Below are 56,370 nucleotides of genomic sequence, written 5' to 3'. Positions count from 1 at the left end.
GCGCTGCGGGCCCAGCAGCCGTAGCCGGTCCGGCGGCCGGACTAGGGTTCGTCCCCAGGGACCCCCGGGCGTCCAGGTGTTTCGCTGGCGGGGATGGCTGGATACTCCCCGGCCGGCACCCGTACCCGCCGGGTCCCGCTTACCGGTCGACACGAAGAACTGCGGGTCCTGGCCGACTTGGTGGCGGGGGTCCGCGAGGGCATGAGTTCGGCGCTGGTCCTCGTCGGCGAGGCCGGCATCGGCAAGACCAGGCTGCTCGACCACATGGCCGAGACGTCGACGGACCTGCGCGTCGTGCGCGCCGCGGGGGTCGAGTCCGAGGCGCGGCTGGGCTTCGCGGCCCTGCACTGCCTGCTGCGTCCGTTCCTGGGCGGCCTCGACGCGCTGCCGGCACCGCAGCACCAGGCCCTGGCCTCGGCGTTCGGGCTGCTCGCCGGGCCGCCGGCCGACCGCTACCTGGTCGGCATGGCGGCCCTGACCCTGCTGGCCGACGCCGCTGTGGAGCAGCCGCTGCTGTGCCTGGTCGACGATGTGCAGTGGCTCGACCGCGAGTCCCGCGACGCGCTGGCGTTCGTCGGCCGCCGGCTCGGCGCCGAGGGGATCGGCCTCGTCGTCGCCGGCCGTGAGGACCTCCCGGGATCCGGCGGGTTCGAGGGGTTCACCACCCTGCCGGTCCGCGGCCTGGCCGACGCCGACGCGCACGGGCTGCTCGGGCACAACGTCGCCGGCCGGCTGGATCCGGCGGTGGCCGCGCGCATCGTCACCGACACCGGCGGAAATCCCCTGGCGCTGATCGAGAGCGCCGACGCGCTCAGCCCGGCCCACCTGGCGGGGACGGCTCCGCTGCTCGAGCCGCTCCCGGTCGGGGCCCGGCTGGAGAACCACTTCGGGCAACTGGTGCGAGGTCTGCCCGAGGAGACCCGGACCTTCCTGGTGCTGCTGTCGGCCGCGCCGCCGCAGGACGCGCTGCTCCTGTGGCGCGCCGCCGGGGAACTCGGCGTCCCCGCCAAGGCCGCGGACGCGGCGATATCGGCGGGCGTGCTCACCCACGGCCGCGGCGTCGAGTTCCGGCACCCGCTCATCCGGTCGGCCGTGTACCGCGGGGCCGACGCGGCCGAGCGCCGCCGGGTCCACGCGGCGCTCGCCGCGGTCAGCGATCCGGTGCACAGCCCCGAACGCCGGGCCTGGCACCGCGCCGAGGCGACGATCGGGCTCGACGACGAGGTGGCCGGCGAACTCGACACGGCGTCGGAACTGGCCCGGGCCAGGGGCGGCTACGCCGCGCGGGCCGCGTTCCTGGCACGTGCGGCGGAGTTGTCGGTGGCCGACCGGGCGGTCCGGCTCGTCGAAGCCGTCAGGGCACACCTCGTCCTCGGGGACCCGGCCACGGCGCAGGCCATGCTGGAGCAGGCCGAGCCGCTGCTGGTCTCCGGCGACCCGGTGCTCCGGGCCCGGGCCCTGCACGCCAGGGCGACGACCGACATCTACTTCGAGCGGATCGGGGGCGTCCTGTCCCGGCTGCTGGCTGCGGCCGACACGGTCGCCGCAGCCGACCCCGCCCTGGCCCGGTCGATGCTGCTGGAAGGGCTGCTGGCGGCATTGTGCGGCGACCACGACACGGTCCGCGAGGAGTTCGCCGCGGCGGTCCTGGCCTCGCCGGCCATGCGGTCGGCCCCGCCGACCAGCGCCGATCTCCTCCTTCAGGGCTTCGCCCTGCGCCTGGAGCGCGGCTACGAACCGGCGGTGCCCGTGCTCCGGGCGGCGCTTGCCGCCATGGGCCGGGACGGCGAGGTGATCGAACACGGATTACGCCCCGCGACCCTCGCGCTCTACGCCGCCGAGGAGATCTGGGACGACGCCGGCGGCGAGGAGGCCGCCCGGCTCGTCGAGGCGCACGAGCGCCGCATCGGCGCGCTGGGGGCGCTGCGGTCGACGCTGGTGGTCCGGTCCACCTGGGAGCTGCGGGCCGGCCGGTTCGCCGCGGCCACGGCCTGCCTGGACGAGGCCGAGGACCTCGCGGCCGTCGTCGGGCAGCCGTCGCCCGGCCTGGCCTTCCGGATCGAGATGCTGGCGTGGAGCGGCCAGGAGGCGCGGGCCCGGGCCGCGGCGGACGTGCTCGTCCGCGACCTGGTGACCCGCTACGCGAACGGTGGCCTGGGCGACTGGGTCCGCAACTGCCTGGCCGTGCTGGAACTCAGTCTGGGGCGCTACGCCGAGGCCGCGGCCTTCGCGCGCGTGGCATTCGCCGACGACAACGCCGGAGCCGTGCCGCGCGTGCTGCCGGACCTCGTCGAGGCCTCGGTGCGCTGCGGCGACCACGGCACGGCGAAGGAGGCCTTGAGGCGGCTGGAGGACCGCGCGCCGCTGGCCGGTACGCCGTGGGCGCTGGGGCTGCTGGCCCGCAGCCGGGCGCTGATGGCCGACGACGACCAGGCCGAGGCCTTCTACGCGGAGTCCGTGGCGCTGCTCGGCCGCACGCGGGTGCGGACGGATCTGGCGCGTACGCACCTGCTCTACGGCGAGTGGCTGCGCCGGCGCAGGCGCCGCGCCGACGCCCGGGCCGAACTGCGGACCGCGCACGAGATGTTCGCGGGCATGGGCGCGGCCGCCTTCGCCGAACGCGCCCGGGTCGAGCTGCTGGCCACCGGCGAGCGCGCCCGGAAGCGGACCCTGCAGACCGAGCACGACCTGACGCCGCAGGAGCGGCGGATCGCCGGGCTGGCCGCCGGCGGATCGACGAACGCGGAGATAGCGGCCCGGCTGTTCATCACCCGGTCGACCGTCGAGTACCACCTCAACAAGGTGTTCCGGAAGCTCGACATCACCTCCCGGCGGCAGCTGCGCTCGGTGCTGAACGAGGAGGGCTGAAGCACCGTCGAGGACGGCGGGACCGCGCGCGGCAGCGCGGTCCCGCCGATGGGTCACAGCGTCCGTGTCGGGCGGTTCAGGGGCGGGCGGTTCAGGGGCGGCCGAGGAAGTCGAGCAGCATGGCGGTCAGTTCCTCGGGGTGTTCTTCGTAGATCCAGTGGCCGGAGTCGGGGACGACCACGCCGGTGACGTCGGAGGCGTACTGCTTGACCTGGTCGCCCTCGGCCTCGCGGAGGCTGCCCGAGGCGCCGATGGCGAGCACCGGCATGGTGAGCGGGGTCTTCTGGAACTGCTCGTCGTCGCGGATGTCCTGCGGGAACGTGCGGAACCAGGCCAGGCTGGCCTTCAGATGGGCGGGGTCGCGCAGATAGTGGGCGAACACCTTGATGTCGGCCTGGCTCACCGCGCCCTTGACGCCCTCGAACCCGCCGATGAAGCCGGCGGTCCAGGCGACCTCGCGGCCCTTGATCATGTTCTCCGGCAGGCCGTCGGTCAGGTTGAAGAACCCGAAGTTCCACACGCCGGGCCCTTGTGCGGTCAGCGAGGGGATCGTGTAGATGCTCAGGTCCGGGATCGGCGCCTCGCTCAGCACGAGCTTGGTGACGGTGGCCGGGTACTGGGCGGCGTAGGAGTAGCCGACCATCGTGCCGATGTCGTGGCCGACGATCCGTACATCGCGGTCCTTGCCGAGCGACGCCAGCAGCGCGTGCAGCTCGGTGGCCATCGTCTTCTTGTCGTAGCCGGCGGGCGGGGCATCGCTCTGTCCGGCGCCGGGCAGGTCGGGGGCGATGACCGTGTAGTGCTCGGCCAGCGCGGGCATGATGCCGTGCCACTCGTACCAGGTCTGCGGGTAGCCGTGGATGAGCAGCAGCGTCGGTCCGTGGCCGCCGATGACGTAGTGCAGGCCGATGCCGGCGACGCGGGTCTTGTGCTGGCTGAACCCCGCGGGCACCCGCTCGCCGGCGGACGACGCCGACGCGGGGGCCGCGGCCGCGGTGATCGTGGTCGCGCCCACGGCGACGGCCATGGCGAGGGCCACGCCGAGCAGGCGGCGGTTCTTGGGCAGGGGCAGTTTCACTGGGTGCTCCAGGATCGGTGGTGGGTGACGGCATGCCGGCGGGCCTGGCGGGGCCCGGGGATCAGAGGGTGTCGGTCATGCCGCCGTCGATGAGGAAGTCGGCGCCGGTGACGTTGCCCGAACGCCGGCTGGCCAGGAACACGACCAGGTCGGCCACTTCGGAGGGCAGGCTGAAACGGCCGGTGACCGCGTCGGCCGCGGCGGTCTCGGCGACGGTGTGCGGATCGAGGCCCAGGCCCGCGCCGACGGTCGCGGCCACGCCGTCCGCGCCCTTCCACAGCGAGGTCTCCACCGGGCCCGGGCTCACCGAGTTGACGCGCACCCCCTGCGGACCCACCTGCTTGGACAGCGCCTTGCAGAAGCTGGACAGGGCCGCCTTGGCGGCGCTGTAGTCGATGACCAGCGGGTCGGGCAGCCGGGCGTTGACCGAGGAGACGGTGACGATGCGGCCGTCGCCGGCGGCGATCAGGTGCGGCAGCGCGCTGCGAGTGGCTCGGACGGCGGCCATGAAATTGACCGTGAACGTCCAGTCCCAGTCCGCGTCGGTCGTGGCCAGGAAGCCGTCGACCCGCGGCCGTACCGCGCCGACGTTGTTCACCAGGACGTCGAGCCCGCCGTGCAGCTCGGCCGCGGCGGCGACCAGCGCACTCGGGCCGTCGGGAGTGGCCAGGTCGACCTCCACGACGGTCAGCTCGGCGCCCTGCTCGACCAGGTCGTCGAGTTCGTCGGTACGGTTCCTGGTCCCGGCGACGACGCGGGCCCCGGCGGCCAGGAGGCCCTCGGTGACCGCCAGGCCGATGCCCCGGCCGGCGCCGGTGACCACGGCCCGCCGGCCGGCCAGGCCGAGGTCGAAGACCGGGGCGGTCATGCCGGGGTCCCCAGGCTCTGCCGCCGCAGCCAGGCCAGCGCCTCGTCCGCGACCTCGCGCCAGCCGCCGTCGATGGTCAGCGAGTGCCCCCGGTCGGGGAAGGTCATGAAGTCGGTGACGGCCTCGGAGTGCCGGTACTGCTTGAGCGTGGCCCGGGTGACGGTCTCCGGGACGGTGTGGTCCTTGCCGCCGGACATCAGCAGCAGCGGACCGCGCCCGACGTTCGCGGTGTCGACCTTCGCCGGCGAGTGGGGGTTGAAGTTCGCCGCGGCGGCCTCGAACAGCGGCTTGCCGGGCGCGGGGATGGTCCACCGCTCGTACAGCGCGTCGGACTCCTCCTCGGTCAGGGCGTTGCCGAAGGCGAAGCGGAACTGCTCGGCGGTCAGGGACACGGCGCGGTGCTTGTTCGCCGGGTTCTTGAACACCGGCAGCGTCGACCGCAGCGCGGACAGCGGCAGCGGCAGGACTCCCTTGATCTGGGCCGCGTCGATCGCGACGGCGGCCGCGGCCAGGTCCTGGCCGAGCAGCTTCTGGGCGATCATGCCGCCGAAGGAGTGGCCGATGAGGATGGGCAGCGTGTCCATGTCGCGGATGATCGCCGCGTAGTGCTCGACGACGTCGTCGATGCCGTGGTCGGCGATGCTCTCGGGGTTCTGCCGCGACTCCTCCACGGTGTCGGGGTCGCCGGGCCAGCCCGGCGCGGACGGGGCGAAGCCTTCGCCCTGGAACAGGTCGATCCATGGCTGCCAGGACGCGCTGTGCAGCCACAGGCCATGGATGAAGAGGACGGGGGTCGGGCTGGTCATGGCCGTCGGGCCTTTCTCTGGAGCGGAATCCGCGGATGATTCGCGGATGTCGGTACGGGGGTCTGGGGCGGAGGTGAGAGGTGCTCAGGGGCGGGTGCTGAACGGGCCGAGCAGTCCGGCGTCGATGCGGAAGGACTCGACCAGGGCCGCCGCGTTGTCGAGGGTGAACACGTCCGCGGCGGCGAGGACCCCGGTGTACTTCGCGGCCACCGGCGCGGCCGCCTGCACCGCCACAGCGTCAAGGTACGTCTTGAAGATCGCCCACGAGTTGCCCTGCGGGCCGTACGTGTCGAAGTAGGGCGTGGGGTCCAGGTTCATCGAGGCCCGCGTGGAGGCTTCGAGGTCGGCGATGTAGGCCCGCTGGAGGTCGCCGTCCGCGCGCACGCCGAGCCGGCCGAGATGACCGCCGACCAGGGTCCGCCACGGATAGCCCATCGCGATGTCCTGCGCCCGGATCCAGGCCGGGATGTCCTGGGACACCGCGAGGTTCTTGAACGGCACCCAGCCCGGGTACAGGATGTCGACGACCATCAGCGTCCTGTGTTCCGGAGCGTGGACGAAGATGTTGTCCGGGGCGTGATTGGGGCCGTGGTAGGCCAGCTCCAGGGTCTCGCCGCCGACCTGGAGGGTGTAGCGGTCCTCGAAGGTGACGGTCGGCGCCGGACGGTTCGGGTCGTCGGCGCGCAGCAGCAGGCGCCGGCATTCCGCGTGGCCGATGCGCACGACGTCCTTGCCGAGGATCGACGAGGCCCCGGCGTGGTCGGCGTGCGAGTGCGAGTAGACCAGGTGCGTGACCGTCGCCGGACGGCCGTTGGCCTGCGTCACCTCGGCGATCGCCCGCAGGAGGTTGTGCCCGATCGTCGGCGGCGCGTCGACCAGGACGACGCCTTCCCGGGTGCTGAGGAACATCGCCTGGTAGAAGCCGTCGGTGACCCAGTGGAGGTTGCCGTGGATCCGGCCGACGAAGTAGCCCGAGTCGTTGAGCTCCGGCCCGGTCGCGGCGGCCGGCACCGGTGCGAAGTCGGGAAGGCCGGGAGCGTCGGCCGCGGCCGCCGTGCCCTCCAGGGCACCGCCGGCCATGACGGCGGCGGCGGGCAGCGCGGCCGCCGTACGCAGCAGGGTCCGGCGGTCCGCCGGGGTGTTCCAGGGCATCGGTTTCATGGAGTGCCTTTCGGGATCGGGGGCCTGAGTCCCGCCACGGGCATGGATGTCATCGCAACTCCGCGCGACGGTGGGCACTGCCGGCAGCACAACACCCGGTCCCGTCCGCTCGAACCGTGGAAACACCCCAGTGCCGGCGCTCCCCGGGTCGCGCCGCACGGCTGGGGACCGACCCCGATGTGAAGCCGGCCCGGGGCGTGATGGGGTGACGCCGACCGCGCTGGACGAGGGCCGGGCCCCCGGCCCGAACCCGCCCGGAGCGCACCCGGAGCGACGAAAGGCAATCGATGCCGGACGACGAGGCACCACGCTCGGCCGCGCCCGGGACCTCGGCGTGGGCGCCGCTGGCCGGCCGGGTCTTCCGGCTGCTGTGGATCGCGCAACTCGCCTCGAACCTGGGCACCTGGATGCAGACCGTCGGCGAGCAGTGGCTGCTCGTCGGCCACGGCGCGCTCACGGTCACCCTGGTCCAGGTCGCGGCCGGCGCCCCGATCCTGCTGCTCGCCCTGCCCGCCGGGGTCCTCGCCGACCTGACCGACCGTCGCAGGCTCCTGATCGGCGCCCAGTTCGCGATGGCCGCGCTGGCCGGATGCCAGGCCGCCCTCGCGCTCACCGGGCACCTGCCGCCCGCCGCGCTGCTGGGGATCACCTTTCTGCTGGGCTGCGGCTCCGCGCTCAACGCGCCGGCCTGGCAGGCGATCCAGCCCGGCCTGGTGCCGCGCGACCTGCTGGCCCAGGCCTCGGCGCTGGGCGCGGTCAACATGAACACGGCACGCGCGATCGGGCCGGCCCTGGGCGGCGTCCTGGTCGCGGCCGCCGGCGCCGGATGGACGTTCGCCCTGAACGCCCTGTCCTTTCTGGGGATCGCCGCCGTCCTGTGGCGATGGCGCCCCGCCGAGCCGCCGCCTCGCGCCGGCCAGGAGCGCGAACACGTCAGTGCCGCGATGCGCGCCGGCAGCCGCTACGTCCGGCACGCCCCCCGCGTGCGCCGCATCCTGCTGCGGGCCGCGCTGTTCGTGCCAGGCGCCGCCGGGATGTGGGCGCTGCTGCCGGTGGTGGCCCGCCAGTGCCTCGGCCTCGGCTCGTCCGGGTACGGGCTCCTGCTCGGCGCGGTGGGGCTCGGAGCGGTGGGTGGTGCGGTGCTTCTGCCGCGAGTGCGGCGCGGTCAGTCCGCGGGCCGCCTGCTCGCCGGATCCGGCGCCGCCTTCGCCGCGGTGCTGGCCACGCTGGCGGTCACCCGCAGCACCGTCGTCGCCGCGGCGGCCCTGGTCTGCGCCGGTGTGGTCTGGATCGTGGCGTTGTCGACGCTGAACGCGTCGATGCAGCTCACGCTGCCGTCCTGGGTGCGCGCCCGGGGCCTGGCGTTCTATCTGGCCGTCTTCCAGGGCGGGCAGGCCCTCGGCGCCCTGGGCTGGGGGCTGGTCGCTGCGTGGGCCGGACTCGTCCCGGCCATGGCGGGCGCCGCGGGGTTCCTGCTGCTCGGCGCGCTCTCGGTCCGCCGGTGGCCGCCGCTCGACCGGATTCCCCCCGACCCCGCTCCCGCCGACGCCTGGCCGCAGCCGTCACTCCCGGCAGAGCCGGCCCCCTCTGGCGGCCCGGTCCTGGTGCTGGCCGAGTACACCGTCGAACCCTCCGACGCCGCGGCCTTCCGCCGGGCCATGAGCCACGTCGAGCGCTCGCGGCGGCGGACGGGCGCCACCAGTTGGGGCCTGTACCAGGACGCCGCCGATCCGGCGCACTTCGTCGAGACCTTCACGGTCGCTTCCTGGGCCGAACACCTGGCCCAGCACCACGACCGCTACACCGGGCTGGACCACGAGTTCGAGACGCGGGCGCGGCGCCTGCTGGCCGGACCGCCACGCATCACCCACGCGCTGGCGTCCCCGCCCTCGCGGGAACCCACGTCGCCCCGCTCCTCGAAGGAAAGCTCGCCATGACGCCGACCGACCCAACCGGCCGCATGTGACGTCACGGGCGCTTTACGATCCGCCGATCCGCCGATCCGCCGATCCGCCGATCCGCCGATCCGCCGATCCGCCGATCCGCCGATCCGCCGATCCGCCGATCCGCCGATCCGTGATCCTGCCCGTGCCGGGGCCCGGCCGGCGTGCGAACGCCGTCCGGGCCCCGGTCGTTGTGGAGCAAGGGTCAGGGGCTGTCCTCGCCTCCGCCCTCGGCGCCGCCGTTCGCGAGCCACTGCCGGTAGGCGATCTCGGCCCGTACGGCCGAGAAGGCGTTCTGGCGTGCGGTGGCCGGCGGGGCGGCGACGGTCCCGGCGGCCGCGGCCAGACCCGCGGCCGGCGTGTACATGGCCTCGTTGAAGACCGTGCCGGAGGGGGCCGAGGCCACGGCGAAGACGGGGTGCGCCGTGCCGCCGGAGAAGGAGGTCGAGATGTAGTCGCCGACCATGGTCCCCTGCGTGGTGCTGGCCAGCCACGAGTGGCTCATGGGTCCGGCCAGCTGGGTGGGGGCGGTCCAAGTGGCGCCGCCGTCCGTGGAGGAGACGTATCCGACGTCCAACTGGCAGCTGGACGTCGTGCAGTTGGCGACCGGGTGGTAGTAGTAGGCCAGCGCCAGGTGGGCGGTGGCGCCGGACGTCGCCGGGTCGACCGCGAGGCCGGGGATGAAGTGGTCGACCGTGGTGCTCGTCGCGTCGATCGGGATGCGGACCACCGAGGACCAGGTGGTCCCGTTGGTGGTGGTCGACATCACGATGTCGTTGGAGGTGCACGAGCCCCTGGAGCCGCGGAAACGGCAGTCCTGCCAGACCACGTAGACCTTGCCCGACGCGTCGATCTCCGCGGAGGGCAGCGGTCCGCTGCGCAGCGACCCGTGGACGGTGTACGTGCTGACGGTGGCGACGGTCGTGGTCGAACTCCAGGTGCTGCCGCCGTTGGTGGACTGGAAGGCGAGGATCGCTGTCTCCGAGGCGTTGGCGGCGGGCACGATCACTGTGCCGTTGGGCTGCACCACGGGCTGGCCGCCGATGCCGGTGGCGCTGTTGCCGGTGTTCTTCGACGCGCCCCAGGTCAGGCCGCCGTCGGAGGAGGTGGTCATCTTCAGGCGGTCGCCGTCGGCGGGGCTGTCGTACTCGGTGTAGCAGTTGCCGTAGAAGGCACTGGTCGAGGTATTGTCGCAGACGATCCAGTTCTTGTCCAGATCCGAACCGGTCGCGGTGGTCACCGGGTTGCTCCAGGTCAGCCCGCCGTCGGTGGAGCGGCTGGTGTAGACGACCGGCACGGTGACGGACGAGGTGATCGGGATGCTGGAGATCATCCAGACGTTGTGCTTCGCGTCGTAGGACACCGCCGCGTCGCTGACCCGGGCGTAGGTGCCGCCCGCGGCCGTGGTGATCCCGGGCAGGAAGCCCTTGGTCCAGGTGGCGCCGCCGTCCTTGGAGGTGGCGAAGCCGATGTCGGTTCCGCCGCCGTCGCTGAACCTGCCGACCTGGAACGCGGAGACGACGGTGGAGCCGTAGGCGAAGGTGTCGGGTTCGACCTCGGTGGCGTGCTGGCTGCTGGAGTTGGTGTACGGATCGGAGCTGATCTGTGTCAGCGTGGGTGCGGCGTCGGCGACACCGGTGGAGACGACCAGCGCGACGGCGGTCACAGCGACGGTGACCAGGCCGGGGCTGACCACGCGCCGCAGTAAGGAGCCCAGGGGCATGTTCGCTTCCTCTGCCGAGGGGACGGGGCACGTCCGGCATCGGTACGCCGCCGGGTGAGGACGCGAGGGGGGAGGCCCGTACACGTCCTGCCGTGGGACAGGGGGGTTCCCGCCGAACCGAACCAGGTGCAGGACGTGCGCAAGGACGCGGTCACCTTCCTACCGTCTACATGGTCACGTCAACCACGCCGCGTCCCGGCCGTACGTGCTGCACGGCTCGCGTCCGACTTTCCCGCCGGTGCGACCGCCGACACCCGGCCCGGCCCCCATGGCCCGCTCTCCCAGGGCTGGCAACTGACGGTCCGCGTCGTCCCATGAGGTGACCGACGAAGGCGGGTGGTGATGACGTCGCCGGCCTGGGGAGAGACCAGGAGGTCTACGGCAGACGCTGGAGTCCTGTATGGACGCCGCTGGGGTGGCGGCCACCGGAAACGGCCCGGATCTGCCGGTGTCCCGGTCCGGGCCGACCCGGCCGGCCGCCCCGCCTCGACCGGCCGGATGGCACGTGAATAGCTGCTTCCGGGCCGACCGGCGGCGGAGCGGAAGTTGCCGCGGAAAGAATGCCCGTGGCAGATGACTTGGACATATTGCCTGTGGAAAGAGCGATCTCGGGCAACCGTGAAGTGGAACCCGCCCCTACTGTGATGGCCGTCACGCCACCCTGCGGGTGCGGCCGTTGCCGCCCGTGCCCGGGAGGGAGGCGAAATCTCCGGGAAGAGCCCGCGTCCGAGATCGGGGGATCGTCGTGTTGCACGAGCCGAGCATGCCCAACATGCCGGGCATGCCTGCCATGCCAGGTATGCATATGGGCAGTCATGCGTCAGGACTGAACATCACCGGAGCCGTTCTGCTCCTGCTGTGGGCCGTGGCCATGTGGGCGGCGGTGGTGGGCCTCTGGTATGCCAACCGCAACCCCGGTAAGCGCTGGGTGTTCACGGCGAGCGCGGTGGTCATCACCATCGGGATCGTCGGGCAGATCGGCCACCTCCAGGAGCATGTCGCGCAGGCGGGCTACTGGATCAGGCACCCCAACGACCCTGCCTGGATGACCCCGTGGGGTTCGGGCCTGGCCAAGGGCTTCGGCCGCGTCGACACCTCCCACCCGACGCTGGGCATGGAGATCCTGCACCTGGTCGGCAACTTCATCTTCCTGGCCGGCCTGGCCGCGGTCATGGTCATCACCCGGCACTCCCGGGCCACGCAGACCCGGCGCTGGGGCAAGATGGGCGTGTGGATGCAGGGCATCCACGGCCTCGAGCACCTGTCGCTGACGCTGTCCGTCTGGTTCGGGGCCGACCGCGCCATCGGCCTGTCCACCTGGTTCGGCGCCACCCAACCCGGCCCGGGCCTGTCCACGTACCGCCTGTGGTGGCACTTCATCGCCAACGTCATGGGCTCCTACATCTTCGCCATGGCCGTCTACCACCTGTGGCGCGAGCGGGCCGTGATCGAGGCCGCCTACCGCCTCAACCCGGCCACTCCGGCCGCAGCGGGCAGCCGCAAGCCGGCCACCGGCCTCGGCGGTACGAGCCCGCAGACCGCCTGACCGATCGCAGTGTCACCGGCGGCAGCTCGACCGTACGGCGGTCCGGTTGAGCGCCCACGGACTCCTTCGAGGGCCGGCCGGTCAAAAGCGATCACCTTCCGTCCGCCCCGGGCTTCCCGCCCGGGGCGTACGTGCGTACGCGCCTGGCACCCCGAGCGCGGCTCGCCCCTGACCGGCACCCCGCACCGACACCCGCGTCCGGCCGCGTTACCACGGCCGAGCCGGAGAGCCGTCAACCTCCAGTCCGAATCGCCGCAGCTGTTGCGCGCCTTCTACGTCCCCGGCCTTCGCACGCAGCCGCGCCAGAGCGTCCCATTCGGTGGTGCCGCCGTCCGCCGCCAGTTGGTACAGCCGTTCCGCGTGTGCCGCGTCGCCGGCCTTCTCCCGCAGCTCCGCCAGTAGCAGCAGGGAGCCGGCTTGCTCGGCGAATCGTTGCGCGCCCACCATGTCCCCGGCTTGTTTGCGCAGGTGCATCAGCATCGTCAGAGCATGGGAATCTCCGGTGTCGGCGATCAGCCGGTACAGCCGTTCGGCGCTTGCCGTATCTCCCGCCCGCCATCGCTCATCGGCCAGGTTCGCCAGAACCCGGTGTTCTCCGGCGTCGGTGGCCCGCCGATACAGCTGTTCCGCGTGTGCCGCGTCCCCGGCCTTCTCCCGCAGCCGCGCCAGCGGTACCAGAGCCCGGTGTTCTCCGGCGTCGGCGGCCAGCCGGTACAGCTGTTCCGCGCTTGCCGCGTCCCCGATCTCGGCGCGAAGTGTCGCCAACTTCATCAGAAAGGTGCTTCCGGCGTCGGCGGCCAGCCGGCAGAGCCGTTCGGCCCGCTCTGCCTCGCGGGCCCACTCGCGCAGCCCCGCCAACTCCACTATGAGGGTGGCGAGTTCGGTCGAGAGGACGTCGTCTCTGACGTCGGGGTCCAGCTCGTGCAGCTGTCGCACACGGAACGTGTCGGACAGGTCCGGCTCGCGCAGCCCCGCGTTGTCCATCACGAGTGCGGTCAGGCCCACCAGGATGTGCGCGGGGTCGGAGGGCGCCCACGAGAATCGTTCCGCGGCTTCGGCATCGTCGGCATTCGCGCGCAGCCGGGCCAGTTTCTGCTGTGCGGCGGGGTGTCCGGCCTCGGCGGCCCGCTGCCACAGCAGCTCCGCGCCCTCGGTGTCCCCGGCCCTCTCGCGCGCGCTCGCCAGGGCGTCCAGGACCCCGGGGGCTCCCACGTCGGCCGCCAGCCGGGCGAATCGCTCCGCGCCTTCGGGGTCCCCGGCTCTCTCGCGCTCCTCCGCCTTGGTCCTCAGGGACCGGGGCGCTCCGGCATCGGCGGCCTCCCGGGCGTATCGTGCCTGCTCCTCCCCGTCCGCCGACTCGCCGTCGTAGTACCACGGAGACATGCGCGCCCAGGGTCCGTCGGCGCGGGCGGTCAGCCGGGCGTATTGCCTCGCGCCCTCGGTGTCCCCGGCCTCCAGACGTAGCCACGCCATCTCCGCCAGCGCCCCGGGTTCTCCGCCGTCGGCGGCCAGCCGGAACAGCCGCTCCGCGCCCTCCGCGTCCCCGGCCCGGGTACGCAGGGAGCCCATCGACGCCAGGACCATCAGCACAAAGGGCTCGCCGGCGTCGGCGGCCCGCCGGGCGAACCGGTCCGCCCCCTCCGCGTCGCCCACCTCCTCACACTCCTGGGCAAGCTGCAGCAGGGCGTAGGGCTCTCCGGCGTCGGCGGCGAGCCGGTAGAGCCGTTCCGCGCCCTGCGCATCCCCCCTCTCCGCACGGTTTTGCGCCAGGACCGTCAGGAACCCGGGTGCTCCGGCGTCGGCGGTCAGCCGGGCGTATCGCTCCGCGCCCTCCCCATCGCCCACCTCCTCGCGGCTTTTCGCCAGGGCCGCCAGGGCCTCGGGTTCTCCGGCGTCGGCGGCCCGCCGGTACAGCTCATCCGCGATGCGGCGACGGCCCCGCACCCTGGCCGCGTCGGCCAGCCCGTACAGGTCTGCCGCGCCGGCGGCGAGGTCCCGTACGGCGATCCAGAAGGACTCCGGTGGGAACACGTAACGGCGGGCGGTGCGGGCGTGGTGGTGGAGGTAGTCGCTGAGCTGGTGGACGCCGGGGAGCGGACCCATGCCGTCCGGGTCGGCGACGGGTTCCAGGGCCGCGGCCACGCCCCTGACGGTTTCCCGCGCGTAGTCGAGTGCGCGGGCGAACCAGGTGCCGGGATCGGCGGCGGCGCGTTGCTCCGCGGTCAAGTAGCCGGGGGCGGCGGCCTCGAGAAGCGCGGCGGGCAGGGGTGAGGCGTGGCCGAGGCGGCGGGCGTCCAGGGCCGCGGTGATGACGGCGCGGCCGTACGGGCCGTGGGGTGCGGTGGCCTGTTCGTAGTGGTCGACCAACTGGGGGCCGGCCGCGAGGGTCTGGGCGATCTTCCCGCCGGTGCTGGTGAGGGCGGCCGTGGCCAGTGCGGGGTCGCGGTGCACGAGCGGGACCCTGAGGGACTCGGTGGCGAAGGAGGCGGGGACGTCGACGAGCACGGCTTGGGCCAGCAGGGCGCGGGCGTTGACATGGGGGTCCTTCGTGGCCGCCCGGCCGCGGTGGGGGGTGGCAGTGAGGTCGCGGTGGTACTCGGGCCAGAGCGTGCCGAGGATCACGACCGGGCCGGGGTCCTCCAGCCGGCGGTGCAGCGCGGCGGCCGCTTCCTCCCCGTCGGTCCCGCGCAGGTGGTTCTGGGCTTCGTCGAGCCACAGGACGGTGCGCGGGAGGAGACCGGCGTCGAGCAGGGCCAGGAGCCCCTCGGGGGTCTTGGGGCGGACCAGCCGCCAGTCGGGCAGGCAGACGCGGACGGCCTCGAAGGCGGTGCGGGTCTTGCCAGTGCAGGACGACCCCCGCACGAGCACGAGCGTCGTCCGCTCGCCGCGGGCCGCGTCGAGGAGGTGATCGCGCAGCCTCCGGTCGTGGTCGCGTTCGAGGTACGCCGGGAGCACGAACGCGCCGTCGGGATCAGGGGTGTTGGCGCCGTGGATGGCGGGGTGGACGCCCAGCTGCTGTGCGGTCCACTCCTCGACCGGTCGTGGCAGGTCGAGTCGGTGGGTCTTCCTGTTCCCGGGGAAGTGCTGGTGGAGGTTCTCGATGGTCCCGGCGACGATCGCGCCGTGCGTGCCCCGGATCGAGCTGCCGGGGGCGGGGGCCGATGTGGTACCGGGGACGTTCAGCCCTGGGGCGTTCCCGGCTGGGGAGGGTTTCCCAGGTTCACGGTGCCCATCCGCCAGGCGGCCACGGAGCCGTGGTCGGCCCGGATGTCCACGTTGCCCTCGACGACCACTGCGCCGTCACCGACCGATGGCCCGCCGGCCGTGCGGAGGACGGACTGCAGCGTGCCGACCGCGTGCTCCAGGGCCTCGGCGAAGCCGGGATCCTGCTCCACGGCGTCCTCCAGGGCGAGTTGCACCCGCTGCTGGGTACGGTCGCTGGGCTGGTCCCGGCCGGCCTCGGCTTCCTCCGTCAGCCGGCGCAGCGCAGGCTCCTCGCTCAGCTTCCGGCTCACCAGGTCGTGGAGGTCGTCCATCGCGGCGTCCAGCGTGCGGTCGACCTCTTGATCCGCCCGGCCGGCCACCCGCCTCGCCTTGCGGACCGCCCAGGCGAACATGCACCCCACGGCGATCTCGATGCCCGTCATCCGCCCCCCCGACCCATCGCTCACTGACGTCCCATCAGACCGTACTCCGTCCGACCGGAGAAGACGGCGGGTGGGACGCGGGGGCTCGCTGGGGGAGGGCAGCGTCCTCGCCGCCGGGCTCGGTGTCATCCGTGGTGGACCGCGGTTCCGACCTGTGGCCGTACCGCGGTCCGGCCGGGCGCGCCCGAAGGGGCACGAGTACGTCGGCGAGCGCACCGGCGGGGGAGTCGCGCGGTCAAGGAGCTCACCGTCGGGACAGGCGCCGATGCGGTGCCGCAGCGCATCTGCACTGCCCGGGCCGCGCGTCAGGCTCCGCGCGGCCCGGCCCGGCGGTAACGTCGGCTTCGTCGGCATCCCCAGGACGTCGCGATCGACGAGCAGGAGCTGGACCACTCCGACGTGGGCCTGCGCGGCGGCCCCGCCCCCACACACCCTCCCCTTGCGAAGGACTCACCGTGACCACATTCGCTCTCGTCGGCGCCGGCCCCGGCCTGGGCCTGGCCACCGCCCGTCGCTTCGGCGCCGCCGGCCACAGCGTCGCGCTCATCTCCCGCAACGCCCAGCACCTCGACAGCCTGGCCGCCGAGCTCGGCAACGACGGCATCCGGGCCGGCGGCTACCCGGCGGACGTCCTCGACCCCGCCTCCCTCGCCACGGCCCTGCGGACCGCCGCCGAGGACGCGGGCCCGGTGGAGATCCTCCAGTACAGCCCGCTGCCCCGCGCCGACTTCATGAAGCCGGTCCTGGACACCACCGTCACCGACCTGGACGCCCCCCTGTCCTTTTCGGTCAAGGGCCCGGTCACCTGCGTGAACGCCGTCCTGCCCGGCATGCGGGAGCTCGGCCGCGGCACCCTGCTGTTCGTCAACGGCGGCACCGCCGTACGCCCGAACCTCCAGCGGGCCGGCACCTCGATCGCTTTCGCCGCCGAGAGTGCCTACGCGCGCATGCTGCACGACGCTCTCGCTCCGGAGAACATTCACGCCGCCCAACTGATCATCCCCGGCGCGATCAGCCCGGACACCGAGCACAGCAGCCCCGACGTCCTGGCCCAGCTCCTGTACGACATCCACACCCGCCGCGACGGATTCCAGCACTACGCCGAGCCCCTGCCGGACTGAACGACTGCCGGACTACGAGCCGCTCGCCGTCCCCCGGCCGCCTTGCGGCAGGATGGGACCATGAGCGTCGTCAAGATCAACGTACTCACCGTCCCCGCCGAGCAGCGGGAGACGCTGGAGGAGCGCTTCGCCTCCCGTGCCCACGCCGTCGAGAACTCCGACGGGTTCGAGTGGTTCGAACTCCTCCGCCCCGTCGAGGGAACCGACGACTACCTGGTCTACACCCGGTGGCGTGACGAGGAGTCCTTCCAGGCCTGGCTGGAGGGCCCGATGAAGGCGGCCCACCGGGGCGCCGGCGAGCAGAGCGGCGAACCCCCCAAGCCGGCCGCGAGCGGGTCCACGCTGTGGTCCTTCGACGTGGTGCAGCAGGCCGCCCCGAAGGGCGCGTAGGCAAGGCGCGGCCGGCGGCCGGGAGGTGAACGTCCTCCCGGCCACCGGCCGGTCCGGCCCGACGCGCCCGGGTCGTCCACCGCACCAGCCCCGCCCGCGGTTCGCTGTCCGTCTCTCCCGCCCCGAGAGCGCGCAGCACGAATGTGCCGAGCCGCGGCTCGACCGGACCCGAACGTTCCGGTTCCCGACCCGGTGTCGACCGGAGACGTGGTGCCGGGGGAGGGGAGCGCGATCGTTACGCTTCCGGTCGGAAGGTGGAGGTGTTCGTCCGATGACAGAGGATGCGCTGCACTCGGTGCTGGTGCCGGGACTGGCTTGTTCGCCGAGGCTCTACGGCCCGGTGCTGGCCGACGCATGGTCGTCCGGTTCGGTGACGATCGCCGACACCCGGCGTGACGATTCGATCGGCGGCATGGCCGAGCGGCTGCTGGCGGCCGCGCCGCGGCGTTTCGTCCTTGTCGGGGTGAGCATGGGCGGCTACGTGGCGCTGGAGGTGATGCGGCGCGCACCCGAGCGGGTCCGGGCCCTGGCGCTGATCAGTACCTCGGCGCGGCCGGACACTCCCGAGCAGGCGGACGGGCGCCGGCGGCAGATCGAGATGACACGCGCCGGTGGGTTCGACGATCTCGTGGTCGGCGCGTTCCCCGCGCTGGTCGACGAGAGCAACCGGGAGGACGCGGCGATCGCGGCCTTTTGGAGTCGAATGGCGCACGAAGTCGGGGCCGATGCCTTCTGCGCTCAGCAGCAGGCCGCGATCGGCCGGGAGGACTCCCGGCCGACGCTGGCGACGATCACGTGTCCGACCGCCGTGCTCCACGGGACGGGGGACCGGCTCATCCCGGTGGAGAACGGGCGGGAACTGGTGGCGGCCATTCCCGGCGCGGTGGGCACGATCATCGACGGCGCCGGTCACATGGCGCTGCAGGAGCAGCCCGCCGCTGTGGCGTCGGCGCTGCGCGGCCTGCTGGCCCGGGCGAAGGCCGCCTGAACGTCAGCCCATTGCGTGGACGTGCTGTCATCCCCCCTGGGGCGTCGGACCGGTGGGGCGGAAGGGGCCGTCGAGGGCGGCCCATTGGAGCAGCATGATCGTCTTCGCGTCCGCGATCGCGCCGCCGCGGACCATGTCGAGGGCCGCGGCGAAGCCGAGTTCCACGACGGTGATGTCCTCGCCTTCTTCGGCGAGGCCCGCCGTGTGCGGGGCGGCGGGGGAGGAGCGGTAGGGCGCGGCGAAGAAGTGCAGCCGTTCGGTGACGGATCCCGGGCTCATGAAGACGTCGAAGACGTGCTGGACCCGGCCGATGGTGTGACCGGTCTCCTCGGCCGCCTCGCGGCGGATCGCCCCTTCGGGGTCGTCCCCGTCGAGCAGGCCGGCCGCCGTCTCCAACAGCATGCCGTCGGGGTGCCCGTTGACGTAGGCGGGCAGCCGGAACTGACGGGTCAGCAGGACCGTACGGCGCTGCTCGTCGTAGAGGAGGACGGTCGCGCCGTCGCCGCGGTCGTACGTCTCGCGTTGTTCGCGGCTCCAGTGCCCGTCGCTGTGCTGGTAGTCGAAGGTGGTCCTGCGCAGGACGTACCAGTCGCACGACAGCACCTGGACGTCCTGGACGCGCACGCGCGGGTTGCCGGTGAGGTCGCGGCCGTGGCGGTCCAGGCCGGTACGGCCGCGGCGGTCGGGGGTGTCGATGCCGGCGGTCATCGGGCGGCCGGGACGTCCGCGAGGCCGGCGTAGACCTGCTTGCCCTGCGCGCGGGCCCGCTCGACCATCATGTCCGCCCCGGCCGAGGCGCCGCCGATACGCAGCACCGCGTCGCAGCGGGCGAGAAGCCGCTCGGCCACCGGGTGGAAGATCTCCTCGAACAGCGGCGTACCCGGCAGGGTGCCGCCCGCGCTTTGCAGAAGCGGCAGCGCCAGGGCCTCTCCGGTGACGGGCAGGTGGCCGGCCCGGAAGAGCGTCAGCGCGACGTCGTTCATGGCGCGCACGTTCGCGTCGAGCTTGGCCGGGTCGTCACCGGTGCCGGACCGGTAGGGGCTGGCGACCAGGATCATCAACGGGGCGGGGGCTGCGGTCATGAGGACACTCCGGGCTGGGGACGAACAGCGTGACGGGTCATACGAGAACGGTGTCGACCCCCGCCTCGCGCAGGGCGTCGAGGGTGCGGGGGCCACCGGGGTGGGTGGCCGGGTCGGCGGCGGCCCGGTCGGTGACGAAGCTGTGCACCGCGTCGAGCGGAGCGACCTGACTGAAGGCGCGTACACCCAGCTTGGTCGCGTCCGCCACCGTGAGCGTACGGCCGGACTGGGCCAGGCCCGCCTGCTTGACGGCGGCGTCGTCGAGGGAGAACTCCGACCACCCGTGCTCGGCGTGCACACCGCCGATCGACATCACGAACAGGTCGAAGGCCAGTGCCTCCAGGGTGCGCAGCGTGAGCGGCCCGACCAGCGAGCGCTCGCCGGGACGGGACCGGCCGCCCACGACCAGCAGGTCGATGCCGGGCCGGTCGGCCAGCCGGACGGCCGCCTGCAGACTGACCACAGCCACGGTGAGCGGCGCCCGGGCGGCCAGGTGCCCGGCGACGTGGACCGTGGTGGTCCCGGCGTCCAGCAGCACGCGCGAGCCCGGCTCCACCATCGCGGCCACCGCCGCGCCGAGCCGGTCCTTGGTCGCGCTCTGCCACGCCTCGCGTGCGGCGAAACCGGCCGTCGGCCAGGCGCGATGTGCGCTGCGATCGCCGCCGACCGGCGCTGGGCCCGCCGCATCGAGCAGGGCTTGTACCCGGTACACGGCCCTGCCGTGAGCCCGTCCGATGCCTGCCTGGCCTGCGGGGGGCGCGTCCCGCGATACGCCGTGCACCTGGCGTCTAGGTCGGCGGTGTATTGACGCGTCGTTGTCCAGGGCCTGTCGAGCGGGGGTCGCGTGCGCTGCGCAGCGCGGCGACCGTGTCGCCGGCGACATCGTCCCAGTCGGGATATCGGGTGCGGGCCTGTGGGTCGGTGAAGAGCCAGCGGACGATGGTGCGGTCCCTGGCCGGTATCCGATCGAAGTCGGTGAGCAGTACCTTCGCGGCATTGTTCAGTGCCAGGACGTCCATGCGCCTGCTTTGCACCATGGCCGGCAGCGGGTCGAGCGAGGCGACCAGCTCCCGCAGGCCGACGCGCGCCGCCTGGCGGCCTTCGTTTCGGGGGCGCTGGCGGCAAGCGTGGCCCGATGCGCGCCTACCTGGGTCGGCCTTGCGGTTCCGTTGCTCCCGCCCCGTTGGGCGAGCGGTGTCACGTTGTCAGATCTCGCGGTCGTCGCGTGGCTCGACGTAGGGCTCTTCGCCCGGGGAGAGGCCGCCTTCGTGGGCCCGGGCCCGTTCGGACTCCGCGCTGTATTCCAGGCCCAGAAGCAGGGCGATGTTGGAGATCCACAGCCAGACGAGGAAGACGATGATCCCGGCGAAGGTGCCGTAGGTCTTGTTGTAGCTGCCGAAGTTCGCGACGTAGACGGCGAAGAGCGCGGACGCGGCGATCCAGACGAGGACGCTCAGCAGGCTGCCGCGGGTGACCCAGGCGAAACCGTGTCTGACGTTCGGCGCGGCCCAGTGCAGTACTGCCACGGCCAGCGCGAACAGGATGATCATGACGGGCCATTTGGCGTAGTTCCACACGGTCACCGCGGTGTCGCCCAGGCCCAGAATGTGCCCTGTCCTGCGGGCCAGGCTGCCGGTGAACACGACGCCCACCGCGATCGCGGCAAGGACGACGACGAGGAGGACCGTGATCCCGAAGCGGATGGGCAGCGTCTTCCACGCCGGGCGGCCCTCGCCGATGTCGTAGACGGTGTTGCCGGCCCGCATGAAGGCCGCCACGTAACCGGATGCCGACCACAGCGCGACCGCCACACCGATGATCAGGGGGATCAGGGCCTTGTTGCCGCTGGCCTGCACCTGGGTGACGATGCTGGTCAGGGTGGAGCGGACGGCACCGGGCGCCACGCTGGTGATGTTGTCGGTCAGGGACTTGGCGGTCGATGTGCTCAGCAGGCCCACGATCGACACGAGGGCCAGCAGCGCGGGAAAGATCGCCAGGATCGCGTAGTAGGTGAGCGCCGCTGCCAGGTCGGACAGGTTGTCGGCTTTGTACTCCTTGAGTGTGCGTTTGAGGATCTCGCGTGACGTCCCGCTGGGCAGGTCCGACGGCTTCCGGGGCCCCCGCCCGGCCCCGCGGGCGGCGTCTCCCGTGTGCTCCGGCTCGTGTCCTTCCATCGTTCACATCCTTCACGTTCAGCCGGTGGCCGGGCAGGCCGCCGGGACGGCGGGCGCCGCGACGACGCGGGTGCGCGGCAGGCGCAGCGCGCGAGAGCGCTGCTTCCACCCCCCTTCTGCGGCTCGGCACGCCGTGCAGTGACCCTTGAAGCCGCTCCGCAGGCCCCTTCTTATGCCCCCACCGCCCATCCGTCCGCCCCACACGCCCGCCCCTCACCTGGACAGCCCCCGCCATCGGTGGTCCAGGGTGACGACGCCGACGCGGCCGCCGCTCGCCACGACGTAGGCCGGGCGGGGTGGCGGGCGGCGGGAGGCGATGGACGACGTCGGCCGGTCCGTCGGCCGATCCCGCCGTCACCGCAAGTTGACCGGCGAGCCGCTGCCCGCCAACGGGGCACTTGTCGGGTTCCCCTCGGCATCCAGCTGGCGTACCACCCGATCGCCGGTGACGGGATGCTGGACGTCCTGAAGGACCTGGTGCTGGTCACCACCGCGCGGTACGAGGCCGGTCCGGCGCCGCTGTCGCCGAACGTGTACCGGTGGCGCGAGGGCGCTCTGGTACCGCTGACCGTGCCGGCCGGCGGCACGGTCGACTTCTTCAGGAGGCCGTGCTGTTCCGGAGCCGCATCCCGTGGAAATCCGTCCGAACTCGAGCACGATGGACGACGGTGGTCTCGCGCTTCGCGCGGGTGGAGAGCAGCTCGCACCGACCAGGCGACGGGCGAAAAGCGCAACAAGAGCGGGGGCCGCTGCGGCCGTCCTGCACCGGACCGTAGTTGACCCTGGACCCGGCGATCCACGGACGAACACGCCTACGCGCGCAGGACGGCGTGGTCGGCCTCGATGGGGCAGCCGGTCACCCCCGATCACCCGCGTCGACAACCCCGCGGATCACTACATCTAGGCCGCTTGGCGGGTGCGGAGGTCGGCGCGTCCGAACAGCAGGGCGTAGCCCTCGGGGAGCTGGTCGAGGATCTGATCCAGCAGGTCCGGCCCGGTCAGGCGGGCGAGGACGGAGAAGACGGTCCCGGTGTTCCACCGGGCGACCGCGGGCGTGGTGCCGGACAGCCGTGCGAGGTCCTTGACGAAGCCCCATCCGGTCAGCTGCTCGGCGGCGGGGACCTGCCTGGTGAACTCCTGCGCGGCCTGCAGCGGCAGCCGCGCGGCCAGTGCGACCCGTTCGTCGCCGGTGATCTGGCGGCCGAGGGCGGCCAGGACCTGGAGGGTGACCTCCTGGGCACGTTGCCGGGTCGGGTAGGCGCCCTCGTACCGGACCTTTTCCAGCAGGGCGTCGTAGGTCATGGCGACTTCGGGCCGGTCGGGGTGGCGCTGGTCGAGCATGGCCGGTGGTGTGCCTTTCGTATGGACAGGGCCCGGCGTCCACCGCCCGCGCCGGGCGCGGCGAGACGGTGGACGACAGGCCGGGTGTGGACCGGGTGGTGTTCGGTGCGGCCCTGGTCAGACCGGCTGTGGGCGGCCGAAAAGAAGGTCGTAGCCCACGGGGAGCTGGAGCAGCAGCCGCCGGGTGAGGTCATCGCCGGCGGACTCGGCCACGACGCTGAGGACCGCCCCGATGTCCCAGGTGGCCGTCTGCTCCGTGGCTCCTTCGATCCAGGCCGCGGTGGCGCGGACGAACCGTTCGGGACTCAGTGGTTCGGCCGCGGGCAGAGGGTTGAGCAGAATCAGGGCGAAGGTTTCCGGCAGCCGGGCGGCGAGCGTGGACCGCTCCTCGCCGAACAGGTGCGCGCCGAGAAGGGCGAGCACGACGCGGGCGGCACGTTCGGCTTCATGCCGGGTGTCGTACTGGCCGCGTTCCCGGATGCGCTCCAGGAAGTCCTCCGCACGAATGGCCACGATGGTCACCCCCTTCGGGCGGGCGGGTACGCCGATGGGCGTGCCCGCCCGCTGCCGTTGCTGCGGGCCGAAGCGGACCGTCGGATCAGTCGGATCAGCCGCTGATCTGCCTGCGCTCCGAGGATCCGCCGATGGTGATCTTGCGAGGCTTCGCGCGCTCCGCGATCGGGATGCGCAGGGTCAGCACCCCTGCCTCGTAGTCGGCCTCGATGCGCTCGGCGTCGAGGGTGTCGGCGAGCATCAACTGGCGGGAGAAGACTCCCAGCGGGCGCTCGGACAGCTCCATCTGGACGTTGTCGTCCTTGGCCGTCGGGCGGCGCTCGGCCTTGACCGTCAGCATGTTCCGCTCGACGTCGATGTCGATGGCGTCGGTGCTCACTCCGGGGATGTCCAGGGCGATCACGTACACATCGCCATCGCGGTAGGCGTCCATCGGCATCGTGGACGGCCGCGACCAGGTGCCGGTTGCGCCGAGGACCTGCTGGGCGAGCCGGTCGAGCTCGCGGAACGGATCGGTGCGCATCAACATCGGGAAACACCTCCAGGAAGACGGGCAGTGAGTGCTGCCAATGCGCTGAACCTGCTTCCTGTGTACCATGTCATCGCATGGATGACAAACCAAAAGTCGTCGAAGCGGTGACGAGGCGGGCTTCTGTGACATCGGCCGACGAGCAGTCCCGGCACCTGGCCCCGGCGTCCGTTCTCGCCGCCGAGGCGGCCCTGCGCGCCATCGACGACGCGGTGCGTGCCGCCGGTACCGCCGCGGCCGACGGGCCCTCCGGCGCCGTCGTGCCCGGCCCTGATCAGGCGCTGTCCCTGCTGCTTCTGCTCCGCCAGGTACGGCACGAGCTCGCCCGGTGGGAGCCGGGACTGATCGAGGCGGCCCGCGCGGCCGGCGCGAGCTGGGCCGATCTGGCCGAGCCGCTGGGCGTGGCCAGCCGCCAGGCCGCCGAACGCCGCTACCTCAGACTCCGCCCCGGGGCGGCCGACAGCACCGGCGAACAGCGGGTGCAGGCCACCCGCGACCGCCGCGCCGCCGACCGCGCCGTCGTCGTCTGGGCCCGGTACAACGCCGGCGAACTGCGTCAGCTCGCGGGCCAGGTCACCGCCCTGCCCGATCTCCAGGACACCGCCCGGGCCCCCTTGCGCCGACTCGCCCACGCCTTGGCGGACAACGACGCCGCCGCACTGCTCGCCCCCCTCGCCGAAACCGAGCCGCACCTGCGCGGCGACCACCCCGAACTCGCCGCCCGGATCAACGACCTCACCCACCACACCGACCGCCTCCGCCACGACAGCGACGCCACGCGCCGCACCCGCTGAAAACCGGCCACACCGTCTCGGGCGATCCGGGCCGGGGCCCGGGCCGGCGGCCACCCGGTGGTGTGTGCGTCCTCGCCGGCCTGGTCGTGGCAGGCTGGCGGCATGTGCGGTCGTTACGTGTCCACCCGCCGGCCCGAGGATCTGACGTCGCTGTTCCGCGCCGGGCCGCCGCCGGCCGAGCAGGTGCTGCCGCCGAGCTGGAACGTCGCGCCGACGCAGGACGTGTGGGCCGTGATGGAGCGCGCGGACCGGACGAGCGGCGAGGTGCGGCGCGATCTGCGGGCGGCCCGCTGGGGGCTGGTGCCCTCCTGGGCGAAGGACCTGTCGGTCGGTTCGCGGATGATCAACGCCCGGGCCGAGACCGTCGACCAGAGGCCGGCCTACCGGCGCGCGTTCGCCCGGCGGCGGTGCCTGCTGCCGGCCGACGGCTTCTACGAGTGGGCGGCGATGCCGGCCCGGGAAGGCCGCAGGGCCTACAAGCAGCCCTACTTCATCCATCCCGACGACCAGGGCGTGATGGCGTTCGCGGGGCTGTACGAGTTCTGGCGCGACCCCACCGCGGGGGACGACGGCGAACCGGGCGCCTCGTGGACCACGTGCACGATCATCACCACCGAGGCCACCGACGCCGCCGGCCGCGTCCACCCGCGCATGCCCCTGACCATCGCACCCCGCGACATCGACGCCTGGCTCGACCCCTCCCTCCAGGAACCCGAAGAAATCCGTGCCCTGCTGGCCGACCCGGCAGCCCGCCCCCTGGGCGCACGCCCGGTCTCCATCGCCGTCAACAAACCCGGCACCGACAGCCCCGACCTGCTCACCGAGATCGACCTCGACGAGCCCGGCCCACCCCACTTCACCAACTGATGACCCCGTACCGGACCTGCTGGGACGTCGGTCCGCTCAAGACGGAGCCGGGCAAGCGGTACCTGATCGAGGTGTGGAACGACCAGCGCCGCACCGCGCCGTACTCCTTCCACCTCGTCCCCCGCTGACCCTCCGCCCGGGAATCTACGTCGCCCGGAGCGCTTGCAGTTCGGAGGAGACCGCCGCCAGGAAGAGAACATCGTCGTCGTAGGAGTCCGAGACGTCCCGGGCCACGAGTACCGGGCAGGGCGGTGCCTTCGACGACTCCCCGCGCAGACATGGATCGCCGTACAGGCTCAGCGCGCGATCGATCAGCCGGGCGGCGGTGTGCGGCTCGCCCGGCGACGCCTCGGCCGGCAATTGCGCGGAGGCGAGCCGCAGGTAGGGGCTCAATCGGGTCAGTCCGTCGCGGCATTCGACGTAGCGGCGGTAGACGGCGGGAGCGTGGTTGAGTGTCGGGGGGAACCGGCGGGGCCCTTCGGGGCGGCAGTCGAGAACGAGTTCGGGATAGGCGGCCACCAGGCGTGTCCACAACTCGCCCAGATCTTCGAACCTGGCCCGGTGGTCCCGGTTCTCCGACGCGACCTGTGCCAGGCTGACCAGGCACGGCAGACTCGTCCCGATTGCCACGGCGGCCGTTCCGGAGAGCGCCAGTACGAAGTCGTGGTTGTAGGTGAAGGACTGCCCCGCCCGCAGCGCGGGAACGTCGACCCACAAGAATCGGAAGGCGCTGCTGGCCGCGAGAACCGCCAGACCGCCGGACAGGGGGGTCAGCGACACCCTGCGCAGCAGCGGGCGCCCTCTTCTCGCGATCCTCCAGGCCAGCAGGGTGCAGGTGGAGTAGCCGGCGAGCAGGTAGACGTTGCCGATGTTGTAGAACGCGACGACGCGCGGATCACCCAGGTGTCCCGAATTGAGCGTGTTGTTGCGCAGGTGAGGCGGCATCAGCGCCGTCGCGGTGAACATTCCCGCCAGACAGACGGCGCACAGCCATGCCTCCCAGGCGCGCAGCGCCGACCAGGAGTCCAGTGGACGCTCGCGCAGGAAGGCGGTCATCAGGCACAGACTCACCAGGATGCTCAGGTTGTACGCCAGTTTGGCGCACCCTATGAAGGCGTGTGCATCGACGGCGCCGGAAACCGGCGGGAGGTTCAGGAAGTTTCCGATTCCCATCAGGGAGAGTGCGGCGAACAAATGCAGGCGCATCGAATCCCGAAAGCCTCGGCGGACCAGTGCGGGAACAGTCCATGAGGCACCGAGCAGGGTGGCGGCAATGGCGAACCACGTGACCGCGGTGATATCATCCCCCATCGAAAACAATGCTGTTGTAGACCGAGGAACGCCAGGGCTGCTCGAGGCCGTCGCGTTGGGCCCGGCGCCCCACGGTCAGCGCGACGCGCATGATCGTGGAGGCGACCACCTCGGCGTCACGCTCCTCGGCGGGGGAGTAGCAGGTCCGCAGGGACAGCGCTGCCGGGCGTTCGCCGGCGAGGTCGTACGAGATCAGGTGGCCGATCTCGTGCAGGATGATGTGGGCCTGGTGGGCCTTGGTCGTGTTCGCCTGATAGATGATGACGTCCTCGTTGTCACGCGAGATCAGCATCCCGAAGGGTCCGTCGGCGGGCAGCTCCCACGGAAGCAGCCGGACCGGGCTGCCGCGCAGTTCCCCGAGCTGTTCGCAGAGTGTCGTCACACTGAAAGGGAAAGGCGGTTCGAGTCGCCGTAATAAATGACGACTGTGGGCACGCAGCCGGGCATCACGCAGACGAGAACCGCGCACCCTTGTGGTGGTGCGTTTCAGTGCATTCCGAAAGCGCCCGCCGGACACGTCGGACGGCAACGCCGCACCCTTCCCCTCGCTCCCGTGGCTCCGGGTGCCGACCGCACAGCTTCCTCCCTGATATGACGCAGCATCCACCTTCAGCCCCCTCTCTGAGATGACAGAACAGGAATCATCTCACAGCGGACCTGACCCCCAATAAGCCGATCAGCGTTTCCCGGTCGCGGCGGACACACACCCTCACCGCCCGGCGCCGGGCTGTCGGCAACAGCCTTCAGGCGCTCACCGGCTGCCCGCCGCCGCGCGGGCCCGCCGGATGTCCTCGCGCAGGAGGGCCGGCTGCTGCCGGTAGTCGTTCTCCACGAGGAGTGAGGACGCCCGCGTGCGGCGGAGCAGGGCCGGCAGATCGTCCAGAACGGTGCCCCGCCGCAGGGCCGTTGCCTCCTGCGGTTCCTTGATGTGCAGGCACGGAAGGAGCAGCCCCGCGGCTTGGACGAGGTCGGCGAAATCCTCGGGCGATTCCCCGGCGTCCAGCAGGTTCCCGGTGTCCAGCACCAGCCGCAGCGCCGGATTGCCGACATCCCCCGCGACGGTCAGGGCGTCGCGCCCCGACAGGGGCGACTCGTAGGCCACCACCATGCCCATGCGGGAGACCCAGTCTCCCAGCATGCGCAGGACCTCGGCCGTACCGCTCCGGACGGCATCGTCCTTCGGAAGGCTTCGCCGGAATCCCGGAACGTGCAGAACCTCCGCGCCCAGTCGGTGGGCGCAGTCCAGGGCGCGCCAGAGGACGTCCAGGGCTGCCGGATTGGCCCGGCCGGAATCGAGAGCCAGCCCGATGTCGTTGACGTGGTTCACCGCCAGCACCGGGACGGGCAGGTCCTGGGTGATGGCCCAGGCCGCGGCGAGTTCGGCGGGATGGTCGAGCATGCGGCCGCGGTGGGCGCCGCCGAAGTCCAGGTGCAGTACATCGGCTCCCGCCGCGAGCGCGGCCCGGGCGGCGGCCGTACGACAGGTGCTGATGCGCCACTGCGGGGCGGCGACGGATATCGCTTCCATCACCCGTCTCCGAACCGGATCGCGGCCTTCAGCACCCGGCGGCCGTCCACGTGGCGTCCCGCCGAGGTCAGCACCGTGTTGATGAGGTCGGCCGCCGCCGGTGGGTCGAGCCGATGCGTCAGCAGCCCTTCGCCCACCCGCTCGTCCTCGATCAGCAGCCCGACCGCGTCGAGCAGGTGCCGACCGGACACGCCGCGGTGGCCGTACAGCAGCAGCGGCCCCTGTCGACGAGGAAGGGTTCGTACGTCCGGTGGCCAGGGCAGCCCTCCGCAGTTGGCCGCGCGGACGGCCGCCACGTCGACATCACCGCAGCCCAGGGGGATCTCCCCCGAGGCGAGCCCGGCGTGCACATCGACCAGCAGCGGACCCGCCACGTGGCGGTCCACCGTGGCCAATGCCTGGCTGGTTCCCGTGCGCGGTGTGGCGATCACGGCGGCGACCGGTGCCGGCAGTTCCGCCAGCCGATCGCCCAGTCCGGGATCGTCCGGGCCGATCGCTCCGGCTCCGTGTCCGATGACCAGGCGGTGCAGTCCGGGGAGGTGGCGCGCCCAGACCTCGGCGGCCAGTCGTCCGACGGTCCCGTCGCCCCAGACGACCAGTGAGGCCGGCTCGGCGACGCCGAGCCCGATCCGCATGCCGTACAGCACCGAAGCGAGCGGTTCTGCCAAGGCCGCCACCGAGGGCCGCCGGGCGGCGGCTTCCGGCACCGGGAGCACCAGGCCGGCGCGTACCGCCGTGGCGGGGATGCGGGTGCGCTCGGCCCAGAGACCGGGCAGATTGTGGCCGAGCAGGAAGGACGGATCGTCCGGGTGCGTGGGGTTCACCATGACCAGCGAACCCTCCGCCAGATCGCTGTCGCCGGGGTCGACCACCCGTGCCAGTCCTTCGTGCCCCGGCACGGGGCTGGCGTCGTCCCGAAGGCCCCGCAGGATCTGCCAGTCCGTGCCGCAGATACCGGCGGTCAGCGGCGCCAGCAGGACATCGCCCGGCCCGAGCCGGGGCGTCGGCACCCGCACGACGTCCACCAGGGTGCGGCCCCGGGCGTCGGCGGGACGCCGCACCAGGGCACGGTGCGAGGCCGGGCTCACGAGGCTATCCCCAGGTCCCACCGGCCGATCAGCTCGGCCCCGCGCAGCCCGTCGACCTCGTCGGGACCGCAGCAGACCAGCCGATCGTCGAGCCACCGCTGCGAGCGGCCCCGATCGGCGTAGGAGGTGGCCGCGGCGAGTTGGCGGCGGAGCTCGTTCGTGTAGTGGTCGCCGAGACCGGTGACGACACCACCACCGAGCCCCAAGAGGTCGAGATGGGGATCGACGCACCACAGGGTACGGATCAGGTGGGCGATCGGCTCGACGCAGCAGTACAGGAGCCGCTGCGCCCTCGGGTCGCGGGCGTCGAGTGCCCCGGGGAGCCAGCGGATCAGAGCCGAGGTCCCCTCCGGGTCCTCCTCCCCGCCGGTGATTCCGGCGGTGATCCCGAGCCGCTCGGCGGCACGCGCGATCCCGGGCCCGGAGGCGACCGAGGCCAGGTGATCCCGCTCCCCGCATTCGCAGGTCAGACCGGCCAGCTCCGCGGTCCGTGTCATCAGCGGAAGGTGACCGACCTCCCCCTGCAGACCCCATTCGTCGACCGGGATCTGCCTGCGCGTCAGGTCGGCGGTGCGCATGGCGATCCCACTGCTCACGGTCAGATATCCGACCCGGCGGACGCCGTCGCGGGCGTGTGCGGAGACGAAGTCGGCCAGCGCGGCGGTGACATCGTTGACCAGGATCCACGTCACGTCGGGCCGTCTGTGCCGCAGCGCGGCGGCCAGGTCGTACGGCTCGGCGCTCGCGCCCCACAGCGGGGCGGACCCGTAGACCGTGCCGGTGAGGTGGTCGATGGCCGCTCCGAAGGAGATCGCCGCGCACGCGGCGGGCGGGGCGGCGCCGCAGAGCAGTTCCACCATGTCGCGGCGGAGTTCGTCGACGGAGCGGCCCGGCAGGTTGAGCAGGCTCGGGGACGGCAGGCGGACGGCCGGCCCGGTGCCCTCGCTGGTCCGCAGCCGGACCCAGGTCCCGCCGACATCGGCGGAAAGTGTCGCCGCGGGGCGTGCCGCCGACGCGGGTGATGCGGCCGTCATAGTGCGCCTCCTTGCGGCGTCGACACGGCTTGTGTTCATCACTTTCGTGCCCGATCCGGGTCGGCGGCGGTGGTCCTTATCAGGACCTTTCCGGGAAAGTCCGCCGTTCCCGCGGCGATGCTCATGGCGAGTTCCGGGAATTCGCCGAGGCCGATCTGCGTCGACGTCAGCTTTTCGAGGGGGAAATCATGCGGATGCTCCGCGTGCAGCCTGAAGGCTTCCTCGTAGTCCTCCTTGAGGCATCCGTAGGCTCCTGACACTGCCAGGCGCTTCCCCAGGTACTCCGCGGGTGCGATCCGCTCGCGCCTGCGCAGGGTGTCGACGTCGACGTCACCGCCGGGGAACCGATCGCCCTTGCGTGTGCCGCCGTAGACGAAGAGCACGGCTCCGTCGGCAGCCATGGCGGCAGCGGTTCGCAGGAGGTCCGGCGTGACGATGGTCGACGCGACGATGACGATGTCGAAGCCGTTGCGGTGGGACTCCGCCTCGGCGAGCGGGAATATCTCCTCCTCCGCCAGGATCCGCCGTTCCCGCGCGAAGTCACGCCGCATCGCGCCGCGGTTGAACACCGACACCGACGCCTCCAGGTGCCGGGCGTACATGGCGAACAGGAGGCCCGAGCAGCCGGCGCCGATGATTCCCACCCTCTTCCCCTGAAGGGAGGGGAGATTCGCGAGCCCGACCAGCTTCCGGACTGCATGTACTATGCATGCGAACGGCTCGGGCATCCAGACGTTCTTCGTGATCTCCGGCTCCGGCACCCGGACGACCGCCTGGTCCAGTTGCTCCCTTGCTCCGTGAACGAAGACGTAGTCGGCAAAACCGGTGGTGCGCGTCGGCGTGATGTTCGGATTGAGGGTGACCGTCTCACCCGTCCGGAATCCCGTCCGGGCTCCGGAGAACACGACGGAACCGATGAACTCGTGGCCGAACAGCGGTCCGCGGTCCTCCATGATGTCGCGGGAGCCGGCGATCTCCTTGATGTCGGCCCGGCAGATCCCCATGTAGTCCGGTTCGATGACGACGGTGTCCTCGCCGAGCGCGTCCCCGGGGAAGGGGTGCGCGCCAAGACGTACGGTGCCGCCGACCAAGGTGGTCGCTTCGTACGTGGACGGGAACTCTGGCATGTCAACTCCTGATCAGGGCCACGGGCGAAGTGGTGCAGGGTTCACGTACCGGTGCCGCCGCCTCGGCTACCGCTCCATGGAGGGCACTTCACTGCCCACGGCGGGGGCCGCGGTCTCGTCGCCGGCGATGCCGGGGGCGGTGCTGCGACGGTCCATGCGCGAAGACAGAGCGATGAAGGCGAGGCTCAGCGCGGCCGCCGCGGAACCCGTCAGGGTCACCGCGCGCACGCCGAACCCGCGGTCCATCACCGCACCGCCCAGCCAGGCGCCCAGACCGTTGCCCAGGTTGAAAGCGGACACATTGACCGACAGCGCCAGGGTCGGTGCGGCCAGCGCCACCGCCTGGATGCGGGCCTGCAGCGAGGGGATGATGGAGAACCCGACGGCTCCGAAGGCGAAGAGCGTGATGACGGACAGCGCGGGCACGGTGCTGGTCACCCAGAACACGGCGAGCACCACGACCAGGGCCGACAGCACGATGGTGATGCCGCGCACGACGTGCCCGTCGGCGAGCCGGCCGCCGACGAAGTTGCCGATGACCGCGCCGACGCCGTAGACCACGAGAAGCACGGAGACCGCACCCGTGCTGAACCGGCTCACGTCCGTCAGCAGCGGCACGACATAGGTGGACGCGGTGAAGACCGCACCTTGCGCCAGCACCGTGGCCACGACCGTGAGCTGCAGGTTTCGCTGAGACAGCACTCCGAGCTCACCGCGGACCGCACCGGCGGCCGCTCCCTCGGGGCGCGGCAGCGCCGAGGGCACGAACACCGCGATCAAGCCGATGGTGACCACCCCGATCGCGACGATGGCCCCGAAGGTCGAACGCCACCCCAGGTGCTGGCCGAGGAGGGTGCCCAGCGGACCGCCCAGCGCGTTGGCCAGGTTGAAGCCCAAGGAGATCTTCGCCATCGCGGAGCCCTGCCGATCGGCGGCCGACAGTTGTGCGGCCAGGCTGAAGGCGACCGCGACGAACGTGCCGTGGCTCAGCGAGGTGAACACCCGTGCGGCCATCAAGGTGCCGTAGTCCGGGGCGAACACCGCCGCGAGGTTGCCGAGCACGAACACACCCATCAGCACCAGCACCAGCCGCTTGCGCGGCCAGCGCCCGGTGAGCAGCGTGACGAACGGGCCGACGACGGTGACCCCGAGGGCGTACCCGGTCACCAGCAGACCCGCCGTGGGGACCGACACGGCCAGATCGCCGGCCACTTGCGGCAGCAACCCGGAGATCACGATCTCTGCGGTGCCCACGCAGAACACGCCGAGCATGAGTGCGAACAGGACTAGCGGCATGGGAATTTTCCTTGGACTTGAACTCGGTGATGTCGGTCGGTGGGACGGCGCGTGGCATCGGCGCCGTCCCACCCGCTGTTGCGTCTCAGCGCACGGCCACGGCGCCTCCTGCGGAGCCTTCGGCCGCACGCGATTGGGCTGCATGCGATTGGGCCGCACGCGATTGGGATATCGGAACGGAGTCGCCCACGGACGACCAGGTCGCGTCCTCGTGCACGACGAGCGCCTGCCCGGCATAGGGCCCGCCTCGGGTCGTGGCGAGTTCGAGCGCCAGCGGCCCGAAGTCCGACGGGGCCATGTAGCCGGCGTAGTCGAAGCCGGAGCGGCGCCGGGCCCGTATCCCGGGGGTGTCGACCATCCCGGCCGGGAGCGCCTGGACGAAGGAGACCTCGGCGGGGTCGGTCTCCTGCGCGACCGACCGGATCAGCGAGTCGGCCGCCGCCTTGGTGGCCGCGTAGCCCGCCCGGTGCGGTCCGGCGTTGTAGACGACCTCCGAGGAGATGTTCAGGAACATGCCGGGCGCGGCCGCGCGCAGGGCGGGCAGGGTCGCCTTCAGCGTCCAGGCCAGCGCATGCACGTTGATCGTGAACTGGTCCTGCCAGTCGGTCTCGCTCACCTCGACGAACGGTTCGCGCCTGGACGTGTAGTAGACGGCGGAGAAGCACACCAGGTCGACGCGCTGCGGAACACGGTCGGTCAGGGCGGACCTGGCCTGCTGCGGGTCGCGGAAGTCGAGCCCGTGCCAGGTCAGCAGGTCACTGCCCGGTCCGGTGGGGCGGCTGCGGCTGAAGACGTGCGTCCGGATGCCGTGCGACGCCCAGGCGTCGGCGATTCCCCGCCCGATGCCGGTCGACCCGCCGACGACGACGGCGACGGCTCCGCGGTTGTCGTCACTCACGCGTCCACCTGCAGGGGCCCGAACCGGTCGGCGTGTGCCGGGAACAGGTCCTGGACCTGCCGGCGCAGCAGGCGGACGGCCTCCCGCAACTCGGTTTCCGTGACGTCGTTGACGAAGTGGTGCCGCCCGATACCGAGCGGCAGCGGCAGCCGCTGCTGGCCGTCGCGGTGGCGCACCGTGTCCTGGAGGGCGTCCTTCAGCAGTGACGGGACCGCCAGCGCGTCGTTCCAGAGCGGAAGACCGAGTGTGGACGCGACGGTGTAGACCCGCTCGGCCTGCTTCTCGCTCATGTCGCCGCGCAGGGTCGCCAGCGCCGTGGTCACGGCCATGTCGATCATCACGGCCTCGCCGTGCAGCAGCTCGGGCAGTGTGTGCATCTCGATGGTCGGGCTGAACGTGTGGCCGTAGTCCACGGAGCGCTCCAGCACCGACTCCCACAGGTTGGGGTGCAGTTCCTCCAGCATGAGGTGGATGGCCTCGCTGATGATCGCGTCCCCCGCGCCGGCCAGTTCGCCGGTGCTCCCCTGGAACCGGTCGGCGCGGACGGCGGTGCCGTGGCTCTCCAGCAGGGCGAACAGGTCCTCGGAACGGATCAGGGCCATCTTGAGGATTTCGGCCAGGCCGTTGCTGATGTGGCGCAGATCCAGTGTGCGCAGGAACGAGCGGTCCAGGAACGTCACGGTCGCCGGGGCGTACGTGCCCAGGCGGTTCTTGCCGGCGCCGTAGTTGACCCCCGTCTTGATGCCGACCCCGGCGTCGACCAGTCCGACCAGTGTGGTCGGGATGCGGACGTACGGGGTTCCGCGCCGGTAGAGGCTGGCGGCGAAGCCGACGATGTCGGTCAGCACCCCGCCGCCGATGGCCAGCACCGGCTCGCGGCGCCGGTCGAGCGTGAACTCGTTCATCGCGTCGACGACGCGCGAGACCGAGTCCCACTCCTTGACCAGCTCGTCGGCCCGCAACGGAACGATCGTGACAGCCACGCCGTGGTGGTCGAAGTAGTGGCGTATCCGGTCGCCGTGGTGGCTGTCGACGTTGCTGTCAATGATGATCAGCCGCCGGTCGCCGGACCGCAGAGGGGTGTCCTCGGACGAGTCCAGCAAGTGCCGGTTGTCCGGCGAGAAGAGGTTGTCGGACTGGATGACTTGATAACGCACCTGACGAAGAGCCTCAACAGTCCACGCGGGTCCGTCGCCGAGCTTCCGGCGCAGGCCCTGTGAGAAACCGACCCCGCTGCGCATGATCCCCTCCATGCTCAAAGGCGTGCTCAGTAGAACCTCTACCGCCTGAGTGGCGTGAGTGCCAATATACAGGCACGCATGCCCGTGTTGATTGCAGCCGTGTTAATATGAAATCGGACACCACCGGTGCGAGCGTGCTCGCGGGAACGGCCCGCCGGAACCGGGGGAACGCCGAGGAACGCCGACTCGAGTCGTCAGTGAAGTGCTGGGGAGGGGTGACATGGCCAGCCTGGCGGAACGCCTCAACGCCTGGTTCGCCGACGCGGCGACCGCCGACGCCGTCGGGCGCCTTCGGGAGCCCTCGACGGTCGAGGTCGCCCAGGCGATCTCGGCGGATCCCAGCCACGATGTGACGATCTCCCGGAGCTACCTGGCGGCTCTGCGCAACGGCTCACAGACCAACCCGACACTGAACGTGCTGGCGGCGATCGTCGGCTACTTCCGGTCCAGGCCGATGACACTGCCGATCTCGGTCGCCGCACTGATCAACGAGGCTCCCCCGGAACCGCCGGAGCCGGCGGACGACACCGCGGCCTGGACTTCGGCGCTCGCGGATCGCCAGGTGCGCTCCATCTCGATGCGGGCGGGCCGGCTCACCCCCGAGTTGCGCGAGCAACTGCTTTCGATCATGGATGTCCTGGACGCCGGCGCCCAGCAGCCCCCGTCCGAAGAACAAGGCGGCAGTGCGACCTGACGATCCGTCGGCGCCCGCGCGGTGCGGCCGGTGGCGGCGGATCTCCGGTGAAGCTAAGGTGAGCCGCGCGTGTCCACGGGCGCACCGGGCCCACATCACCGTAGGGGCTTGACCGCATGAACGACTCACGCGAGGTCTCCGGAGCCGTACTGCCCGGATATCCCGAGCCCTTGTGGGTCCAGGCGGTTCAGGTGATCCGGGGCGAGATCGACAGCGGGGTGCTCGCGCCCGGCAGCCGGCTGCCGCCCGAGCGCGAACTGTGCCAGCGGCTCGGGATCAGCCGGGTGACCCTGCGCAAGGCCCTGGGCAGTCTGGTCGAGGCCGGCGTGCTCAGCCCGTCGCACGGGCGCGGATGGTACGTCACCCGAACCGCGCGCAAGAAGGAGTGGCCCAGCACCCTGGAGTCCTTCAGCGAGACGGCGAGCCGCATGGGCCTGACCCCGCACTCGCTGGTACTGCGGGCCGACACCAGTCCGGCCACCATCGACGAGGCGGAACAACTGGCCATCGCCCCGGGCACCCCGCTGTTCCGCCTGGAGCGGGTACGGCTGCTGGACCGCGTACCCATAGGGCTGGACCTGACCCTGCTCCGCCAGGCGCTCGTCCCCGGGATCGAGACGATGGACTTCCGCGAACGGTCGCTGTACGCCACCCTGTCGGCCGCCGGCGTGGAACCGGTGCGCGCCGACAGCACGATCGAGGCGACCAAGGCGGACGAGCGGGCCGCGGAGCACCTGGACCTGGCGCCCGGCGACCCTGTCCTCGTCATGCGCCAAGTCGCCCTGAACGCACAGCAGGAGCCCTTGTTCATCTCCACGATCCAGTACGCCGGCGACCGGTACCGGCTGCGTACGTCGTTCGTCCGGCCGTGAGCGCCGTAACCGCCGTGACCGCCGGGAGCGCCGGGAGCGCCGTTCAGAGGAGTACGACCCCTTTCACGAAGCCGGGTCCCGCCTCCTCCATCGCGCCGAACGCCTCGTCGACCTGGTCGAGTCCGAAGCGGTGGGTGATCAGCGGCGCGTAGCTGAAGCGGCGTTCGGCGATCAGCCCGAGGGCGTCGCGCATGGCGGCGACCAGGCGGGTGCGGTCCGGGCAGAAGCCGTTGACGACGGTGACGGCCTTGTACCACAGGTCCATGTCCATCATCGCGTCGCCGGTGTGGTGGTAGCCGACCACACAGAGGGTGCCGAAGGGGCGGACCATGGAACCGGCCGTCCTCAGCCCGGGGGTCACCCCGGTCGCCTCCAGCACGATCGAGGGCCGGGCCTCGGTGGCGCGGCCGCTGTCGGAGCGGAACTCCACCGGGACGTCGTCGGGGGCGAAAGCCAGGTCGCACCCCAGTGCGAGGGCCCGCTCGCGCCGTGCCGGGTCGGGGTCGACACCGATGAGCAGGCCCGGCGCGTGCCGCCGGGCCAGTTGGACCAGGCCGAGCCCCATGAAGCCCAGGCCGACCACGGCCACCTTGTCGCCGGGGCGGATGCCGGTGCGCGACAGCGCCTCCTCCAGGTCGGCGACCGGCTCGCCGATGGCGAGGGCCGGCTCGACGCCGGGCGGCACCGGCAGCACCGCGTTGGCGTCCATCAACGCCATTGTCGCGAAGCCGTCGCCGCCGAGCCCGGTCACCAGGTCACCGGGCCGCCACTGCCCGGCGTGACGTCCGGTCGCGGCCACCCGTCCGACCATCTCGTGCCCGAGCCGGACCGGTTCCGCGGCCGGGTCGTGCGTGCGCCACGGGCCGATGTCGGAGGTGCACACCCCGCAGGCGAGCACCTCCACCAGCACCTGGTGATCGGCCGGAACCGGGTCCTGCGCGGTGACGACCTCGGACCGGCGCGGGCCGACGACGCGGCTGAACCTCATGGCTGCCTCCTGTCTGCATGGTGTGGGTCAGTGTAGCCATCTGGTTCTAAGTGGTAAGCCCCTTGGTCAGTACTTTCTGGCTGAATCCTTCCGTCCGTTCTGCCCCAATTGACGGTTAACTCCGCCAATCGTAGGCCATGTTTCCGCCGTATTAGCTTGTGCTCCACCTCTGGACAGGATCGCCGTTCGGATTAAGATGTCGCCAAGTGGTATGCATTTGGCACACCCTGTGTCCTGGAGGGGAGGCAGTTCATGGAGCACTCCGCACGGCACGCCGATCCGCAGTTCTCGGCGGTGGTCATCGGGGCCGGCTCGCAGGGCAGGGTGCACGCACTCGGCTACGCGGCCACCGCCGGGGTGCGGCTGGCCGGCGTGGCGGACGTGGCGGCGGACCGGGCCCGCGCCCTGGCCACCGAACTGGGTATTCCAGCGGTCCACCGCGATGTCCGCGAACTGCTCGCGGCCACCCGGCCGGACCTGGTCAGCGTCTGCACGCCCCCGGACTCGCACGCCGAGGCGGTCGCGGCGGCGGTCGGGGCCGGCGCCCGCGCGGTGCACTGCGAGAAGCCGATCGCGCTGAACTACGGCGAGGCCGGGCAGATGGTCGCGGGCGCCGCGGCAGCCGGGGTGGTGCTGACCTTCAACCTCCAGCGCCGCTTCGATCCGGTGCAACGGCAGGCCCGGGAGTGGATCGCGCAGGGCGAGATCGGCGAGGTCGTCACGATCGAGGGCTACTGCCCCAACCTCTTCGACTGGGGGACCCACATCGTCGACCTGATCCTCTTCCACCGGGGGGACGCCGCCCCGGCATGGGTGATGGGCCAGATCGACGTCTCCGTCAACCGCTACGTCTACGGCGTCTTCACCGAGACCGCCTCGCTCACCCGGATCGGCTGGCCTGACGGCGTGCAGGCCACCGTCCTGACCGGCCGCGAACCGCACACCCCCGTGCTCAACCCGGAGAACGGCCTCGGGCTGATCGTCCAGGGCACTCGCGGCCGGGCCGTCGTCCGCGGCGCCGGAGCCGTACTGCGGCGCTTCGGCAAGGACGACCTGGAGTACCGCTCACCCTTCGACACCGATCCCGCGCACTGGGACCGCGGCGTGGACCCGGCGATCACCGCCGGCACCGCCGAGGCCCTTCGCGACCTGACCGCGTCGCTGCGCACCGGCCGCCGTCCCGCCCTGCACGCCGACCAAGGGCTGCGGGGCGCGGAGCTGATCTTCGCCACCTACGAGAGCAGCCGGTCCCGGCGGCGGGTGCCGCTGCCCCTGGACCGGATGGACAACGCCCTGACCAGCGGGCGCGCAGCGGGCTTCTGGAGCCCGTCCGGTGAATTGCGCTCCACCTACTGAATCGAGCCACCGCATGCAGACAATCCAGCCCCGCCGGGCCCGGGAGGCCCGGCGCGCCGGGCCCACCGCACTCGCCCTGATCAGCGGCGACGATGTGTACGAGGACCTGTTCACCGCGGCGGGCGCATTGCAGGACGCGCTGACCGACGAAGGCTTCGCGACCCGGACCGGGCTCGGCACCGCCCCGCTGGACGGCGCGGACGAGGCGGACGTGGTGGTTCTGTACACCGCCCTGGGCCGGTTCACCACCGGGCAGCGCCAGGCCCTCGCGCAGGCCGTGCGGGGCGGCTGCGGCCTGGTCGCACTGCATTCCACGACGGTGCCGGCCTCCCCGCCGGAGCAGTGGGACGAAGGTGACCGGCTGCTGGCCGGGCTGCTCGGCGGCCACTACCTCTCGCACGGTCCGCGGCCGCACGAGAGCCGGTTCGAGGTGCGGCTCGACCCGGACCACGAACTGACCTCGGGCATCGCGTCCTTCGAGGTGACCCACGAGCACTACCGGCTGCGCACCGCCGACGACGTGCGGGTGCTGGCCTGGCGCGAGACCGGCGACGGCGCCGAACCGCTCGTTCACGTCCGCCGGTACGGACTGGGCCGGGTCTGCTACCTCCAGTTCGGCCACGACATGCGGGTGTGGGGCGAGCCCGCGGTGCGCCGGCTGGTACGCCGCGCCGCTCGCTGGGCGTCCCGTCCGGACCGCGAAGGGAACTGACCGGTGCGCACCATCCTGCGGAAGGTCTTCTTCTACCTGCTCACCGCGTGGGCGGCCATCAGCCTCAACTTCCTCATCCCGCGGATCATGCCGGGCAATCCGGCGGACAACCTGATCAACCAGTTCCACGGCAAGCTCAGCCCGTCCGCCGTGCACGCCCTGCGGGTGCTGTTCGGCCAGTCGGACCAGAACCTCTGGCAGCAGTACCTCAGTTACTGGCACAGCGTGTTCACCGGAAACTTCGGCACCTCGTACGCGTACTACCCGTCGAAGGTCAGCACGGTGCTCGGGCAGTCCATGTACTGGACCCTGATCCTGGTCACCATCTGCACGGTGCTCGGCTTCGTCATCGGCACCGCGCTGGGCATGCTGGCCGGCTGGAAGCGCGGGAGCTGGCTGGACTCGCTGGTCCCGGTCACGACGTTCCTGTCGTCCATCCCGTACTTCTGGTTCGCGATCATCATGGTCTACCTGTTCGCGATCACCTTCAAGTGGTTCCCGCTGTCCGGCGGTTACGCGCTGGACCAGCACATCGGGCTGAACGCCGGCTTCATCACCAGCGCGCTGAACTACGCGGTGCTGCCGGCCGCGACGATCACCGTGGCCTCCATCGGCGGCTGGCTGATCGGCATGCGGAACATGATGGTCACCACGCTCAGCGAGGACTACGTCCGGCTCGCCGAGGCCAAGGGCCTGTCCCGGCGCCGGGTGATGTACACCTACGCGGCCCGCAACGCGATGCTGCCCTCGCTGTCGGGCTTCGCGATGTCGCTGGGCTTCGTCATCGGCGGCTCCATCGTCACCGAGGTCGTCTTCAACTATCCCGGGATCGGCTCGGTGCTGTTCAAGGCCGCGCAGTCGGCCGACTACCCGCTGATGTCGGCGATCTTCCTGCTCATCACGGTGCTGGTCCTGCTGGCGAACCTGGTCGCCGACCTCGCGTACGTCTTCCTCGATCCCAGGACAAGGGAGAGCTGATCATGGCCCTGCAAGCCGCTGCCCTGGCCGAGGCCGACGCGCCCGCCGAGTCCTCCGCCGGACCCGCCCGCCTCTGGCTGCGCCTGTTGCGCTCGCCGCTGACCCTCAGCGGTGTGATCATCGTGCTGATCTTCGTGGTGCTGGCGATCATCGCGCCGTGGATATCACCGTACGACCCCTCGGCGGTCAGCGACACCACGCTCGCCGGGCCGTCCGCCGCTCACTGGCTGGGCACCACCCAGAACGGCCAGGACGTGCTGTCGCAGATGCTCTACGGCGCCCGGGCCTCGATGTTCGTCGGCATCGGCGCCGCGGTGCTGACCACCGTGCTGTCGGTGGTGGTCGGCGTCACCGCCGGCTACGTCGGCGGCATCGGCGACGAGGTGCTGTCGCTGCTCGCCAACGTGTTCCTGGTGCTGCCCAGCCTGCCGCTGACCATCATCCTGGCCGCCTACCTGCCGCACAGCGGCTCGCTCGGCATCATCCTGGTCATCACCGTCACCGGCTGGGCCTGGGGCGCGCGGGTGCTGCGCGCGCAGACCCTGTCGTTGCGCAAACGCGACTTCGTGGAGGCCGCCCGCGCCACCGGCGAGCCGACCTGGCGGATCATCGTCAAGGACATCCTGCCCAACCAGGTCGCGGTGATCGCCGCCTCCTTCCTGGGGACCGTGACCGCGGCCATCCTCACCCAGGCCAGCCTGGCCTTCCTCGGCCTCGCCGACGTCACGCAGTGGTCCTGGGGCACGATCCTGTACTGGGCGCAGACCGGCAGCGCCCTGCTGACCGGTGCGTGGTGGTGGTTCGTGCCGGCCGGACTGGCCATCGCGGTGCTGGGCACGGCGCTGTCCCTGGTCAACTTCGGCATCGACGAGTTCATCAACCCGCGGCTGCGGCAGGCCGGCATCGGCACCAAGAAGGCCCAGCGCGGCCAGGTGCGGGCCGGCCGTCCCCGCGGGAGGCGGCACCGCACCGCCCCGGTCCCGCGGCCGGCCCCGGCACCCTTCACCCAGGACAGCACCGACGTGGTGCTCCAGGTCCGGGACCTGCGGGTGGAGTACGTGAGCGAGGGCGGCCGGACCCGGGCGGTCAGCGACGTGTCCTTCGCCCTGCGCCGCGGCGAGGTCCTGGGCATCGCCGGTGAGTCCGGCTCCGGCAAGTCCACCCTCGCCTACGCCATCACCCGCCTGCACAAGCCGCCGGCCGAGATCGCCCGGGGCGAGATCCGCTACACCGCGCCGGACGGGCGCGGCGTGGACGTGCTGGCCATGGACGAAGCCGAACTGCGGGAGTTCCGCTGGGAGGAACTGTCGATCGTCTTCCAGTCGGCCATGCACGCGCTCAACCCCGTGCTGCGGATCGGCGCCCAGATCGAGGACGTGATCGTGGCCCACCGGCCGCGGATGGCCGCGCCCGAACGCGCCGCCCGCGTGCTCGAACTGCTCGACATCGTCGGCATCCCGGCGGACCGCGCGAGCTCCTACCCGCACGAACTGTCCGGCGGGATGCGCCAGCGCGCGATGATCGCCATCGGGCTCGCCCTGGACCCCGAGATCATCGTGATGGACGAGCCGACCACCGCCCTCGACGTGGTCATCCAGCGCCAGATCATCGAGAAGATCATGGAGCTGAAGGACCGGCTCGGCTTCTCGGTGGTCTTCATCACCCACGACCTGTCGCTGCTGATCGAACTGTCCGACACCATCGCGGTGATGTACGGCGGCAAGGTCGTCGAGATGGCGCCGGCCGAGGACTTCTACCGCCACCCGCAGCACCCCTACAGCCAGGGCCTGCTCGGCTCCTTCCCCACCCTGGGCGGCCCGAAGCGGGAGCTGACCGGCATCGTCGGCTCCCCGCCCGACCTGCGCCGGCTGCCCAGCGGCTGCGCCTTCCGCACCCGCTGCCCGCACGCCTTCGACGCCTGCGCCACGAAGGTGCCCGAACTGCTCCAGGTGGGCGAGCCCGGCGCGCGCGGCACGCTCGCGGCCTGCCTGCTGCACTCCGTGCCCGAGACCACCACGAACGAACTGGCGACAGGTGAGACCCGATGAGCGGTGAGACCACGGTGCCCACGCCGGCCGGCGGCGCCCGCCCGGAAGCCGCGGCCGGAACCGGCTCCGCGGACCCGCGGCCCGTGCTGGAGGCCGTCCATGTGACCAAGCACTTCCCGGTGCGCGGCGGCCTGCCCCGGCGCGGGACCCCCCGCCGGGTGGTGCACGCCGTGGAGGACGTGACCCTGAGCCTGTACGCGGGCCGGATCACCGCCCTGGTCGGCGAGTCCGGCTCCGGCAAGTCCACCCTGGCCCGGCTGCTCGCCCAGCTCTACCCGCTCACCGGCGGGGAGGTGCGGCTGCACGGACAGAGCGTCCACGCGCTGCGCGGGCGGGCCTTTCGCGAGCACGTCCGCAAGGTGCAGTTGATCCTCCAGGACCCCTTCGCCTCCTTCAACCCGGTGGCCACCATCGCCGGCACCCTCAACCGCGCCGTCGCGCTGCACCACCCCGGCAGCCGCGGCAAGGACCGTGACGCCGTCATCGACGACCTGCTCACACAGATCAACCTGGTGCCACCGCGCCAGTTCACCGCGAAGTACCCGCACGAACTGTCCGGCGGGCAGTTGCAGCGGTTGTCGATCGCCCGGGCGCTGGCCGCCGACCCGGACGTCTTCCTCGCCGACGAACCGGTCTCCAGCCTCGACGTCTCCATCCGGCTGGGCGTGCTGAACCTGCTGCGCCGCCTCACCGAGGAGCGCAACGCCGCGATGCTCTACGTCACCCACGACATCGCGTCCGCCCGCTACTTCGCCACCGACACCGCGGTGATGTACGCGGGACAGCTCGTGGAGAGCGGCCCGTCGGAGGCGGTGACCCAGCAGGCCGCCCACCCTTACACCCAGTTGCTGATCTCCTCCGCGCCCGACCCGGCCCGGACGGCCGAACGGGTCCGTGACATCGGGCAGCCGCCCAGCCTCATCGACCCGCCGTCCGGCTGCCGGTTCCACCCGCGCTGCCCGTACGCGATGGCGCGCTGCGCCGAACAGGCCCCGGAGCCCTTCGAGATCTCTCCCGGCCACACCGCCCGGTGCTGGCTCTACGCGCAGGACGCCGCGTCCCCGGGCGCCGCCCCCGGGACCACCGCCCCCGGGACCACCGCCTCCGACGCCCCCGCTCCCGGCGCGTCCTGACCAGCGACGGGCGGCCGTCGCCGGCCCCTCCCCTCCCCACCTACGCCATTCCGCTGTCCCCACTCCCAAGGAGCAGACGCACGTGACCACTTCGCAGTCGCCCCTCGCGTCCGGCATCACGAGACGCGGTCTTCTCGCGGGCGCGCTGGCCGGCGCCGGCGCCCTCGCCCTGTCCGCCTGTCAGCCGTCCGGCGGCGCCTCCGGCGGCAAGGGCATGCTGACGGTGGCGGCCCAGTCCGACAACCTCACCAAGGTCTTCAACCCGTTCCTGGCCAACACCGCCCAGGGGCTGACGTACACCTCGCAGGGATCGGGCGGCTTCATCTACGAGCCGCTGGTGCAGATCAACACCGTCAACATCGGCCACGACATCCCCTGGCTGGCCCGGTCCTGGAACTGGTCGAACGGCAACAAGACCCTCACCCTGGACCTCCAGTCCGGCGTGAAGTGGACCGACGGCGAGCCCTTCTCCGCCGACGACGTGGTGTTCACGTACACCATGCTGAAGAAGTACCCCGGGCTGAACCTGCTCGGCGTCGACTTCACCTCGGTCACCTCGCCGGGCCCGGACCGGGTGGTGTTCACCTTCCCCGTGCCCTCGGAGCAGTTCTTCACCAATGTGGTGTCGGCTCCGATCGTCTCCCGGCACATCTGGTCCAAGGTCGCCGACCCGACGAAGTACACCGACGCCGACCCGGTCGGCACCGGGCCGTTCAAGCTCGACCAGTTCTCCGCGCAGAGCTTCACCCTGGTCCGCAACGAGGCCTACTGGCAGCCGAAGGCGCAGATCAAGGCGCTGCGGTTCGTGGCGTACAAGGACAACGAGAGCATGACCAACGCGCTCGTGCAGGGGATCGCGGACTGGGGCGGCACGTACATCGCGAACGCGGACCGGACCTACCTCAGCCGCAGCAAGCACAACAACTACTGGGCGCCGCTGGCCGGCACCGACGGGCTCATCCCCAACCTGGAGCGCTGGCCGCTGAGCGACCTCGCGGTGCGCCAGGCGATCAGCCTCGGCGTCAACCGCAAGCAGGTCGGCGCGGCCAGCGCCTCGCCGCCCGCCACCAGCGTCACCGGGCTGCCGATGCCCGCCTACGCCGCGTCGGTCGCCCCGCAGTACAAGGGCGTCGACTTCGTCCAGGACGTCGCCAAGGCACACCAGACCCTGGTGGACGCCGGATACGCCAAGGGCGGCGACGGCTACTACCACAAGGGCGGCAAGCGCCTGGAGTTCTCCATCACCTTCCCGGCGGCGTACACCGACATCGCCTCCCGCGTGCAGGTGCTGGTCTCCCAGCTCAAGGACATCGGCATCAAGCTCACCATCGACACCACCACGGTGTCGGACATCAACACCCGCACCGGCAAGGGCGACTTCGACTCCACGATGGGCTACCCGGTCAACTCCGCGCCGCGCGCCTTCTCGTACTACAACGACACGATCAACCCCAACCTGTACTACCCGATCGGCAAGGCGACGCCGACGTTCCAGAACATCGAGCGGTTCCGCAACGACGAGGCCGCGGGGCTGTTCAAGGAGTACCCGAACGCGACCACGGACGCACAGCGGCAGCAGATCCTGGACGGCATCGAGAAGATCTTCGTCGAGAACCTGCCCTGGATACCGATGTTCTACTGGGGCAGCTACGGCAACTGGAGCACGGCGAAGGCGACCGGCTTCCCCACGCCGCAGGACCCCTACTTCAGTCCGGTGCCCAACCCGGTGGTCGCGCTGCGGCTGAAGCCGGTCTGAGCCGCGGCGCCGGAGCCCGCCCGGGCCGTCCCGGGCCGGCCGACCCTTACCGCGTCCCGCACCACTTGCCCGTCACGTTCCCGTGAGGAGAGCCATGCCCCACCTTCCGACACCGAGAGCCATGGTCGTTGTGAACGGCGACGACATCCACCACGATCTGCTCGCCGCCGCCGGGGTCTTCCAGCAGCTCGGGATCGAGGCCGGATTCGCCACCCGCAAGGCCATGGGCACCAGCCGCTTCGTCGACCCGCGGCCGGAGACCGCCGAGGCGGACGTGTACCTCTTCTACACCGCCGGCGGGCACTTCGCGACCGAGCAGCAGCAGGCGCTGGCCGACGCGGTGCGGGCCGGCAAGGGGCTCGTGGGGGTGCACGGCGCCAACATCATGGGCTGGCGGGGCGACGGCCTCGACCCGGCCGACCGGCCGCTGTTCGAGCTGCTCGGCAACCGCTACCTGTCGCACGGGCCGGGCCACCACGAGGGCCGCCACACCATCGAGATCGTCGCGGACCACCCGGTCACCCGGGGCCTGTCCGACTTCGAACTCTTCGACGAGTACTACGAGTTCGAGCTGGCCGACGACAACGTGACGGTGCTCGCGCAACGGCACCGGGCGGACGGCGCCGTCATCCCGGTGCTGTACGCCCGCGAGGCCGGCGCCGGGCGGGTGGTGTACCTCGCGCTGGGCCACGACATGCGTTCCTGGGGCGAGCCCCCGGTGCGCGCCCTGGTCCGGCAGGCGCTGCTGTGGGCGGCCGGCCGTGACTGACCCGACGAACACCGGACCCGCGGGCCCGGACGGAGGAGGAGACATGACAGCCGGCCTCGGCGTCATGACGTACACCGTGCTGGACCAGGCACGGGCCGACCTGGAGGGCACCCTGGCCCGGCTGGCGGACCTCGGTTACCTCGGGGTCGAGACCTACGGCCTGGTCGAGCACTTCGGGCCGGCCCGGGTCCGGGACGCCATTTCCGCGGCCGGGCTCACCCTGACCAGCGCGCACACCCCGTTCCCGGCCGGCCGGGACGGCGAGGCGCTGCTGGACACCAACGAGGAACTGGGCGCCGGGATCCTCGTGTGGAGCATGGAACGCGAGGAGTTCGACTCGCCCGACGCGGTGCGCCGCGGTGTCGAGCGGGTCAACGAGGCGGCGGAGCGCGCGGCCGGGCGCGGCATGCGCGTCGCCTACCACAACCACTTCGCCGAGTTCTCCCAGGTCTTCGGCGGCCGACGGGCCTACGACCTGCTGCTGGAGCTGCTGGACGACCGCGTGCTGGTCGAACTCGACGCGTACTGGGCGGTGATGGGCGGCGCGGACCCGGCCGAGGTGCTGTCCTCGCTCGGCGGTCGGGCACGCCTGGTGCATGTCAAGGACGGTCCCGCGGTCAGTTACGAGGACGACGTGATGGTGCCGATCGGCGAGGGCCGCATCGACTGGGACCGCACCCTCACCGCGCCGTCCGGCCTGCGCTGGCACATCGTGGAGCTGGAACGGCTGCACATCGACACCTTCGAGGCCCTGCGCCGCTCCTACCGCCACCTGACCGGCCGCGGGCTGTCCCGCGGCGCGCACGTCCCGGCGCCGGCCGAGGAGCTGTCATGAGGGTGCTGTTCCTCGGCGGCGCCGGGATGATCGGCTCGGCGGCCGCGGCCGGCGCCGTCGCCGCGGGGGCCGAGGTGACCGTCGTGACCCGCTCGCAGCCCTCCCGCCCGGTCGCCGGCGGCGTACGGCAGTGGCGGGCCGACGTACGCGACCCCGAGGCGCTGGCGCGGGTCATGGGCGACGAGGAGTTCGACGCGGTGGTCAACTGGGTCGGCTTCACCCCCGACGACGTGCGCGCGCACCCGGCGCTGTTCGCCGGCCGGGCCGGTCAGTACGTCTTCATCAGCACCTGCTCGGTCTTCGGCCGCCCGGTGCCCAACCTGCCGATCACCGAGTCCAGTCCGCGCCGGCAACCGGTCTTCGGCTACGCGCGGGACAAGATCGCCTGCGAACTGCTGCTGGAGGACGCCCACCGCACCTCGGGCTTCCCGCTGACGACCGTGCGGCCGTTCCACACCTACGACCGCACGGTGATCCCGGTGCTCGCGGGCTGGACGGCGGTGGACCGGATGCGCGCCGGACGGCCGGTGGTGGTGCACGGCGACGGCACGTCGCTGTGGTCGCTCACCCACGTCTCTGACTTCGCGCGGGCGTTCGTGCCGCTGCTCGGCCTGGACCACGCGATCGGCGAGAGCGTCAACGTGGTCAGCGGCGACATCCTCACCTGGGATCAGATCCACCTGACGCTGGCCGCCGCGGCCGGCGTGCGCGACCCGGTCCTGCGACACCGGTCCAGCGAGTCCATCGCCGTCCACGTGCCCGGCTGGGCGGACGTACTGGAACACGACTTCCGGCACTCGATGCTCTTCGACACCTCCAAACTGCGGTCCCTGGTACCGGGTTTCGCGCCGCGGGTGTCCTTCTCGCAGGGCGCCCGGGAGGCGCTGGCCCACTACGACGCCCACCCGGAGCTGAAGACGGCCGACGAGGAACTCTCCCGCGCCTTCGACGCCCTGGTGGGGGAGTGAAGGGGCTCGGCATATGAGTGGTCTAGTAGTGGTATGCTATTGGAGCACATGTGGAATGCTGTGCGGCATACCCTGCGCAGACCACGTGGCTCAGCAAGGCTCACAGGAAGGCCGGGCGGGCAGCGACCCGCCACCGAGGCAACGAGGGAAGAGGATCGCGTGATCGGCGTCGGTCTCATCGGTTCGGGGTTCATCGGCGACACGTACGCGGACGCGCTCCAGGACGTACGCAACGGAAGGCTGGTCGCCACCTGTTCGCGCGACCTCGCCCGCGCCACCGCGCTGGCCGCGAAATGGGCACCCGAGGCACACGCCTACGACGACATGGCGGCGCTGTGCGCCGACCCGGCCGTCGACCTGGTGGTGGTGGCGGTGCCGAACGAGGCGCACCTGGCGGCGGTGCGGGCGGTGGCCGCGGCCGGCAAGGGCGTGGTGTGCACCAAGCCGCTGGCCCGCACCGGCGCGGAGGCACGGGCGATCCTGGACGTGGTCCGGGCGGCCGGCGTCTGGCACGGATACGCCGAGAGCTCGGTCTTCTCCCCGAACATCGCCAAGGCCCACGAAATGGTCACCGCCGGCGCGATCGGCGACCTGCTCACCATGCGGGCCCGCGAGGCCCATTCCGGACCGCACGCCCCGCACTTCTGGGACACCGACACCGCCGGCGGCGGCGCGCTCCTGGACATGGGCTGCCACACGGTGGAGTCCGCCCGGCACTTCTTCGGCAAGGACAATCCGGTCACCGAGGTCTTCGCGTGGGGCGCGACCCTCGCCCACGCCGACCGCACCACCGGCGAGGACACCGCCATCGCCCTGCTGCGGTTCGCCGGCGGCCAGCTCGCCACCGTCGAGTCGTCCTGGATCGAGAAGGGCGGCATGCAACTGCGGCACGAACTGGTCGGCAGCGCCGGCCGGCTGGTGACGGACACCTCCGCGACACCTGTGTGGGGCTTCATCGAGCACCCGGCCGGCTACCTGGTGGAAAAGGCCGACGCCGACACCGGCTGGGTCTACCCCGTGCCGGAGGAGGCCAGGGCCTACGGATTCAGCCAGCAGATGCGGCACTTCGTCGACTGCTTCGCGCGCGGCGAGACACCGCGGGAGACCTTCGAGGACGGCGTGGTGGTGAACACCGTGCTGGACGCCTGCTACGCCTCGATGCGCTCCGGCACGTGGGAGAGGGTCCAGGCCGCAGCATGAGCACCGATCACCTGACCCCGGCCGACGGGCCGTACCCGGTCGCCGAGGCACCGCCGCCGTCGCGCCCGGGAACGCTGCCCGCCGTGCTTCCGGGCGGGCACCCGGACGCCGCTGCCGGGCGCACCGGGGCCGCCGCGCTGGCCGGCGGCTACCCCGAGCCGCTGTGGCGGCAGGCCAAGGCCGCCCTGCAGCACCGCATCGAACTCGGCGAGGTCAAGCCGGGATCCCGGCTGCCCCCCGAACGCGAACTGTGCCGGATGCTCGGCATCTCCCGCGTCACCCTGCGCAAGGCGCTCACCGCCCTGGTGGAGGAAGGCGTGCTGCGGGCCGCCCAGGGCCGCGGCTGGTACGTCGCCCCCGCGGAGCGCAAGGAGTGGCCCAACACCCTGGAGTCCTTTTCCGAGACGGCCCGCCGGATGGGCCTGGTCGCGACCTCCCGGATCCTGCGCCGCGAATGCGCCCCGGCCAGCTTCGACGAGGCGGAGGAGTTCCAGATCGCCCCCGGCACCCCGCTGTACCGCCTGGAGCGGGTACGGATGCTCGACGCAGTCCCGATCGCCGTCGACCACTCCCTCGTCCCGGCGGACATCGCCGTCGGCTTCGACGAGGTGGACTTCACCGTTCGCTCGCTCTACGAGACCCTGTCCGGCCTCGGTCACGAACTCGCCCAGGCTGACACGACCATCGAGGCGCGCCCCGCCGACGCGGCGCTCGCCGGACACCTGGCCATCGCGGCGGGCACCCCGGTCCTCGACATGCGGCAGATCGTCCGTGACCGCGCGCAGCGCCCGCTGCTCTCCTCGTCCATCCGCTACGCCGGCGACCGGTACCGGCTGCGCACCTCCTTCATCCGGGGCGCGGGCGGATGACCTGACATCCCGCGGCCCGGATGTCCCGCCGCCCATGTTCCGACGAGCCCTTCGCGCGCGCGTCCCGTTCGCGCGCGTCCCCTTCGCAGAAGCGGAGCCCCCGTGACCCACGCAACACCCCCACCCGCACCCGCCGGTGCCCCGGCCGGCGCGTACGGCAGCGCCGCACTGGCCGCCGCCCTCGCCTCCCCGCGCCCCGACGAGATCACCGCCTGCCGGACCGTCCTGAGCCGGGAGGGCCTGCTGGGCCCCGACACCCACGTCTCCTACTTCGGACTGGCCGAACAGGACAAGCGGGAACTGCTCGCCGGCACGATCGCACCCCGCCGGTTCCGCGTGATGCTGATCGACCTGCGCACCGGCCGCTCGCACGACGCCGTGGTCTGCCCCGAGGAGGACCGCGTCGTCTCGGCCCGCCTGCTCGATGTCGCCACCGACGGCCATGTCCCCGTGGTGCTGGAGGAGTTCGCGCTGGTGGAGGAGGTGGTGCACCGCGACGAGCGGTGGCTGGCGGCGATGCGCAAACGCGGCCTGACCGACATCGACCGGCTGCGCGTCAACCCGCTGTCGGCCGGCGTCGCCGGCACCGACGAGGCGGGCCGCCGCCTCCAGCGCTGCTTCACCTTCCTCCAGCGCACCCCGGACGACCTGGGCTGGGCCCACCCGGTGGACGGCGTCACCGTCGTGGTGGACGTGGTCACCCGCGAGGTGCTCGAGGTCCTGGATCTCGCGGAGCTGCCGGTGCCGCCGGAGGACGGCAACTACCACGACCCCGCATGGGTGGGCCGCCCGCCCCGGGCCGGGATCAAGCCCATCGAGATCACCCAGCCGGAAGGCCCCAGCTTCACCATCGACTCCGACGGCGTGCTCGAATGGCTCGGCTGGTCCCTCCAGATCTGCTTCGACCAGCGCGAGGGCCTGGTGCTGCGCGACATCGGCATCGACGACGGCGGCCGACGCCGTCCGGTGCTCTACCGCGCCTCGCTCGCCGAGATGGTGGTCCCCTACGGCGACCCGAGCCCGCAGCGCTGGTTCCAGAACTTCTTCGACTGCGGCGAGTACCTGCTCGGCGGCTTCGCCAACTCCCTTGAACTGGGCTGCGACTGCGTCGGCGACATCACCTACCTCGACGCGGTGCTGGCCGACGCGCAAGGCGGCGTACGGACCGTCCCCCAGGCCATCTGCGTCCACGAGGAGGACACCGGCATCCTCTGGAAGCACTCCGACGCCTGGAACGGCTCCTCCCAGTCCAGGCGCAACCGCCGCCTGGTGGTGTCCTTCTTCGTCACCGTCGGCAACTACGACTACGGCTTCTACTGGTACTTCTCGCTGGACGGCAGCATAGAACTGGAGGTCAAGGCCACCGGAGTGGTCTTCACCTCCGCCTACCCCGGTCCCGGCTACGCCTTCGCCTCCGAACTCGCCCCGGGCCTGGGCGCCCCCTACCACCAGCACCTGTTCAGCGCCCGCCTGGACATGGCGGTCGACGGAACCGACAACGCCGTGGACGAGGTCGAGTCGGCGCTCGTCCCGCGCGGGCCGCGCAACCCCACCGGCACCGGCTTCACCCAGACCGTCACCCGGCTGCGCACCGAGTCCGGCGCGCAGCGCCTGGCCGACAACGCCCGCAACCGGGCCTGGCTGGTCAGCAACCCCTCGGTACGCAACCGGCTCGGCACCCCCGTCGGCTACGTGCTGCACCCCGAGGGCCGGCCGGTGCTGCTGGCCGACCCCGACTCCGACATCCACCGCCGGGCCACGTACGCCACCCGCCACCTGTGGGTGACGCCCTACGCGCCGGACGAGCTGTACCCGGCCGGCGACCTGGTCAACATGCACAAAGGCGGCGCCGGACTGCCGCAGTGGACCGCCGCCGACCGCCCGGTGGAGGACACCGACATCGTGCTGTGGCACACCTTCGGCCTCACCCACTTCCCCCGGCCCGAGGACTGGCCGGTCATGCCGGTCGACACCGCCGGCTTCGCCCTGCGGCCCTACGGCTTCTTCGACCGCAACCCGACCCTGGACATCCCGGCGCCGGCACCCGGCCACTGCCACCCCGGCGGCCACCACGAGCACCACGAGCCCCACGGACCTGCCGGCGGCCATCAGGAGCACGGGCACGGCGACGGCGACCGGACGGGAGCGGGCGCATGAGGACCACGCCGACGCTGGGCATCCAGCTCTACAGCGTGCGCGACGACATCGGACCCGACGACCTCGACCGCACCCTCACCCGGCTGGCCGCAGTGGGCTTCACGCACGCGGAACCGTACGACATCCTCGGTGACACCGCCCGGCTCGGTGCGGCACTGGCGAACGCCGGGCTGCGCGCGGCCACCGCCCACGCCTCGGTGCTGCGCCACGACCCGGCCGAGATCGTCGACGCCGCCGGGACGCTCGGCATCGGCACCGTCATCACCCCCTATGCCGACCCCGCCGGCCTCACCGACCGGGCCGGCGTCGCACGCCTGGCCGACGCCCTCAACGCCGCCGCCGCGACCGCCGCCGCACACGGCATCCGGATCGGCTACCACAACCACGACTTCGAGTTCTCGCAGGAGGTGGACGGGGCCCCGGTCTACGACCTGCTGACCTCCCTGCTCGACCCGGCGGTCGTCCTGGAGGTCGACGTCTACTGGGCCGGCGTGGGCGGCGCCGACGTGTTCGACCTGCTGCCGCGGCTCGGCGACCGGGTCCGGCACCTGCACGTGGTCCACGACCGGGAACCCGGCAACGACCGGCCCGTGCGCGGCGTGGACGCCACCGGCCGGATGGACGAGGTGCTGGCCCTGGCCCCCGCCCTGGAACTGCCGGTCGTCGAGGTCGTCGCCCACCACAGCGACGTCTGGCCCCTGGTGGAGCGCAACGCCGCCTACTTCCTCGCGGGAGCCGCCGCATGAACGGGCCGACCCGGGTGGCGGTGATCGGCGCCGGCGACATCAGCGACCAGTACCTGACCGCACTGACCGGCTACCCCGACCTCGCCGTCACCGCCGTGGCCGACCTCCTGCCCGAGCGCGCCCGCGCCCGCGCGCAGACCCACGGCGTGCCCGCGTGGGGGAGTACGGAACAGGTCCTGGCCCGCGACGACGTGGACCTGGTGGTGAACCTGACCGTGCCCGCCGCGCACGCCGACGTGGCGCTGGCCGCCATCGCGGCCGGAAAGCACGTATGGGGCGAGAAGCCGCTGGCCCTGGACCGGGCCGGCGCCCGCGCCGTCCTGGACGCCGCGGACGCCGCGGGCGTCGTGGTGGGCAACGCGCCCGACACCGTCCTCGGCCCCGGCGTGCAGACCGCCCACCGACTGCTGGCCGGTGGCGCCGTCGGCACCCCGCACACCGTCCTGACCCTGATGCAGGGGCCCGGGCCCGATCTGTGGCACCCGCGGCCGCAGTTCCTGTTCGCCAAGGGCGCCGGACCGCTGTTCGACATCGGCCCCTACTACCTGACCGCCCTGGTCCAGATGCTCGGGCCGGTCGTCTCGGTCAGCGCGGCCGGCCGGAGCCCCCGCGCCGAGCGCGTCGTGCGGGCGGGCCCGGACGCCGGCACCGCCTTCCCGGTCGAGGTGCCGACCCACCTCAGCGTGGTGACGACCTTCGCCTCCGGCGTCACCGGCACGTCCGTCTACAGCTTCGACTCCCCGCTGCGCCGCCAGTTGTTCGAGATCACCGGCAGCGGCGGCGTCATGGAGGTCCCCGTCAGCGGCTTCGACGGCGACACCCGGCTGCTGACCGGCACCGCGCCCGACTCCCCCTGGACGACCGTGCCGGCCGAGGGCGTCCGCAGCGGCCGCGGGGTGGGCGTACTGGAGCTGGCCCGTGCGATCCGCGCCGGCCGCCGCCCCCGCGCGAGCGGCGAACTGGCTTACCACGTACTCGACATCATGCTCGCCGTCGAGGAGTCCGCGCAGCTCGGATCACCGGTCCGAGTGGCGAGCAGCGCACCCGAGGTGCCGCCGGTCCCACCGCGGTGGGACCCGAACGCACGCACCCACGACGGAACGGAGCAGAGATGAGCGACGGATACCTTCCCTTCGCGGCCGCCCGCACCACCCAGGCCGAGCAACTGGAGGCAGCGATCGCCCGGATGACCCCCTCGGTCGCCTCCCTCGCGTCCGCCGGCCTGCTGTCCGGACCGGGACCGGTATTCGTGGGCATCGGCGCCAGCCTGGCCGCCGCGTGCGCCCCGGTGTGGTCGTTGCGCGCCCGGGGCGTGCACTCCTGGCGGCTCGGGGCCGGCGACCACCCGCTGCCGTTCCCCGGCAGCCGCCATCCGGTGTTCGGCGTGTCGCAGAGCGGCCGCAGCGCCGAGACACTGGCCGTCCTCCGGTCGGTTCCGCCGGAGCTGCGGCACGCCGTGGTCAACATGGCCCCCTCGCCGATCGCCGACACGGCCACCCATGTGCTCGGCATGGGCAGCATCCCCGACAGCTACGCCTCCACCATCGGCTACACCGCCACCGTGGCCGCGCTGGGCCTGCTCGCCGACGCCTGGGACGGCGGAGCCGTCGACGAGGGCTGGACAGCCCTGGGTTCCCTGTTCGCCGCCACCGAGAAGGACCTGCGCGAACAGGTACGGGCGCTCGCGCCGCTGTTCGCCGCGGCCACCTTCGCGGACTTCGTCGGCGCCGGTCCCGCGGTCGGCTCGGCGGAGGCCGGCGCCCTGCTGTTCCGCGAGGTCGCGCGCCTGCCCTCGACCGGGATGAGTACCCGCCAGTACCTGCACGGCGCCATGGAGTCGGCCGGCGGCGGCGTGCACGTCGTCTTCGGCGACGAGCGCGAACACGGCGTGGCCGCCGCGCTGGCCGGCGCCGGGCATCCGGTGATCCTGGTCACTGCGGACCCGCCCGCCGCGGCGCCCGCGCTGCACCCGGTACGGGTGCCGCGCCTGCCGGCCGCCCAGCGCGCCGTCCTGGAGATCCTGGTGGTACAGATCCTGGTGGAGGCGGTCGCGGAGGTCCGCGGTGTGGACATCGAGGAATTCGTGTTCCACAACTCCGACATCAAGGTGACCGAGGGGCCGGCGGCATGAACGTCCTCGTCGGCGCCGACATCGGTGGCACCAAGCTGGCGATCCGGGTCACGGCACCGGACGGCTCGATCCGCGCCGACACCGAGGTCCCGGCCACCGGCTGGGACGCCGCTCCGGTCGAGGAGGCCGCGCGCTGGCTGCTGCACCGGATCGGCCCGGTCCTGCCCGAGGGCGACGCGATCGCCGCCCTCGGCGTCGGCGCGCAGGGCTGCGACACCCAGGAGCACTGCCGGCGGCTGTCCGCGGCCGTCGAGGCGCTGTCGGTCCCCGCTACGGTCGTCAACGACGCCGCGCTCCTGGTCCCGGCGGCCGGCCTGGACAGCGGGATCGGCCTGATCGCCGGTACCGGGTCCATCGCGGTGGCCGCCGACGCCCGGGGCACCGTCCTGTTCGCCGGCGGCTGGGGCTGGGTGCTCGGCGACGAGGGCAGCGCGCCCGCGATCGTCCGGGAGGCGACGAAAGCCGCCCTGGCCGGCCACGACGCGGGTCGTCCCGATGACGGCCTGCTGTCCGCGCTGCTCGCCCACTACGGCGTGGCCGACGCCCCGGGGCTCGCCCGCGCCGTCAACGACTCGCCCACCCCCGAGGTCTGGGGCCCGGCGGCACCCGCGGTCTTCCGTGCCGCCGCCGCGGGCTCGCCGTCCGCCCTCGCGGTCGTGGACGACGCCGCGGACCACTTGGCCGCGCTGGTCGCCCGCTTGCGGGCGCGCGGTGCGGTCGGGACCACCGTCGTGGCCGCCGGCGCCGTCGCGGTGGCCCAGCCACTGCTCACGGACCGGCTGCGGGCCCGGCTGGCCGGCACCTGGCCCGACCTGACACTGCGGGTCCTGGACGTGCCCCCGGTGGCCGGGGCGGTCGCGCTGGCCGCGGCCCGGCACCGGGAACGGGTGCGCTCCGGGAGGTGAGCCCTCGGGGTCCGGCCGGTGAGTACGACGGGCCGCGCCGGCACTCGGAGTGGCACCCGGCACGAGCCCTGGCACTCGTGGCGCGCAACCCATGGACCGCGCCCCCGTAACCCCTCACCGCCAGTCGTGCGGCGAGCGGCAGACGACATCGCAGGGACAGCACACGAAAGACATCTCACGTGACTAAGAAGTCAAGCCGCAGCGGCCAGATCTGCTGATGGGGAGGTGAAAGCATGCTGCTCGTCGAAGAGCTGCCCGCTGTGGAGGCAGTGGTAGAGCTGGCCGATCATG

At 72.1% G+C, this 56,370-nt stretch carries 53 protein-coding genes and 2 pseudogenes (1 of these 55 only partly in view); 30 read left to right on the top strand and 25 right to left on the bottom strand.

Features of this window, described 5'->3' with window-relative positions; all coding sequences use genetic code 11:
* Window positions 1-24, top strand: partial view of an AAA family ATPase gene (locus ITX44_RS38280; protein WP_205364122.1) — the end only. The gene continues 2,808 nt to the left of window position 1, outside the view; the window shows 24 of its 2,832 coding nt (coding positions 2,809-2,832); the start codon falls outside the window, past its left edge; it ends in the stop codon at window positions 22-24.
* Between the two features lie 69 nt (window positions 25-93).
* Window positions 94-2,868 carry an AAA family ATPase gene (locus ITX44_RS38275; protein ID WP_205364120.1) on the top strand — a complete coding sequence of 925 codons (2,775 nt, stop codon included), beginning with the start codon at window positions 94-96 and terminating at the stop codon, window positions 2,866-2,868.
* Between the two features lie 91 nt (window positions 2,869-2,959).
* Here ITX44_RS38275 and ITX44_RS38270 read toward each other — a convergent pair whose 3' ends face one another.
* The 4 genes from ITX44_RS38270 to ITX44_RS38255 all read right to left on the bottom strand — a co-directional run bounded on the left by ITX44_RS38270 (window position 2,960) and on the right by ITX44_RS38255 (window position 6,781).
* Window positions 2,960-3,946, bottom strand: coding sequence for an alpha/beta fold hydrolase (locus ITX44_RS38270; protein WP_307795678.1), 987 nt, complete (start codon window positions 3,944-3,946; stop codon window positions 2,960-2,962).
* Between the two features lie 61 nt (window positions 3,947-4,007).
* Entirely contained in the window at window positions 4,008-4,814 is an 807-nt protein-coding gene (locus ITX44_RS38265; RefSeq protein ID WP_205364119.1) for an SDR family NAD(P)-dependent oxidoreductase, read from the bottom strand.
* Window positions 4,811-5,620, bottom strand: a complete 810-nt coding sequence (locus ITX44_RS38260; RefSeq protein ID WP_205364118.1) for an alpha/beta hydrolase — start codon at window positions 5,618-5,620, stop codon at window positions 4,811-4,813. Before ITX44_RS38260 ends, ITX44_RS38265 begins: the two co-directional genes overlap by 4 nt.
* Before the next feature lie 84 nt (window positions 5,621-5,704).
* Entirely contained in the window at window positions 5,705-6,781 is a 1,077-nt protein-coding gene (locus ITX44_RS38255; protein WP_205364115.1) for an MBL fold metallo-hydrolase, read from the bottom strand.
* Window positions 6,782-7,068: 287 nt separating this feature from the next.
* Between ITX44_RS38255 and ITX44_RS38250 the strand changes: the two genes are divergently transcribed.
* Window positions 7,069-8,718, top strand: coding sequence for an MFS transporter (locus ITX44_RS38250; protein WP_205364113.1), 1,650 nt, complete (start codon window positions 7,069-7,071; stop codon window positions 8,716-8,718).
* Window positions 8,719-8,929: 211 nt separating this feature from the next.
* Here ITX44_RS38250 and ITX44_RS38245 read toward each other — a convergent pair whose 3' ends face one another.
* Window positions 8,930-10,447, bottom strand: coding sequence for a sialidase family protein (locus tag ITX44_RS38245; protein WP_205364111.1), 1,518 nt, complete (start codon window positions 10,445-10,447; stop codon window positions 8,930-8,932).
* Window positions 10,448-11,252: 805 nt separating this feature from the next.
* Here ITX44_RS38245 and ITX44_RS38240 point away from each other — a divergent pair.
* Window positions 11,253-11,993: a DUF6008 family protein gene (locus ITX44_RS38240; RefSeq protein ID WP_236062406.1), complete on the top strand. Its 741-nt coding sequence runs from the start codon at window positions 11,253-11,255 to the stop codon at window positions 11,991-11,993.
* Window positions 11,994-12,200: 207 nt separating this feature from the next.
* Here the strand turns inward: ITX44_RS38240 and ITX44_RS38235 are convergent, their stop codons facing one another.
* Both ITX44_RS38235 and ITX44_RS38230 read right to left on the bottom strand, forming a co-directional pair.
* A complete protein-coding gene (locus ITX44_RS38235; protein WP_236062405.1) occupies window positions 12,201-14,948 on the bottom strand; it encodes a hypothetical protein in 2,748 nt (915 codons plus the stop codon).
* A 224-nt stretch (window positions 14,949-15,172) separates the two neighbouring features.
* Window positions 15,173-15,640 (bottom strand): hypothetical protein, encoded by a 468-nt coding sequence (locus tag ITX44_RS38230; RefSeq protein ID WP_205364109.1) that lies wholly within the window; start codon window positions 15,638-15,640, stop codon window positions 15,173-15,175.
* Between the two features lie 222 nt (window positions 15,641-15,862).
* Between ITX44_RS38230 and ITX44_RS43230 the strand changes: the two are divergent.
* The 4 genes and pseudogenes from ITX44_RS43230 to ITX44_RS38215 all read left to right on the top strand — a co-directional run.
* Window positions 15,863-16,066: pseudogene (locus tag ITX44_RS43230) on the top strand (IMP dehydrogenase); the annotation flags it as partial.
* A gap of 29 nt (window positions 16,067-16,095) precedes the next feature.
* Window positions 16,096-16,761 (top strand): SDR family NAD(P)-dependent oxidoreductase, encoded by a 666-nt coding sequence (locus ITX44_RS38225; protein WP_205364108.1) that lies wholly within the window; start codon window positions 16,096-16,098, stop codon window positions 16,759-16,761.
* A gap of 60 nt (window positions 16,762-16,821) precedes the next feature.
* Entirely contained in the window at window positions 16,822-17,151 is a 330-nt protein-coding gene (locus ITX44_RS38220; protein ID WP_205364107.1) for an antibiotic biosynthesis monooxygenase family protein, read from the top strand.
* Between the two features lie 271 nt (window positions 17,152-17,422).
* A complete protein-coding gene (locus ITX44_RS38215; RefSeq protein WP_205364106.1) occupies window positions 17,423-18,139 on the top strand; it encodes an alpha/beta fold hydrolase in 717 nt (238 codons plus the stop codon).
* 27 nt (window positions 18,140-18,166) lie between these two features.
* Here ITX44_RS38215 and ITX44_RS38210 read toward each other — a convergent pair whose 3' ends face one another.
* The 8 genes from ITX44_RS38210 to ITX44_RS38175 all read right to left on the bottom strand — a co-directional run bounded on the left by ITX44_RS38210 (window position 18,167) and on the right by ITX44_RS38175 (window position 23,778).
* Window positions 18,167-18,847, bottom strand: coding sequence for an NUDIX domain-containing protein (locus ITX44_RS38210; RefSeq protein WP_205364096.1), 681 nt, complete (start codon window positions 18,845-18,847; stop codon window positions 18,167-18,169).
* Entirely contained in the window at window positions 18,844-19,221 is a 378-nt protein-coding gene (locus tag ITX44_RS38205) for a DUF4406 domain-containing protein (RefSeq protein WP_236062404.1), read from the bottom strand. The genes ITX44_RS38210 and ITX44_RS38205 overlap by 4 nt, the downstream gene beginning before the upstream one ends.
* A gap of 37 nt (window positions 19,222-19,258) precedes the next feature.
* Entirely contained in the window at window positions 19,259-19,933 is a 675-nt protein-coding gene (locus tag ITX44_RS38200; RefSeq protein WP_307795676.1) for a DeoR/GlpR family DNA-binding transcription regulator, read from the bottom strand.
* Between the two features lie 76 nt (window positions 19,934-20,009).
* Window positions 20,010-20,297, bottom strand: a complete 288-nt coding sequence (locus ITX44_RS38195; RefSeq protein WP_205364151.1) for an MmyB family transcriptional regulator — start codon at window positions 20,295-20,297, stop codon at window positions 20,010-20,012.
* A gap of 129 nt (window positions 20,298-20,426) precedes the next feature.
* Window positions 20,427-21,395, bottom strand: a complete 969-nt coding sequence (locus ITX44_RS38190; protein ID WP_205364094.1) for a YihY/virulence factor BrkB family protein — start codon at window positions 21,393-21,395, stop codon at window positions 20,427-20,429.
* Window positions 21,396-22,295: 900 nt separating this feature from the next.
* Window positions 22,296-22,736 (bottom strand): DUF2267 domain-containing protein, encoded by a 441-nt coding sequence (locus ITX44_RS38185; RefSeq protein ID WP_205364093.1) that lies wholly within the window; start codon window positions 22,734-22,736, stop codon window positions 22,296-22,298.
* Window positions 22,737-22,853: 117 nt separating this feature from the next.
* Window positions 22,854-23,249 (bottom strand): DUF2267 domain-containing protein, encoded by a 396-nt coding sequence (locus ITX44_RS38180; protein ID WP_205364092.1) that lies wholly within the window; start codon window positions 23,247-23,249, stop codon window positions 22,854-22,856.
* Between the two features lie 94 nt (window positions 23,250-23,343).
* Entirely contained in the window at window positions 23,344-23,778 is a 435-nt protein-coding gene (locus ITX44_RS38175) for an Hsp20/alpha crystallin family protein (protein WP_205364091.1), read from the bottom strand.
* 77 nt (window positions 23,779-23,855) lie between these two features.
* Here ITX44_RS38175 and ITX44_RS38170 point away from each other — a divergent pair, with 77 nt between their 5' ends.
* The 3 genes from ITX44_RS38170 (at window position 23,856) to ITX44_RS42475 (ending at window position 25,567) form a co-directional block, all read left to right on the top strand.
* The gene (locus ITX44_RS38170; RefSeq protein ID WP_236062402.1) at window positions 23,856-24,572 is read left to right on the top strand and encodes a type III effector protein; all 717 of its coding nucleotides are present in this window, start codon (window positions 23,856-23,858) and stop codon (window positions 24,570-24,572) included.
* A gap of 102 nt (window positions 24,573-24,674) precedes the next feature.
* Window positions 24,675-25,439 (top strand): SOS response-associated peptidase, encoded by a 765-nt coding sequence (locus ITX44_RS38165; protein WP_205364089.1) that lies wholly within the window; start codon window positions 24,675-24,677, stop codon window positions 25,437-25,439.
* A complete protein-coding gene (locus tag ITX44_RS42475; protein ID WP_265934381.1) occupies window positions 25,439-25,567 on the top strand; it encodes a ubiquitin family protein in 129 nt (42 codons plus the stop codon). The genes ITX44_RS38165 and ITX44_RS42475 overlap by 1 nt, the downstream gene beginning before the upstream one ends.
* 16 nt (window positions 25,568-25,583) lie before the next feature.
* On the opposite strand, the gene ITX44_RS38160 is transcribed toward ITX44_RS42475, so the two are convergent.
* The 9 genes from ITX44_RS38160 to ITX44_RS38120 form a co-directional block, all read right to left on the bottom strand.
* Entirely contained in the window at window positions 25,584-26,750 is a 1,167-nt protein-coding gene (locus ITX44_RS38160; RefSeq protein WP_307795675.1) for an MAB_1171c family putative transporter, read from the bottom strand.
* Complete coding sequence (locus tag ITX44_RS38155) at window positions 26,740-27,132, bottom strand: hypothetical protein (RefSeq protein WP_236062401.1); 393 nt, start codon at window positions 27,130-27,132, stop codon at window positions 26,740-26,742. Before ITX44_RS38155 ends, ITX44_RS38160 begins: the two co-directional genes overlap by 11 nt.
* Window positions 27,133-27,501: 369 nt before the next feature.
* Window positions 27,502-28,278, bottom strand: coding sequence for a sugar phosphate isomerase/epimerase family protein (locus ITX44_RS38150; protein ID WP_205364085.1), 777 nt, complete (start codon window positions 28,276-28,278; stop codon window positions 27,502-27,504).
* Complete coding sequence (locus ITX44_RS38145; RefSeq protein WP_205364084.1) at window positions 28,278-29,366, bottom strand: alcohol dehydrogenase catalytic domain-containing protein; 1,089 nt, start codon at window positions 29,364-29,366, stop codon at window positions 28,278-28,280. The genes ITX44_RS38150 and ITX44_RS38145 overlap by 1 nt, the downstream gene beginning before the upstream one ends.
* Entirely contained in the window at window positions 29,363-30,400 is a 1,038-nt protein-coding gene (locus ITX44_RS38140; protein ID WP_236062400.1) for an ROK family protein, read from the bottom strand. Before ITX44_RS38140 ends, ITX44_RS38145 begins: the two co-directional genes overlap by 4 nt.
* Before the next feature lie 38 nt (window positions 30,401-30,438).
* Window positions 30,439-31,527 carry an MDR/zinc-dependent alcohol dehydrogenase-like family protein gene (locus ITX44_RS38135; protein ID WP_205364083.1) on the bottom strand — a complete coding sequence of 363 codons (1,089 nt, stop codon included), beginning with the start codon at window positions 31,525-31,527 and terminating at the stop codon, window positions 30,439-30,441.
* A gap of 66 nt (window positions 31,528-31,593) precedes the next feature.
* Window positions 31,594-32,823, bottom strand: coding sequence for an MFS transporter (locus tag ITX44_RS38130; protein ID WP_205364082.1), 1,230 nt, complete (start codon window positions 32,821-32,823; stop codon window positions 31,594-31,596).
* A gap of 85 nt (window positions 32,824-32,908) precedes the next feature.
* Window positions 32,909-33,721, bottom strand: a complete 813-nt coding sequence (locus ITX44_RS38125; RefSeq protein WP_205364081.1) for an SDR family NAD(P)-dependent oxidoreductase — start codon at window positions 33,719-33,721, stop codon at window positions 32,909-32,911.
* Entirely contained in the window at window positions 33,718-34,878 is a 1,161-nt protein-coding gene (locus ITX44_RS38120) for a sedoheptulose 7-phosphate cyclase (RefSeq protein ID WP_307795674.1), read from the bottom strand. The genes ITX44_RS38125 and ITX44_RS38120 overlap by 4 nt, the downstream gene beginning before the upstream one ends.
* Window positions 34,879-35,182: 304 nt before the next feature.
* Between ITX44_RS38120 and ITX44_RS38115 the strand changes: the two genes are divergently transcribed.
* Together ITX44_RS38115 and ITX44_RS38110 are read left to right on the top strand one after the other, a co-directional pair.
* Window positions 35,183-35,656 carry a hypothetical protein gene (locus tag ITX44_RS38115; RefSeq protein ID WP_205364079.1) on the top strand — a complete coding sequence of 158 codons (474 nt, stop codon included), beginning with the start codon at window positions 35,183-35,185 and terminating at the stop codon, window positions 35,654-35,656.
* 116 nt (window positions 35,657-35,772) lie between these two features.
* A complete protein-coding gene (locus ITX44_RS38110; RefSeq protein ID WP_205364078.1) occupies window positions 35,773-36,528 on the top strand; it encodes a GntR family transcriptional regulator in 756 nt (251 codons plus the stop codon).
* Window positions 36,529-36,571: 43 nt separating this feature from the next.
* Here ITX44_RS38110 and ITX44_RS38105 read toward each other — a convergent pair whose 3' ends face one another.
* On the bottom strand, window positions 36,572-37,516 hold the full coding sequence (locus tag ITX44_RS38105; protein WP_205364076.1) for a zinc-dependent alcohol dehydrogenase: 945 nt from the start codon (window positions 37,514-37,516) through the stop codon (window positions 36,572-36,574).
* Window positions 37,517-37,768: 252 nt separating this feature from the next.
* Here ITX44_RS38105 and ITX44_RS38100 point away from each other — a divergent pair, with 252 nt between their 5' ends.
* The 17 genes and pseudogenes from ITX44_RS38100 (at window position 37,769) to ITX44_RS38025 (ending at window position 56,079) form a co-directional block, all read left to right on the top strand.
* On the top strand, window positions 37,769-38,872 hold the full coding sequence (locus tag ITX44_RS38100; protein ID WP_205364073.1) for a Gfo/Idh/MocA family protein: 1,104 nt from the start codon (window positions 37,769-37,771) through the stop codon (window positions 38,870-38,872).
* Window positions 38,873-38,885: 13 nt separating this feature from the next.
* On the top strand, window positions 38,886-39,584 hold the full coding sequence (locus ITX44_RS38095) for a ThuA domain-containing protein (protein ID WP_205364071.1): 699 nt from the start codon (window positions 38,886-38,888) through the stop codon (window positions 39,582-39,584).
* A 3-nt stretch (window positions 39,585-39,587) separates the two neighbouring features.
* Complete coding sequence (locus ITX44_RS38090; protein ID WP_205364070.1) at window positions 39,588-40,562, top strand: ABC transporter permease; 975 nt, start codon at window positions 39,588-39,590, stop codon at window positions 40,560-40,562.
* 2 nt (window positions 40,563-40,564) lie between these two features.
* A pseudogene (locus ITX44_RS41935) lies at window positions 40,565-41,395 on the top strand (ABC transporter permease); the annotation flags it as partial.
* A 189-nt stretch (window positions 41,396-41,584) separates the two neighbouring features.
* Window positions 41,585-42,610 carry an ABC transporter ATP-binding protein gene (locus tag ITX44_RS41930; RefSeq protein ID WP_307795679.1) on the top strand — a complete coding sequence of 342 codons (1,026 nt, stop codon included), beginning with the start codon at window positions 41,585-41,587 and terminating at the stop codon, window positions 42,608-42,610.
* Entirely contained in the window at window positions 42,607-43,743 is a 1,137-nt protein-coding gene (locus tag ITX44_RS38080; protein WP_205364068.1) for an ABC transporter ATP-binding protein, read from the top strand. The genes ITX44_RS41930 and ITX44_RS38080 overlap by 4 nt, the downstream gene beginning before the upstream one ends.
* 82 nt (window positions 43,744-43,825) lie before the next feature.
* On the top strand, window positions 43,826-45,499 hold the full coding sequence (locus tag ITX44_RS38075; protein WP_205364067.1) for an ABC transporter substrate-binding protein: 1,674 nt from the start codon (window positions 43,826-43,828) through the stop codon (window positions 45,497-45,499).
* Between the two features lie 121 nt (window positions 45,500-45,620).
* On the top strand, window positions 45,621-46,268 hold the full coding sequence (locus ITX44_RS38070; RefSeq protein ID WP_205364066.1) for a ThuA domain-containing protein: 648 nt from the start codon (window positions 45,621-45,623) through the stop codon (window positions 46,266-46,268).
* Window positions 46,269-46,311: 43 nt separating this feature from the next.
* A complete protein-coding gene (locus ITX44_RS38065; RefSeq protein ID WP_205364065.1) occupies window positions 46,312-47,103 on the top strand; it encodes a sugar phosphate isomerase/epimerase family protein in 792 nt (263 codons plus the stop codon).
* On the top strand, window positions 47,100-48,071 hold the full coding sequence (locus ITX44_RS38060) for an NAD-dependent epimerase/dehydratase family protein (RefSeq protein ID WP_205364063.1): 972 nt from the start codon (window positions 47,100-47,102) through the stop codon (window positions 48,069-48,071). The genes ITX44_RS38065 and ITX44_RS38060 overlap by 4 nt, the downstream gene beginning before the upstream one ends.
* A gap of 159 nt (window positions 48,072-48,230) precedes the next feature.
* Complete coding sequence (locus tag ITX44_RS38055) at window positions 48,231-49,271, top strand: Gfo/Idh/MocA family protein (RefSeq protein WP_205364061.1); 1,041 nt, start codon at window positions 48,231-48,233, stop codon at window positions 49,269-49,271.
* Complete coding sequence (locus ITX44_RS38050) at window positions 49,268-50,140, top strand: GntR family transcriptional regulator (RefSeq protein ID WP_205364060.1); 873 nt, start codon at window positions 49,268-49,270, stop codon at window positions 50,138-50,140. Before ITX44_RS38055 ends, ITX44_RS38050 begins: the two co-directional genes overlap by 4 nt.
* Window positions 50,141-50,242: 102 nt before the next feature.
* Complete coding sequence (locus ITX44_RS38045; RefSeq protein WP_307795673.1) at window positions 50,243-52,297, top strand: primary-amine oxidase; 2,055 nt, start codon at window positions 50,243-50,245, stop codon at window positions 52,295-52,297.
* On the top strand, window positions 52,294-53,043 hold the full coding sequence (locus ITX44_RS38040; RefSeq protein WP_205364058.1) for a sugar phosphate isomerase/epimerase family protein: 750 nt from the start codon (window positions 52,294-52,296) through the stop codon (window positions 53,041-53,043). Before ITX44_RS38045 ends, ITX44_RS38040 begins: the two co-directional genes overlap by 4 nt.
* Window positions 53,040-54,158, top strand: a complete 1,119-nt coding sequence (locus ITX44_RS38035; RefSeq protein ID WP_205364056.1) for a Gfo/Idh/MocA family protein — start codon at window positions 53,040-53,042, stop codon at window positions 54,156-54,158. The genes ITX44_RS38040 and ITX44_RS38035 overlap by 4 nt, the downstream gene beginning before the upstream one ends.
* Entirely contained in the window at window positions 54,155-55,174 is a 1,020-nt protein-coding gene (locus ITX44_RS38030; RefSeq protein WP_205364054.1) for an SIS domain-containing protein, read from the top strand. The genes ITX44_RS38035 and ITX44_RS38030 overlap by 4 nt, the downstream gene beginning before the upstream one ends.
* Window positions 55,171-56,079, top strand: coding sequence for a BadF/BadG/BcrA/BcrD ATPase family protein (locus ITX44_RS38025; RefSeq protein ID WP_205364052.1), 909 nt, complete (start codon window positions 55,171-55,173; stop codon window positions 56,077-56,079). The genes ITX44_RS38030 and ITX44_RS38025 overlap by 4 nt, the downstream gene beginning before the upstream one ends.
* The last annotated feature ends 291 nt before the right edge of the window (window positions 56,080-56,370 follow it).

It is taken from the genome of Actinacidiphila acididurans, from assembly GCF_016918855.1.
GTDB classification, from domain to species: Bacteria; Actinomycetota; Actinomycetes; order Streptomycetales; family Streptomycetaceae; genus Actinacidiphila; species Actinacidiphila acididurans.
This window is presented reverse-complemented; position numbering and strand designations above follow the sequence as displayed.

Excerpts from the sequence above, each read along its gene's own strand:
- ITX44_RS38275 (WP_205364120.1), top strand. The coding sequence starts at position 94 with ATGGCTGGATACTCCCCGGCCGGCACCCGTACCCGCCGGGTCCCGCTT.
- ITX44_RS38265 (WP_205364119.1), bottom strand. The coding sequence starts at position 4,814 with ATGACCGCCCCGGTCTTCGACCTCGGCCTGGCCGGCCGGCGGGCCGTG.
- ITX44_RS38260 (WP_205364118.1), bottom strand. The coding sequence starts at position 5,620 with ATGACCAGCCCGACCCCCGTCCTCTTCATCCATGGCCTGTGGCTGCAC.
- ITX44_RS38255 (WP_205364115.1), bottom strand. The coding sequence starts at position 6,781 with ATGAAACCGATGCCCTGGAACACCCCGGCGGACCGCCGGACCCTGCTG.
- ITX44_RS38250 (WP_205364113.1), top strand. The coding sequence starts at position 7,069 with ATGCCGGACGACGAGGCACCACGCTCGGCCGCGCCCGGGACCTCGGCG.
- ITX44_RS38245 (WP_205364111.1), bottom strand. The coding sequence starts at position 10,447 with ATGCCCCTGGGCTCCTTACTGCGGCGCGTGGTCAGCCCCGGCCTGGTC.
- ITX44_RS38240 (WP_236062406.1), top strand. The coding sequence starts at position 11,253 with ATGGGCAGTCATGCGTCAGGACTGAACATCACCGGAGCCGTTCTGCTC.
- ITX44_RS38230 (WP_205364109.1), bottom strand. The coding sequence starts at position 15,640 with ATGACGGGCATCGAGATCGCCGTGGGGTGCATGTTCGCCTGGGCGGTC.
- ITX44_RS38220 (WP_205364107.1), top strand. The coding sequence starts at position 16,822 with ATGAGCGTCGTCAAGATCAACGTACTCACCGTCCCCGCCGAGCAGCGG.
- ITX44_RS38215 (WP_205364106.1), top strand. The coding sequence starts at position 17,423 with ATGACAGAGGATGCGCTGCACTCGGTGCTGGTGCCGGGACTGGCTTGT.
- ITX44_RS38210 (WP_205364096.1), bottom strand. The coding sequence starts at position 18,847 with ATGACCGCCGGCATCGACACCCCCGACCGCCGCGGCCGTACCGGCCTG.
- ITX44_RS38205 (WP_236062404.1), bottom strand. The coding sequence starts at position 19,221 with ATGACCGCAGCCCCCGCCCCGTTGATGATCCTGGTCGCCAGCCCCTAC.
- ITX44_RS38190 (WP_205364094.1), bottom strand. The coding sequence starts at position 21,395 with ATGGAAGGACACGAGCCGGAGCACACGGGAGACGCCGCCCGCGGGGCC.
- ITX44_RS38185 (WP_205364093.1), bottom strand. The coding sequence starts at position 22,736 with ATGCTCGACCAGCGCCACCCCGACCGGCCCGAAGTCGCCATGACCTAC.
- ITX44_RS38175 (WP_205364091.1), bottom strand. The coding sequence starts at position 23,778 with ATGTTGATGCGCACCGATCCGTTCCGCGAGCTCGACCGGCTCGCCCAG.
- ITX44_RS38170 (WP_236062402.1), top strand. The coding sequence starts at position 23,856 with ATGGATGACAAACCAAAAGTCGTCGAAGCGGTGACGAGGCGGGCTTCT.
- ITX44_RS38165 (WP_205364089.1), top strand. The coding sequence starts at position 24,675 with ATGTGCGGTCGTTACGTGTCCACCCGCCGGCCCGAGGATCTGACGTCG.
- ITX44_RS42475 (WP_265934381.1), top strand. The coding sequence starts at position 25,439 with ATGACCCCGTACCGGACCTGCTGGGACGTCGGTCCGCTCAAGACGGAG.
- ITX44_RS38160 (WP_307795675.1), bottom strand. The coding sequence starts at position 26,750 with ATGGGGGATGATATCACCGCGGTCACGTGGTTCGCCATTGCCGCCACC.
- ITX44_RS38150 (WP_205364085.1), bottom strand. The coding sequence starts at position 28,278 with ATGGAAGCGATATCCGTCGCCGCCCCGCAGTGGCGCATCAGCACCTGT.
- ITX44_RS38140 (WP_236062400.1), bottom strand. The coding sequence starts at position 30,400 with ATGACGGCCGCATCACCCGCGTCGGCGGCACGCCCCGCGGCGACACTT.
- ITX44_RS38135 (WP_205364083.1), bottom strand. The coding sequence starts at position 31,527 with ATGCCAGAGTTCCCGTCCACGTACGAAGCGACCACCTTGGTCGGCGGC.
- ITX44_RS38130 (WP_205364082.1), bottom strand. The coding sequence starts at position 32,823 with ATGCCGCTAGTCCTGTTCGCACTCATGCTCGGCGTGTTCTGCGTGGGC.
- ITX44_RS38115 (WP_205364079.1), top strand. The coding sequence starts at position 35,183 with ATGGCCAGCCTGGCGGAACGCCTCAACGCCTGGTTCGCCGACGCGGCG.
- ITX44_RS38110 (WP_205364078.1), top strand. The coding sequence starts at position 35,773 with ATGAACGACTCACGCGAGGTCTCCGGAGCCGTACTGCCCGGATATCCC.
- ITX44_RS38105 (WP_205364076.1), bottom strand. The coding sequence starts at position 37,516 with ATGAGGTTCAGCCGCGTCGTCGGCCCGCGCCGGTCCGAGGTCGTCACC.
- ITX44_RS38100 (WP_205364073.1), top strand. The coding sequence starts at position 37,769 with ATGGAGCACTCCGCACGGCACGCCGATCCGCAGTTCTCGGCGGTGGTC.
- ITX44_RS38095 (WP_205364071.1), top strand. The coding sequence starts at position 38,886 with ATGCAGACAATCCAGCCCCGCCGGGCCCGGGAGGCCCGGCGCGCCGGG.
- ITX44_RS38080 (WP_205364068.1), top strand. The coding sequence starts at position 42,607 with ATGAGCGGTGAGACCACGGTGCCCACGCCGGCCGGCGGCGCCCGCCCG.
- ITX44_RS38070 (WP_205364066.1), top strand. The coding sequence starts at position 45,621 with ATGGTCGTTGTGAACGGCGACGACATCCACCACGATCTGCTCGCCGCC.
- ITX44_RS38065 (WP_205364065.1), top strand. The coding sequence starts at position 46,312 with ATGACAGCCGGCCTCGGCGTCATGACGTACACCGTGCTGGACCAGGCA.
- ITX44_RS38060 (WP_205364063.1), top strand. The coding sequence starts at position 47,100 with ATGAGGGTGCTGTTCCTCGGCGGCGCCGGGATGATCGGCTCGGCGGCC.
- ITX44_RS38050 (WP_205364060.1), top strand. The coding sequence starts at position 49,268 with ATGAGCACCGATCACCTGACCCCGGCCGACGGGCCGTACCCGGTCGCC.
- ITX44_RS38040 (WP_205364058.1), top strand. The coding sequence starts at position 52,294 with ATGAGGACCACGCCGACGCTGGGCATCCAGCTCTACAGCGTGCGCGAC.
- ITX44_RS38035 (WP_205364056.1), top strand. The coding sequence starts at position 53,040 with ATGAACGGGCCGACCCGGGTGGCGGTGATCGGCGCCGGCGACATCAGC.
- ITX44_RS38030 (WP_205364054.1), top strand. The coding sequence starts at position 54,155 with ATGAGCGACGGATACCTTCCCTTCGCGGCCGCCCGCACCACCCAGGCC.
- ITX44_RS38025 (WP_205364052.1), top strand. The coding sequence starts at position 55,171 with ATGAACGTCCTCGTCGGCGCCGACATCGGTGGCACCAAGCTGGCGATC.